Annotated in this window: 53 protein-coding genes, 1 tRNA gene and 2 pseudogenes (1 of these 56 cut by a window edge); 41 read left to right on the top strand and 15 right to left on the bottom strand. The window is 70.5% G+C overall.

Translation table 11 applies throughout. The annotated features are described in order from the left end of the window. Nucleotides 1-93: 93 nt before the first annotated feature. The 6 genes and pseudogenes from ABZ861_RS22660 to ABZ861_RS22685 form a co-directional block, all read left to right on the top strand. A pseudogene (locus ABZ861_RS22660) lies at nucleotides 94-444 on the top strand (secretion protein); the annotation flags it as partial. Between the two features lie 65 nt (nucleotides 445-509). Continuing rightward, nucleotides 510-1,355 carry a type II secretion system F family protein gene (locus ABZ861_RS22665; protein ID WP_361633191.1) on the top strand — a complete coding sequence of 282 codons (846 nt, stop codon included), beginning with the start codon at nucleotides 510-512 and terminating at the stop codon, nucleotides 1,353-1,355. After that, entirely contained in the window at nucleotides 1,352-2,161 is an 810-nt protein-coding gene (locus ABZ861_RS22670; RefSeq protein ID WP_361632872.1) for a type II secretion system F family protein, read from the top strand. Before ABZ861_RS22665 ends, ABZ861_RS22670 begins: the two co-directional genes overlap by 4 nt. A gap of 107 nt (nucleotides 2,162-2,268) precedes the next feature. Next, a complete protein-coding gene (locus ABZ861_RS22675) occupies nucleotides 2,269-2,469 on the top strand; it encodes a DUF4244 domain-containing protein (RefSeq protein ID WP_361632874.1) in 201 nt (66 codons plus the stop codon). Then, nucleotides 2,456-2,923, top strand: coding sequence for a TadE family type IV pilus minor pilin (locus tag ABZ861_RS22680; RefSeq protein ID WP_361632876.1), 468 nt, complete (start codon nucleotides 2,456-2,458; stop codon nucleotides 2,921-2,923). The genes ABZ861_RS22675 and ABZ861_RS22680 overlap by 14 nt, the downstream gene beginning before the upstream one ends. Next, nucleotides 2,920-3,354: an Rv3654c family TadE-like protein gene (locus ABZ861_RS22685; RefSeq protein WP_361632878.1), complete on the top strand. Its 435-nt coding sequence runs from the start codon at nucleotides 2,920-2,922 to the stop codon at nucleotides 3,352-3,354. The genes ABZ861_RS22680 and ABZ861_RS22685 overlap by 4 nt, the downstream gene beginning before the upstream one ends. Nucleotides 3,355-3,540: 186 nt before the next feature. Here ABZ861_RS22685 and ABZ861_RS22690 read toward each other — a convergent pair whose 3' ends face one another. Next, on the bottom strand, nucleotides 3,541-6,093 hold the full coding sequence (locus ABZ861_RS22690; protein ID WP_361632880.1) for a DEAD/DEAH box helicase: 2,553 nt from the start codon (nucleotides 6,091-6,093) through the stop codon (nucleotides 3,541-3,543). A gap of 81 nt (nucleotides 6,094-6,174) precedes the next feature. On the opposite strand from ABZ861_RS22690, the gene bldG reads away from it, so the two are divergent. The 11 genes from bldG to ABZ861_RS22745 all read left to right on the top strand — a co-directional run bounded on the left by bldG (nucleotide 6,175) and on the right by ABZ861_RS22745 (nucleotide 23,554). Continuing rightward, complete coding sequence (bldG, locus tag ABZ861_RS22695) at nucleotides 6,175-6,516, top strand: anti-sigma factor antagonist BldG (protein WP_009189842.1); 342 nt, start codon at nucleotides 6,175-6,177, stop codon at nucleotides 6,514-6,516. Between the two features lie 101 nt (nucleotides 6,517-6,617). Continuing rightward, on the top strand, nucleotides 6,618-7,049 hold the full coding sequence (locus tag ABZ861_RS22700) for an ATP-binding protein (protein ID WP_361632882.1): 432 nt from the start codon (nucleotides 6,618-6,620) through the stop codon (nucleotides 7,047-7,049). 544 nt (nucleotides 7,050-7,593) lie between these two features. Then, complete coding sequence (locus ABZ861_RS22705; protein ID WP_361632884.1) at nucleotides 7,594-9,999, top strand: sodium-translocating pyrophosphatase; 2,406 nt, start codon at nucleotides 7,594-7,596, stop codon at nucleotides 9,997-9,999. Nucleotides 10,000-10,230: 231 nt separating this feature from the next. Beyond that, nucleotides 10,231-10,848: a small secreted protein gene (locus ABZ861_RS22710; RefSeq protein ID WP_361632886.1), complete on the top strand. Its 618-nt coding sequence runs from the start codon at nucleotides 10,231-10,233 to the stop codon at nucleotides 10,846-10,848. Nucleotides 10,849-11,110: 262 nt separating this feature from the next. Then, nucleotides 11,111-12,640: a methyltransferase gene (locus ABZ861_RS22715; RefSeq protein WP_361632888.1), complete on the top strand. Its 1,530-nt coding sequence runs from the start codon at nucleotides 11,111-11,113 to the stop codon at nucleotides 12,638-12,640. A gap of 245 nt (nucleotides 12,641-12,885) precedes the next feature. After that, nucleotides 12,886-13,083 (top strand): hypothetical protein, encoded by a 198-nt coding sequence (locus ABZ861_RS22720; protein WP_361632890.1) that lies wholly within the window; start codon nucleotides 12,886-12,888, stop codon nucleotides 13,081-13,083. Nucleotides 13,084-13,336: 253 nt separating this feature from the next. Then, nucleotides 13,337-16,201, top strand: coding sequence for a type I DNA topoisomerase (gene topA / locus ABZ861_RS22725; protein WP_361632892.1), 2,865 nt, complete (start codon nucleotides 13,337-13,339; stop codon nucleotides 16,199-16,201). Between the two features lie 259 nt (nucleotides 16,202-16,460). Beyond that, nucleotides 16,461-19,928 (top strand): dTMP kinase, encoded by a 3,468-nt coding sequence (tmk, locus tag ABZ861_RS22730; protein ID WP_361632894.1) that lies wholly within the window; start codon nucleotides 16,461-16,463, stop codon nucleotides 19,926-19,928. A 334-nt stretch (nucleotides 19,929-20,262) separates the two neighbouring features. Next, nucleotides 20,263-21,468, top strand: a complete 1,206-nt coding sequence (locus ABZ861_RS22735) for a DNA polymerase III subunit delta' (RefSeq protein ID WP_361632896.1) — start codon at nucleotides 20,263-20,265, stop codon at nucleotides 21,466-21,468. A gap of 345 nt (nucleotides 21,469-21,813) precedes the next feature. Further along, entirely contained in the window at nucleotides 21,814-23,373 is a 1,560-nt protein-coding gene (locus ABZ861_RS22740) for an alpha/beta hydrolase (RefSeq protein ID WP_361633194.1), read from the top strand. Between the two features lie 107 nt (nucleotides 23,374-23,480). Continuing rightward, nucleotides 23,481-23,554, top strand: a tRNA-Thr gene (locus ABZ861_RS22745). Between the two features lie 612 nt (nucleotides 23,555-24,166). On the opposite strand, the gene ABZ861_RS22750 is transcribed toward ABZ861_RS22745, so the two are convergent. Together ABZ861_RS22750 and ABZ861_RS22755 are read right to left on the bottom strand one after the other, a co-directional pair. Further along, complete coding sequence (locus tag ABZ861_RS22750; protein ID WP_361632898.1) at nucleotides 24,167-25,780, bottom strand: tyrosine-type recombinase/integrase; 1,614 nt, start codon at nucleotides 25,778-25,780, stop codon at nucleotides 24,167-24,169. Beyond that, nucleotides 25,777-26,436: a helix-turn-helix transcriptional regulator gene (locus tag ABZ861_RS22755; protein WP_361632900.1), complete on the bottom strand. Its 660-nt coding sequence runs from the start codon at nucleotides 26,434-26,436 to the stop codon at nucleotides 25,777-25,779. The genes ABZ861_RS22750 and ABZ861_RS22755 overlap by 4 nt, the downstream gene beginning before the upstream one ends. 91 nt (nucleotides 26,437-26,527) lie before the next feature. Between ABZ861_RS22755 and ABZ861_RS22760 the strand changes: the two genes are divergently transcribed. Further along, complete coding sequence (locus ABZ861_RS22760) at nucleotides 26,528-26,812, top strand: hypothetical protein (RefSeq protein WP_361632902.1); 285 nt, start codon at nucleotides 26,528-26,530, stop codon at nucleotides 26,810-26,812. Between the two features lie 121 nt (nucleotides 26,813-26,933). Here ABZ861_RS22760 and ABZ861_RS22765 read toward each other — a convergent pair whose 3' ends face one another. Next, nucleotides 26,934-27,299 (bottom strand): SUMF1/EgtB/PvdO family nonheme iron enzyme, encoded by a 366-nt coding sequence (locus ABZ861_RS22765; RefSeq protein ID WP_361632904.1) that lies wholly within the window; start codon nucleotides 27,297-27,299, stop codon nucleotides 26,934-26,936. A 39-nt stretch (nucleotides 27,300-27,338) separates the two neighbouring features. Further along, nucleotides 27,339-27,617 carry a hypothetical protein gene (locus tag ABZ861_RS22770; protein WP_361632906.1) on the bottom strand — a complete coding sequence of 93 codons (279 nt, stop codon included), beginning with the start codon at nucleotides 27,615-27,617 and terminating at the stop codon, nucleotides 27,339-27,341. Between the two features lie 76 nt (nucleotides 27,618-27,693). Here ABZ861_RS22770 and ABZ861_RS22775 point away from each other — a divergent pair, with 76 nt between their 5' ends. Then, complete coding sequence (locus ABZ861_RS22775; protein ID WP_361632908.1) at nucleotides 27,694-27,984, top strand: hypothetical protein; 291 nt, start codon at nucleotides 27,694-27,696, stop codon at nucleotides 27,982-27,984. Between the two features lie 202 nt (nucleotides 27,985-28,186). Here the strand turns inward: ABZ861_RS22775 and ABZ861_RS22780 are convergent, their stop codons facing one another. Together ABZ861_RS22780 and ABZ861_RS22785 are read right to left on the bottom strand one after the other, a co-directional pair. Beyond that, nucleotides 28,187-28,894, bottom strand: coding sequence for an HAD hydrolase-like protein (locus tag ABZ861_RS22780; RefSeq protein WP_361632910.1), 708 nt, complete (start codon nucleotides 28,892-28,894; stop codon nucleotides 28,187-28,189). After that, nucleotides 28,891-30,387 carry a helix-turn-helix transcriptional regulator gene (locus ABZ861_RS22785; RefSeq protein ID WP_361632912.1) on the bottom strand — a complete coding sequence of 499 codons (1,497 nt, stop codon included), beginning with the start codon at nucleotides 30,385-30,387 and terminating at the stop codon, nucleotides 28,891-28,893. Before ABZ861_RS22785 ends, ABZ861_RS22780 begins: the two co-directional genes overlap by 4 nt. Nucleotides 30,388-30,565: 178 nt before the next feature. Here ABZ861_RS22785 and ABZ861_RS22790 point away from each other — a divergent pair, with 178 nt between their 5' ends. The 16 genes from ABZ861_RS22790 to ABZ861_RS22865 all read left to right on the top strand — a co-directional run bounded on the left by ABZ861_RS22790 (nucleotide 30,566) and on the right by ABZ861_RS22865 (nucleotide 45,685). Further along, nucleotides 30,566-32,086 carry an ATP-binding protein gene (locus ABZ861_RS22790; protein ID WP_361632914.1) on the top strand — a complete coding sequence of 507 codons (1,521 nt, stop codon included), beginning with the start codon at nucleotides 30,566-30,568 and terminating at the stop codon, nucleotides 32,084-32,086. A 33-nt stretch (nucleotides 32,087-32,119) separates the two neighbouring features. After that, complete coding sequence (locus ABZ861_RS22795) at nucleotides 32,120-32,638, top strand: roadblock/LC7 domain-containing protein (protein ID WP_361632916.1); 519 nt, start codon at nucleotides 32,120-32,122, stop codon at nucleotides 32,636-32,638. Next, entirely contained in the window at nucleotides 32,635-33,054 is a 420-nt protein-coding gene (locus ABZ861_RS22800; RefSeq protein ID WP_361632918.1) for a DUF742 domain-containing protein, read from the top strand. The genes ABZ861_RS22795 and ABZ861_RS22800 overlap by 4 nt, the downstream gene beginning before the upstream one ends. Nucleotides 33,055-33,106: 52 nt before the next feature. Beyond that, nucleotides 33,107-33,694: an ATP/GTP-binding protein gene (locus tag ABZ861_RS22805; protein WP_361633197.1), complete on the top strand. Its 588-nt coding sequence runs from the start codon at nucleotides 33,107-33,109 to the stop codon at nucleotides 33,692-33,694. After that, nucleotides 33,694-34,335 (top strand): GAF domain-containing protein, encoded by a 642-nt coding sequence (locus tag ABZ861_RS22810; RefSeq protein WP_361632920.1) that lies wholly within the window; start codon nucleotides 33,694-33,696, stop codon nucleotides 34,333-34,335. The genes ABZ861_RS22805 and ABZ861_RS22810 overlap by 1 nt, the downstream gene beginning before the upstream one ends. An 89-nt stretch (nucleotides 34,336-34,424) precedes the next feature. Next, nucleotides 34,425-35,675 carry an acyl-CoA dehydrogenase family protein gene (locus ABZ861_RS22815; RefSeq protein WP_361632922.1) on the top strand — a complete coding sequence of 417 codons (1,251 nt, stop codon included), beginning with the start codon at nucleotides 34,425-34,427 and terminating at the stop codon, nucleotides 35,673-35,675. Nucleotides 35,676-35,834: 159 nt separating this feature from the next. After that, nucleotides 35,835-36,542: a hypothetical protein gene (locus ABZ861_RS22820; RefSeq protein ID WP_361632924.1), complete on the top strand. Its 708-nt coding sequence runs from the start codon at nucleotides 35,835-35,837 to the stop codon at nucleotides 36,540-36,542. Next, nucleotides 36,539-37,111 (top strand): DUF6624 domain-containing protein, encoded by a 573-nt coding sequence (locus tag ABZ861_RS22825; RefSeq protein WP_361632926.1) that lies wholly within the window; start codon nucleotides 36,539-36,541, stop codon nucleotides 37,109-37,111. The genes ABZ861_RS22820 and ABZ861_RS22825 overlap by 4 nt, the downstream gene beginning before the upstream one ends. Before the next feature lie 398 nt (nucleotides 37,112-37,509). Continuing rightward, on the top strand, nucleotides 37,510-37,986 hold the full coding sequence (locus ABZ861_RS22830; protein WP_361632928.1) for an RpiB/LacA/LacB family sugar-phosphate isomerase: 477 nt from the start codon (nucleotides 37,510-37,512) through the stop codon (nucleotides 37,984-37,986). Between the two features lie 70 nt (nucleotides 37,987-38,056). Then, nucleotides 38,057-38,908 (top strand): sugar phosphate isomerase/epimerase family protein, encoded by an 852-nt coding sequence (locus ABZ861_RS22835; protein WP_361632930.1) that lies wholly within the window; start codon nucleotides 38,057-38,059, stop codon nucleotides 38,906-38,908. Beyond that, nucleotides 38,905-40,098, top strand: coding sequence for a DegT/DnrJ/EryC1/StrS family aminotransferase (locus ABZ861_RS22840; RefSeq protein ID WP_361632932.1), 1,194 nt, complete (start codon nucleotides 38,905-38,907; stop codon nucleotides 40,096-40,098). The genes ABZ861_RS22835 and ABZ861_RS22840 overlap by 4 nt, the downstream gene beginning before the upstream one ends. 68 nt (nucleotides 40,099-40,166) lie before the next feature. Beyond that, entirely contained in the window at nucleotides 40,167-41,402 is a 1,236-nt protein-coding gene (locus ABZ861_RS22845) for a metallophosphoesterase (RefSeq protein WP_361632934.1), read from the top strand. Nucleotides 41,403-41,414: 12 nt separating this feature from the next. Then, complete coding sequence (locus tag ABZ861_RS22850; protein ID WP_361632936.1) at nucleotides 41,415-43,199, top strand: radical SAM protein; 1,785 nt, start codon at nucleotides 41,415-41,417, stop codon at nucleotides 43,197-43,199. Between the two features lie 56 nt (nucleotides 43,200-43,255). Then, a complete protein-coding gene (locus ABZ861_RS22855; protein ID WP_361632938.1) occupies nucleotides 43,256-44,065 on the top strand; it encodes a nucleoside phosphorylase in 810 nt (269 codons plus the stop codon). Beyond that, entirely contained in the window at nucleotides 44,058-44,783 is a 726-nt protein-coding gene (locus tag ABZ861_RS22860; RefSeq protein WP_361632940.1) for a hypothetical protein, read from the top strand. Before ABZ861_RS22855 ends, ABZ861_RS22860 begins: the two co-directional genes overlap by 8 nt. Then, nucleotides 44,780-45,685: a glycosyltransferase gene (locus tag ABZ861_RS22865; RefSeq protein WP_361632942.1), complete on the top strand. Its 906-nt coding sequence runs from the start codon at nucleotides 44,780-44,782 to the stop codon at nucleotides 45,683-45,685. Before ABZ861_RS22860 ends, ABZ861_RS22865 begins: the two co-directional genes overlap by 4 nt. A 174-nt stretch (nucleotides 45,686-45,859) precedes the next feature. Here the strand turns inward: ABZ861_RS22865 and ABZ861_RS22870 are convergent. After that, a pseudogene (locus ABZ861_RS22870) lies at nucleotides 45,860-46,027 on the bottom strand (transposase); the annotation flags it as partial. A gap of 465 nt (nucleotides 46,028-46,492) precedes the next feature. Here ABZ861_RS22870 and ABZ861_RS22875 point away from each other — a divergent pair. Then, the gene (locus tag ABZ861_RS22875; RefSeq protein ID WP_361632944.1) at nucleotides 46,493-46,735 is read left to right on the top strand and encodes a DUF397 domain-containing protein; all 243 of its coding nucleotides are present in this window, start codon (nucleotides 46,493-46,495) and stop codon (nucleotides 46,733-46,735) included. Between the two features lie 171 nt (nucleotides 46,736-46,906). After that, entirely contained in the window at nucleotides 46,907-47,749 is an 843-nt protein-coding gene (locus ABZ861_RS22880) for a helix-turn-helix transcriptional regulator (protein ID WP_361632946.1), read from the top strand. 11 nt (nucleotides 47,750-47,760) lie between these two features. Here the strand turns inward: ABZ861_RS22880 and ABZ861_RS22885 are convergent, their stop codons facing one another. From ABZ861_RS22885 to ABZ861_RS22900, 4 genes are all read right to left on the bottom strand, one after another. Beyond that, nucleotides 47,761-48,546: an SAM-dependent methyltransferase gene (locus ABZ861_RS22885; protein WP_361632948.1), complete on the bottom strand. Its 786-nt coding sequence runs from the start codon at nucleotides 48,544-48,546 to the stop codon at nucleotides 47,761-47,763. A gap of 199 nt (nucleotides 48,547-48,745) precedes the next feature. Continuing rightward, the gene (locus tag ABZ861_RS22890; RefSeq protein ID WP_361632950.1) at nucleotides 48,746-49,288 is read right to left on the bottom strand and encodes a hypothetical protein; all 543 of its coding nucleotides are present in this window, start codon (nucleotides 49,286-49,288) and stop codon (nucleotides 48,746-48,748) included. Further along, nucleotides 49,269-50,057, bottom strand: a complete 789-nt coding sequence (locus ABZ861_RS22895) for a hypothetical protein (protein ID WP_361632952.1) — start codon at nucleotides 50,055-50,057, stop codon at nucleotides 49,269-49,271. The genes ABZ861_RS22890 and ABZ861_RS22895 overlap by 20 nt, the downstream gene beginning before the upstream one ends. A gap of 157 nt (nucleotides 50,058-50,214) precedes the next feature. Beyond that, nucleotides 50,215-50,478, bottom strand: coding sequence for a hypothetical protein (locus ABZ861_RS22900; protein WP_361632954.1), 264 nt, complete (start codon nucleotides 50,476-50,478; stop codon nucleotides 50,215-50,217). A 394-nt stretch (nucleotides 50,479-50,872) separates the two neighbouring features. Between ABZ861_RS22900 and ABZ861_RS22905 the strand changes: the two genes are divergently transcribed. Then, the gene (locus ABZ861_RS22905; protein ID WP_361632956.1) at nucleotides 50,873-51,115 is read left to right on the top strand and encodes an HIT domain-containing protein; all 243 of its coding nucleotides are present in this window, start codon (nucleotides 50,873-50,875) and stop codon (nucleotides 51,113-51,115) included. A gap of 293 nt (nucleotides 51,116-51,408) precedes the next feature. Here ABZ861_RS22905 and ABZ861_RS22910 read toward each other — a convergent pair whose 3' ends face one another. Together ABZ861_RS22910 and ABZ861_RS22915 are read right to left on the bottom strand one after the other, a co-directional pair. Further along, nucleotides 51,409-52,011: a hypothetical protein gene (locus tag ABZ861_RS22910; protein ID WP_361632958.1), complete on the bottom strand. Its 603-nt coding sequence runs from the start codon at nucleotides 52,009-52,011 to the stop codon at nucleotides 51,409-51,411. Continuing rightward, nucleotides 52,008-53,204, bottom strand: coding sequence for an MAB_1171c family putative transporter (locus tag ABZ861_RS22915; protein WP_361632960.1), 1,197 nt, complete (start codon nucleotides 53,202-53,204; stop codon nucleotides 52,008-52,010). The genes ABZ861_RS22910 and ABZ861_RS22915 overlap by 4 nt, the downstream gene beginning before the upstream one ends. Nucleotides 53,205-53,224: 20 nt before the next feature. Here ABZ861_RS22915 and ABZ861_RS22920 point away from each other — a divergent pair, with 20 nt between their 5' ends. Continuing rightward, a complete protein-coding gene (locus tag ABZ861_RS22920) occupies nucleotides 53,225-53,632 on the top strand; it encodes a hypothetical protein (RefSeq protein WP_361632962.1) in 408 nt (135 codons plus the stop codon). A 313-nt stretch (nucleotides 53,633-53,945) separates the two neighbouring features. Here the strand turns inward: ABZ861_RS22920 and ABZ861_RS22925 are convergent, their stop codons facing one another. Next, a complete protein-coding gene (locus ABZ861_RS22925) occupies nucleotides 53,946-54,461 on the bottom strand; it encodes a transcriptional regulator (protein ID WP_361632964.1) in 516 nt (171 codons plus the stop codon). Between the two features lie 348 nt (nucleotides 54,462-54,809). On the opposite strand from ABZ861_RS22925, the gene ABZ861_RS22930 reads away from it, so the two are divergent. Both ABZ861_RS22930 and ABZ861_RS22935 read left to right on the top strand, forming a co-directional pair. After that, on the top strand, nucleotides 54,810-55,136 hold the full coding sequence (locus tag ABZ861_RS22930; protein WP_361632966.1) for a transcriptional regulator: 327 nt from the start codon (nucleotides 54,810-54,812) through the stop codon (nucleotides 55,134-55,136). A 1-nt stretch (nucleotide 55,137) separates the two neighbouring features. Next, nucleotides 55,138-56,140, top strand: the 5' portion of a protein-coding gene (locus ABZ861_RS22935) for a hypothetical protein (RefSeq protein WP_361632968.1). Its footprint extends 17 nt past the window's final position; only the first 1,003 of its 1,020 coding nucleotides appear in the window; its start codon is at nucleotides 55,138-55,140; its stop codon lies off the right edge, out of view.

A 56,140-nucleotide genomic window follows, 5' to 3' on the forward strand; every position in this document is an offset into this window, starting at 1 on the left:
CGTCTGGTGTCCCGCCGACTTTGGCCCGAACCCGCGACCCCGGCTCTGGACGTCACTCTCCCCGAAGCGCCATCAGGCGCTTAGTTCAGAGAAGGCACGGTGCACGCCAACGCCGCAGCCGACGTGCCCGCCCGCCTGGAGGCGCTGGGCACCGCCGCTGGACTGGACCGGGCGGCCCTGCACAGCCAGGTCGCCGCCGCGCTCTCGGTGGTCGTGCACCTCGTGCGGGACCGCTCCGGACAGCGGCGGATCGCGGAGATCCGGGTGCTGGAGCGGGACGCGTCGGGCCTGGTGCGCACGGTGCCGGCGCTGCGCTGGGGTGCGGAGGCGTTCGTGGCGGAACGGGGCTGGGAGCGACTGCGGGAGCTGCTGCGACGGGGCGGAACCCGGGACGCGGACCTGGAAGAGGCGCCGGACACGGGACTTGGGGAGGTGAAGCCGTGAGCACGGTGGCGGAGTCGGCCCGGGGCGCCGCAGCGGTGGGGGCGGTGGCGGTCGGACCGATGTCCATGGCGGCGGCCCTGGCGTGCGCCGGGGCGGCCGTGTGGCTGTTGGGCGGGCGGCCTTCCGTGGCGCGGCGGGCGCGGCTGCTGCTCGCCGACGGTGCGGTGGCGGCGCCCAGCCCGCCGGTGTGGGAGCGGGCGCGCGAGGAACTGGCCCGTCTGCGCGGCCGGTTGCGAGCCGAATGGTGGGCTGCGGCGGCCGGGCTGCTGCTGGCGGTGCTGGGCTCCTCCTTCCTGCCGGTCCTCGCGGGGGCCGCCGGAGTGCCGGTGCTGCGCCGCTTGCGCATCGCCCGCACCGCGCGCGTGGCGCATGAGCGGCGGGCCGACGCGGTGATCGCCCTGTGCGGGGCGCTCGCCGGGGAGGTCCGGGCCGGGCGGCAGCCCGGTGCGGCGCTGCTGGAGGCCGCGCGTGACTCGGGCGGCCTGGGGGAGAGCCAGGCGGCGGTGCTGGCGGCGGCGCGGTTCGGCGGCGACGTCCCCCGGGCGCTGGCCGCCGCGGCCCGGCAGCCCGGTGCCGAGGGGTTGCGCGGACTCGCCGCCTGCTGGCGGGTGGCCGTGGACCAAGGCGCGGGGCTCGCGGCCGGCCTCGACCGGCTTGAGGCGGCGCTGCGCACTGAACGGGATCAACGCGCCGACCTGCATGCCCAGTTGGCGGGTTCCCGGGCTACGGCGGTGATGCTCGCCGCTCTGCCCGCCCTCGGGCTGCTGCTCGGCACGGCGATGGGCGCCGACCCGCTGCACGTGCTGCTGCACACCGGAGCGGGCCTCGGGTGCCTGCTCGTCGGCGGGGCGCTGGAGGCCGTGGGGCTGTGGTGGGCCCTGGGGATCGTGCGGCGAGCGGAGGCGGCATGAGTCGGGAGGTTGTCCACAGCCTGGGGACGGCCCTGGGCGCGGTCGCGCTGCTCTGGTGGTCCGCGCGGCGGCTGAAGGCGACACGCCGCGATAGGAGAGCACGGCGCCGTGCGGCAGCGCTGTTGGAGACGGCGCCCGCGCCGCGGGCCGAGCGCGCCGGTTCCTCCGGTCCGGGCCTGCCGTCGCCGGACGCCCTGCGGCGGTGGTTGCCGGTGGCCGGTGCTGCGGGCGCCGCATGGATGCTGATCGGCGGGGCCGCCGGGGCCGCGGCGGGGCTGGCAGCGGCGGCGGCGCTGTGGAGGCGGCAGCGGCGCCAGCAGGCCGCGGACCCTGCTGAGGCCGGGTTCGACGCGGCTGAGGCCGCCCGCCAACTCCCCCTCGCGGCGGACCTGGTGGCGGCGTGCATCGCGGCCGGCGCCGGTCCGGTGATCGCCGCTCAGGCGGTGGGAGAGGCCCTGGGCGGCCCGGTGGGGGACAGCCTGGCGCGGGGTGCGGCGGAAGTGCGGCTCGGCGGCGAACCGGCCGACGCCTGGCGCAGGCTCGCCTCGATACCGGGCGCCGCTGCCCTGGCGCGGTTGCTGGAGCGGGCCGACGCCTCCGGGATCCCCGCCGCCGCTCCGGCGGCGCGGCTCGCCGCGGACGTGCGCGCCGAGCGGGCGCGCACCGCGACGGCTCGTGCCCGGCGGGCGGCTGTCCTGGTCACCGCGCCGGTGGGGCTGTGCTTCCTGCCCGCCTTCGTCGCGGTCGGCGTACTGCCCGTGGTGATCGGCCTCGCGGGCGGAGTGCTGAGAGGAGGCGGCGGCTGACGGGGCGGTGGACGCGCAGGACACCGGAAGCGGATCGCGTCCGCGGCAGGCGAGACGCGGTCGGGAGCGACAGACGATGAACACGACGAGATCTCTCGGGAGTTGCAATGCACGAAAAGGCCAAGGCGCGGTTGCGGGTCCTGGTGCGCTGGATGCGCCGGGACGCGGGGATGGTCACGTCCGAGTACGCGATGGGAATCATCGCGGCGGTGGCGTTCGCCGTGCTGCTGTACGAAGTGGTGACCAGCGGACAGGTCAAGACGGAGCTTCAGAACATCGTGAAGCGAGCGCTCAGTGCGCGGATGTGAGAGCCGGGGCGGATGCGAGCGCCGGGGCTGCTGGAGCGCAGACCGGGGGTTCGTGACGGCCGAGGCCGCCATGGTGCTGCCCGTGCTGGTGCTGGTGGTGACGACGCTGGTGTGGGGGCTGCTGATCGTGCTCGCCCAGATCCAGTGCGTCGACGCGGCCCGGGTGGGCGCTCGGGCCGCCGCCCGACAGGATCCGCAGGAAGCGGTCACCCGGGTCGTACGCGAGGCGGCTCCGCAAGGGGCGAGGGTGTCGGTGATCCATCAGGGAGAGCAGGTCCACGTGCGCGTGGTGGCCGAGCCGCCGGGCATCGGCGCGCTGCCCTTCCGGATCGAGGCGGAGGCCGTCGCGATGGCGGAAGAGACAGACGAGACAGGAGAGACACGAGAGACGGGGGAGACGGTGGGGAGAGCGGGTACGCCGGGGGTGCGTAGTGGGAACGGACGGGGCTCATGACCGGGCGTTTCTCGGACGACCGGGGCTCCGCCACCGTCTGGAGCGTCGGAGCGATCGCCTTGCTGTGCGTGGTGTTCGGCGTCGGGCTCGCGCTGGGGCAGGCCGTGGTCACCCGGCACCGGGCGGCCGGCGCCGCGGACCTCGCGGCGCTGGCCGCGGCGGAGCACTGGGCGCAGGGCCGCGCTCCCGCCTGCGCCGCGGCAGACCGGGTGGCGCGCGCCCAGGGCGCCTGGCTCGCCCGGTGCGCGCTCACGGGCGATGTCTCGGACGTGACGGCGGTGTCGCGACGGGGGCTGTTCACGGCCCGTTCCAGAGCGCGGGCGGGACCGCCCGGCCCCCCGGCGGCGGGGGCGCGGGCCAGCGGGTCTGCGGCGGGTGCGGCAGGTGCGGTGGGAGCGGTGGGGGCGGTGCCGGTCACTGACCCGAGTTGAACATCGCGCCAACCTATGCGGTGCTGGTCACCGGCTCCCGGCTCCCGGCTCCCGGCTCCCGGCTCCCGGCTCCCGGCTCCCGGCACCGTGTGCCCAAGCACCTGTGCCCGATCCGCGGCCTCTCCCGGCCCCTCAGCTCCTCCCGCCTCTCCTGGCCCTCAGCCCCTCCTAGCCCGTCAGTCCCTCCTAAGCGGGCCCGGCCTCCTTCGCCCCCTCGGCGTCATCCGCGACCCGATCCTCCGCGGAGGCGGAGTCCTCCGGAATGACGGAGTCCTGCCGCCCAGCGGAGGACTCCGGCGCCCCCCTCAGCAGCACCGTCAGCAGCCGCACGGCGCCTGCCTTGTGCAGCGGTTCGTTGCCGTTGCCGCACTTGGGGGACTGGATGCAGGACGGGCAGCCGGCGTTGCACTCGCAGGAGGCGATGGCCTCGCGGGTGGCGGCGAGCCACGCGCGGGCGGTGTGGAAAGCGCGCTCGGCGAAGCCCGCGCCGCCGGGGTGGCCGTCGTAGACGAAGACGGTGGGCAGGAGGGTGTCGGGGTGGAGCGGGAGGGAGACGCCGCCGATGTCCCAGCGGTCGCAGGTGGCGAACAGCGGCAGCATGCCGATGGAGGCGTGCTCGGCGGCGTGCAGGGCGCCGCCGAGGATCTCCGGGGGGATCCGGGCCTCGTCGAGCTGGTCTTCGGTGATCGTCCACCACACCGCGCGGGTGCGCAGGGTGCGCGGAGGGAGGTCGAGTTTCGTCTCGCCCAGCACCTCCCCGGTCAGGACGCGTCTGCGCAGGAAGGAGACCACCTGGTTGGTGACCTCGACGGAGCCGTAGCACAGGCGGCCGGCGCCCCAGGGCAGCTCGACGTCGGTGTCCAGGACGGAGATCGACGTCGTGTCCCGGGCGACCGTCGTGTACGGCGGGTTCGCCTCCTCCACCAGGGCGACCGAGTCGTCCTGGTCGAAGGAGCGCACCAGGTACGTGCGGCCCTGGTGCAGGTGGACCGCGCCTTCGTGCACGGTCGTGTGCGCCGCGGCCTCGTCGACCGTGCCGAGCAGTCGCCCGGTGCCGGCCTCGACGATCTGCACCGGCCGGCCGCCCCCGCCGCGGATGTCGGTGAGGTCCGCGGCCCGTTCCCGGCGCGTCCAGTGCCACGCCTTGGTCCGGCGGCGCAGCAGCTTCGCCGCCTCCAACTGGGGCAGCAGCTCCGCCGAGGCCGGTCCGAACAGCTCCGTGTCCTCCTCGGTGAGGGGCAGCTCGGCGGCGGCCGCGCACAGGTGCGGGGCGAGGACGTAGGGATTGTCGGGATCGAGGACCGTGGACTCCACCGGCTGGTCGAACAGGGCTTCCGGGTGGTGGACGAGGAAGGTGTCCAGCGGGTCGTCGCGGGCCACCAGGACCGCGAGCGCTCCTTGACCGGCGCGGCCGGCCCGGCCCGCCTGCTGCCACAGGGAGGCGCGGGTGCCCGGATACCCGGAGATCAGCACGGCGTCCAGGCCCGAGACGTCCACGCCGAGTTCGAGGGCGGTCGTGGCGGCCAGTCCCAGCAGGTCGCCCGAGTGCAGGGCCCGTTCCAGGGCGCGGCGCTCCTCGGGGAGGTAGCCGCCCCGGTAGGCCGCGACACGCCGGGCCAGCGAGCGGTCTATCTCGGCCAACCGCTCTTGGGCGATCACCGAGATCAGCTCGGCGCCGCGCCGGGAGCGGACGAAGGCCACCGACCGCACGCCCTGAAGGGCGAGGTCGGTCAGCAGGTCTGCGGTCTCGGCGGTGGCGGTGCGGCGGACGGGCGCGCCCTTCTCGCCGCGCAGTTCGGTGAGCGGGGGCTCCCACAGGGCGAACACCAGTTCACCGCGGGGCGAGGCGTCGTCGGCCACCTCCACCACGGGCAGGCCGGTGAGGCGGCCGGCGGCCGCCGAGGGCTCGGCCGCGGTCGCCGAGGCGAGGAGGAAGACCGGCGAGGCGCCGTAGCGCGCGCACAGGCGGCGCAGGCGGCGCAGCACCTGCGCCACGTGGGAGCCGAAGACGCCCCGGTAGGTGTGGCACTCGTCGATGACGACGTATTTCAGCGCCCGCAGGAAGGAGGACCAGCGGGGGTGCGAGGGCAGGACGCCGCGGTGCAGCATGTCGGGATTGGTCAGGACGTAGTTGCCGTACTGGCGGATCCACTCGCGCTCCTCGACCGGCGTGTCGCCGTCGTACACGGCGGCGCGGACGGCGTTGCCCAGCGGTTGGGCCAGCGCCCGCACCGCCCGGCACTGGTCGGCGGCGAGCGCTTTGGTGGGTGCCAGGTATAGGGCGGTGGCGCCGCGGCCGTTCGGGGCCTCGGCGCCGTCCAGGAGCGTGGAGAGCACCGGGACGAGATAGGCGAGGGACTTGCCGGACGCCGTGCCCGTGGCGACGACCACCGAGTCCCCGTCCAGGGCGTGCTCGGCGACGCGTGCCTGGTGGGCCCAGGGATGCTCGATTCCGCACGCCTGGACGGCCGCGATCACCTCCGGGCGAATCCGGTCCGGCCAGACGGCATGGCGACCCGCCCGGGAGGGCAGGTGCTCCGTATGAGTGATGCGCGCAGCCCGGCTCGGCCCCGAGGCGAGCCGGTCCAGAACCGTGCCCGGAGGCAGGGGGGTTGCGGGGTCCGTCGGGGGTCGATCGGATCGGTGATTCTTGGCCATCGGCATCGAGTGTGTCACCGGCGTGACGGACAATGGTCTCAAGGCGTCGTGCACGCCTGCCCGTAAGTGATTGAATGCCATCGCGGCTGGCGTACCGTCCCGGGGCCTCACGTTGAGGCGCTTGAGGGGGCGACCGCTCGATAGCAAGGTGCTGGAGGATCCGTGGACCTGTCCCTGTCGACCCGTACCGTCGGCGATCGTACGGTCGTCGAGGTCGGTGGCGAAATCGACGTATATACCGCGCCCAAGCTGCGCGAACAACTGGTCGAGCTGGTGAACGACGGGAATTTCCATCTCGTCGTCGACATGGAGGGCGTGGACTTCCTCGACTCCACCGGGCTCGGCGTGCTGGTCGGCGGTCTGAAGCGCGTGCGGGCCCATGAGGGCTCGCTGCGCCTGGTGTGCAACCAGGAGCGCATTCTCAAGATCTTCCGCATCACCGGTCTGACCAAGGTGTTCCCGATCCACACCTCGGTCGACGAAGCGGTGGCGGCCACCGACTGACCGCCGGTCCCGGGCTGGCGCCCGGGTCGGGAGAAGTACCCGCGAGGCCGGGCTCGGCGGCCCGGCCCTGCGACAGCACGCCCAAGTTCCAAGGGGGACGCATGGCCACCGTCGAACTCCGCTTCAGCGCGCAGCCGGAGCACGTCAGGACCGCCAGGCTGGTGGCGGCGGCGGTGGCGCGCAGGGCCGGAGTGGACGAGGCAGTCCTCGACGAGGTCAGACTCGCCGTCGGCGAGGCGTGCTCCCGCGCGGTCGGACTGCACCAGAGCGGCGGCATCGCGGCGCCGGTGACGGTGATGCTGATCGAGGAGGAGAAGCAGTTCTCCATCGAGGTCGGCGACGAGGTCCGGCACGCGCAGCACGCCCCTGGGGACGCCCCCGGCGTCGGGGGCGGCGTGGAGATCGAGGAGGACGAGATGGGCCTCGCGGTCATCAGCGGCCTCGTCGACGACGTGAAGGTCACGGCGGGGGAGGACGGCGGCCTGATCAGAATGACCTGGCCGACCACGCCGCCCACCGCAGTGCTCGCCTGAGCAGCCCCCCGGGCGGACTCGCGGACTCAGCCTCCGCCCCGGCGGACCCGCGGGCTCACCCACGCCCCGGCGGACCCGAGACCCAGCCCCGCCCCGGCAGACCGCGCCCCGCCCCTGAGCGGCCTCCGTACGAGCCGTGCACCCGAGCCGTGCACCCGGCAGCCCGGACAGCCCGTACGCCCCCACAGGACCCGTACAACCCGCAAGACCCGTACGCCCCGAAGGGCCCCACCTGTGTGGGGCCCTTCACCATGTTGGCGTACTGCGCGGGCGCGGCGCCCGCGACCGTGCCTACAGTGGCCCTGCCGTGCCATTCATCAGGCACGACACCATTTCGTGAACGAATTCACGATCAATATCCCGGCAAATGGATCAACGATCAATGGTTCCAAGGCGTTACCGCTTTTGAGGCGGACGGCATCCGGCGATCAGTCGTGAGAAGCAAGTGAAGGCTGATTCCATTTACCGCACCCTGTTTTGATCGGGTTCCGAAACCTACAATCCGTCCAGATCTTGAGCTCAGCCCAAGCGTCAAGGAGGACGAATGGCGGGGCTTTTCACCCCTCAACAGTCAGGTCACCTCACACCGCTCGCGGCCGCGGTGCTGACCGACGGCAACCGGATCATCCTGGCCGTGATCGCGATCGTCGCGGTAGCCGCCCTCGCAGTAGCAGGCGTGTTGGTGCGCCAAGTACTCGCGGCGGGCGACGGAACCGGCAGCATGAAGAAGATCGCTGAAGCGGTGCAGGAAGGCGCCAAGGCGTATCTCGGCCGACAGCTACGCACGCTCGGCGTATTCGCCGTCGTCGTGTTCTTCCTGCTCCTGTTGCTTCCCGCGGACGACTGGAATCAGCGCGCCGGACGGTCGGTGTTCTTCCTGATCGGAGCCGTCTTCTCGGCGGCCACCGGATACATCGGCATGTGGCTCGCCGTGCGCAGCAATGTGCGCGTCGCCGCGGCGGCCCGGGAGGCGACTCCCGCGGAGGGCGAGCCAGAAAGGGATCTCACCGCCGTCTCGCACAAAGCCATGAAGATCGCTTTCCGCACGGGCGGCGTCGTCGGCATGTTCACGGTCGGGCTCGGCCTGCTGGGCGCCTCCTGTGTGGTGCTGGTGTACGCGGCCGACGCGCCGAAGGTGCTGGAGGGCTTCGGCCTCGGCGCCGCGCTGATCGCCATGTTCATGCGTGTCGGCGGCGGCATCTTCACCAAGGCGGCCGACGTCGGCGCCGACCTCGTCGGCAAGGTCGAGCAGGGCATCCCGGAGGACGACCCGCGCAACGCCGCGACCATCGCCGACAACGTGGGCGACAACGTCGGCGACTGCGCCGGAATGGCGGCCGACCTCTTCGAGTCCTACGCCGTCACGCTGGTCGCCGCGCTGATCCTCGGCAAGGCGGCCTTCGGCAACGACGGCCTCGCCTTTCCACTGCTGGTGCCCGCGATCGGCGTGCTCACCGCCATGATCGGCATCTTCGCGGTGGCGCCCCGCCGCGCCGACCGCAGCGGCATGGCGGCGATCAACCGCGGCTTCTTCATCTCGGCGGTGATCTCGCTCGGGCTGGTCGCGGCGGCCGTCTACACCTACCTGCCGTCGTCGTACGCCGACCTGACCGGCGTCACCGACGCCGCGATCCGCGGCAAGGACGGCGACCCGCGCGTCCTCGCCCTGGTCGCGGTCGCCATCGGCATCCTGCTCGCCGCCGTGATCCAGCAGCTCACCGGCTACTTCACCGAGACCACCCGGCGGCCGGTGCGGGACATCGGCAAGACCTCGCTGACCGGCCCGGCCACCGTCGTCCTCGCCGGCATCTCGGTCGGTCTGGAGTCGGCCGTCTACACCGCCCTGCTGATCGGGCTCAGCGTGTACGGCGCGTTCCTGCTCGGCGGCACGTCGATCATGCTGGCGCTGTTCGCGGTGGCGCTGGCCGGCACCGGCCTGCTCACCACGGTCGGTGTGATCGTCGCCATGGACACCTTCGGCCCGGTCTCCGACAACGCGCAGGGCATCGCCGAGATGTCCGGCGACGTGGAGGGCGCGGGCGCCCAGGTGCTCACCAACCTGGACGCGGTCGGCAACACCACCAAGGCGATCACCAAGGGCATCGCCATCGCCACCGCCGTGCTGGCGGCGTCGGCGCTCTTCGGGTCGTACCGGGACGCCATCACCACCGGGGCGCGGGACGTCGGCGCGAAGCTGTCCGGGCCCGGCGCGCCGATGACCCTGACCATGGACATCTCCCAGCCGAACAACCTGGTCGGCCTGGTCGCCGGGGCCGCGGTGGTCTTCCTCTTCTCCGGGCTGGCCATCAACGCGGTGTCCCGTTCGGCGGGCGCGGTGGTGTTCGAGGTCCGGCGGCAGTTCCGGGAGAAGCCCGGGATCATGGACTACACCGAGACGCCGGAGTACGGCAAGGTCGTCGACATCTGCACCAAGGACGCCCTGCGCGAACTCGCCACGCCCGGACTCCTCGCCGTCATGGCGCCCATCTTCATCGGATTCACGCTCGGCGTCGGGGCCCTCGGGGCGTATCTCGCGGGCGCCATCGGAGTGGGCACCCTGATGGCGGTGTTCCTGGCCAACTCGGGCGGCGCCTGGGACAACGCCAAGAAACTCGTCGAGGACGGCCACCACGGCGGCAAGGGCAGCGAGGCCCACGCCGCGACCATCATCGGCGACACGGTCGGCGACCCCTTCAAGGACACCGCTGGCCCGGCGATCAACCCGCTGCTGAAGGTGATGAACCTGGTGTCGCTGCTCATCGCGCCCGCGGTCGTCAAGTTCAGCTACGGCCATGACAAGAGCCTCGCCGTCCGGATCGCGGTCGCGGTCCTGGCGCTGCTCGTCATCGTCGGCGCCGTCTACGTCTCCAAGCGGCGCGGCATCGCCGTGGGCGCGGAAGACGACGCCGACCGCGTGTCGGAGCCGACCGACCCCGCGGTGGTCTCTTAGGCGGTCCTCCAGCGGACCAGCGCACACAGCGGGCGGACGGCGCATGCCACGCGCCGTCCGCCCGCTGTGCGCGCCCGCCGCTGTGTGCGCCCGCCCGTCCGCCGTGTGCGTCGCCGGGCGGCGCCCGTGAGCCTTCTCTCGCAGGGTGCGAATCATGGCAAGGGGGCCCTTAAGGGGCGTCCGGGTCTCAGTGCTCGCCGGTGCGCCGTGTATGTTCCGGGGCCGAGGGCCATGGAAGGGACCAAACCGGTGAACAAGAAGCTCGCGGCCGCGGTGTCCGGCGGTGCGGTACTGGTACTGGCACTGACCGGATGCACCGGCAGCAGCGCCGACGGCAAGAACGACGACGCGCTGGACGCCTGGGCCAAGCAGGTGTGCGAAGGGGTGCAGCCGCAGGCGAAGAGGATCGAGTCCGCCAACGCGGCGATCCAGAAGGAGACCTCGGACAACAGCGCCCCAGCCGACGTCCAGAAGACCGACGCGCAGGCGTTCAAGGACATGTCCGACGCCTACAAGGCCATCGGCGCGGCCGTGAGCAAGGCCGGCGCCCCCAAGGTCGACGGCGGCGCGACGAAGCAGCGCGACGCGGTCAAGGAGCTGGACGACCTCGGCGCCTCCTACGCCTCGCTGCAGCAGCAGGTCGACAAGCTCGACACCAAGGACCAGGCGAAGTTCGCCGACGGCCTCAAGGACGTCGCCACCCAGCTCGACAAGCTGAGCAAGACCGGCAGCGACGCCCTGAAGAACCTGGAGGCGGGCGACGTCGGCAAGGCGATGGCCCAGCAGACGAGCTGCAAGTCCGCCTCCGCCCCGCCCTCGGCCCCCGCCTCCCCGGCCGCCTCGGGCTGACCGCCCCCGCTGCCCGGCCGCCTCCGGCTGACCGCCCCCTCTGTCCGGCCGCCTCGGGTCAGCCGCCCCCGCTGCCCGGTCGGCCGCCTCGCGCTGACGGTCGTCGGCTGATCCGCCAGGCCGCGGCGGGCAGCGGCCGAGCGCGGCGGCCGAGCGCCCAGCCGCCCCGCCGTGCCCGCACGCGCGCGACGCGTCGTGCCCGCACCCACGCGACGGTCATGCCCGCACGCGCGATGTCAGTGGGAGCCGACACAATGGGTGCGTGAGCGACTCCAGCCTGCCCGCCCCCACGACCCTGCCCGCCGCCGACCGCCCGGAGGCCGCCGCCCGGCTCCGGGAGGCCCTGCTCGGCGTCTCCTTCACCGCCGACGGACTGCTCGAACTGCTCGGCGCGCCCGCGTACGCCGCGCTGGCCCGCAGCGAGACCGTGCCCGCGCTGCGTGCCACCCGCGGGGACACGCCGCTGGAACTGCTGGTGCGGCTCTTCCTGCTCCAGCAACCGGCGCCGTACGCGCGCGTGGCGGACGTCCTGCCCGTCGAGGAGTGCCTGGAGACCGGCTGGCTGGCGCGCTCCGGCGCGGACGAGCTCGCCGCGACCGTGGACGTGCGGCCGTACGGGGGATCCGACGGCGAGGACTGGTTCATCGTGTCCGACCTGGGCTGCGCGGTCGGCGGCGCGGGCGGCATCGGCAGCCGTGAGGAGGGCGTCGTCCTGGGCGTCGGGGGCGCCTCCACCACCCTGGCCGGCATCACCGTCCGTGCGCCCGCCGGGTCCGCGCTCGACCTCGGCGCCGGCTCCGGGATCCAGGCCCTGCACGCGAGCCGGCACGCCACCCGGGTCACCGCAACCGACGTGAACCCGCGCGCGCTGCACATCACCGCCCTCACGCTCGCCCTGTCCGGCGTCCCGGCCGCCGATCTGCGCGAGGGGTCGCTGTTCGAGCCGGTCGGAGACGACGAGACGTTCGACCTGATCGTGTCCAACCCGCCCTTCGTGATCTCGCCCGGCGCCCGCCTCACGTACCGGGACGCCGGGATGGCCGGGGACGATCTGTGCCGCACGCTCGTTCAGCAGGCGGGGGAGCGGCTGAACGAGGGCGGGTTCGCGCAGTTCCTCGCCAACTGGCAGCACGTGGAGGGGGAGGACTGGCAGGACCGGCTCAGGTCGTGGGTGCCGCGCGGGTGCGACGCGTGGATCGTGCAGCGCGAGGTGCAGGACGTCACGCAGTACGCCGAGCTGTGGCTGAGGGACGCGGGCGACCACCGCGGCGATCCGGCCGCGTACCAGGAGCGGTACGACGCCTGGCTGGAGGAGTTCGAGGCGCGCAAGGCGAAGGCCGTGGGCTTCGGCTGGATCACCGTGCGCCGGACGGCCGCCGCGGCGCCCTCGATCACCGTGGAGGAGTGGCCGCACTCGGTCGAGCAGCCGCTCGGCGACGCCGTGCGCGCGCATTTCGCCCGCGTCGACTATCTGCGCGAGCACGACGACGCGGCGCTGCTCGACGGGCGCTTCCGGCTCGCGGGCGAGGTCGTGCAGGAGCAGGTGGGGCTGCCGGGCGCCGAGGACCCGGAGCACGTCGTGCTGCGCCAGCACCGCGGCATGCGGCGGGCCACCGCGGTGGACACGGTCGGGGCGGGTTTCGCGGGCGTGTGCGACGGCTCGCTGAGCGCCGGGCGCATCCTGGACGCCATCGCCCAGCTCGTGGGCGAGGACCCGGCGCTGCTGCGCGAGCGCACGCCCGCGCAGATCCGGATGCTGGTGGAACAGGGGTTCCTGGAGCCGGTGGACTGAAGAGCCGGTGGACTGAACCCGCGCGCTGCCCCGCCTCGGGGCGCGGCCCGTGGGCGGGCGGCGCTCGCCCGGAATTTTTTCGGTCATCCGCGCCGGGTACGCGCACCGCACCGGACATGGACGGCGAGTGATTGGTCACCGGTGACAGGCGCCCGGCCGCCCGCTGTTCACCAGGGGTTGGGCCGTCCGTCGGCCGCCCGTGCCACCCTCCCCGACCTGAACGTCAGCAGGGGGAGGGGAGTGGCATGGAGAGCGGTCCGGCGATCTTCACAGGAGTGGTGTTCGTGCTGTTCGGAGGGGCGCTGCTGGCGTGGACGGCGGTCCGGGCACGGCATCGGGAGCCCGTGGCACTCGGCGTGCGGCAGGCCGCCTCGGCGACCGTGGCGGGCGTGATCGCCCTCGCCTTCCTGGCCCTCGGCGTGTGGTGCCTGGCCCGGTGGTGAGAGCCGTCGCACCGTGCTCCGTCCAGTAACTGCGAGGCGACCCTCCGCATCGAGCCGAATCGGCCGGTGAGCCCTCCGGGCGGCAGGAAGGGCGGTAGTCGGGTTACCGTTCGAGTGGCCGTTGCGGGCTTTCCCCGTTTGACACGGGGGCGGGATGTACCGTCACACTCCGCAGCGTCACCTCCACACGACCCCGGGAGTCCCATGCCCCGGGGGAACAGAGAACCAGCGCCGACCGGAGAGAAGAGCGAAGTTGTCCCCGACCAGCGAGACCGCACAGGGCGGCCGCCGACTCGTCATCGTCGAGTCGCCTGCCAAGGCGAAGACGATCAAGGGCTACCTCGGCCCCGGCTACGTCGTCGAAGCGAGCGTCGGGCACATCCGCGACCTTCCCAACGGCGCGGCCGAGGTCCCCGAGAAGTACACCGGCGAGGTCCGCCGCCTCGGTGTGGACGTAGAACACGACTTCCAGCCGATCTATGTCATCAACGCGGACAAGAAGGCCCAGGTCAAGAAGCTCAAGGATCTGTTGAAGGACTCCGACGAGCTCTTCCTCGCCACCGATGAGGACCGCGAGGGCGAGGCCATCGCCTGGCACCTCCAAGAGGTGCTGAAGCCGAAGATCCCGGTCAAGCGGATGGTCTTCCACGAGATCACCAAGGACGCGATCCGGGCCGCCGTGGCCAACCCGCGCCAGCTCAACCAGCTCCTGGTCGACGCCCAGGAGACCCGCCGCATCCTCGACCGCCTCTACGGCTACGAGGTCTCGCCGGTGCTGTGGAAGAAGGTCATGCCCCGGCTGTCGGCCGGCCGCGTCCAGTCGGTCGCGACCCGGCTCGTGGTCGAGCGGGAGCGTGAGCGCATCGCGTTCCGCTCCGCCGAGTACTGGGACCTGACGGGGACCTTCGCCACCGGGCGGACGGGCGACGCGAGCGACCCGTCGTCCCTGGTCGCCCGGTTGCAGACGGTCGACGGCAGGCGCGTGGCGCAGGGCCGCGACTTCGACTCCCTGGGCCAGCTCAAGAGCCCGAACACCCTCCACCTCGACGAGGCGAACGCCCGCGCGCTGGCCGCCGCCCTGGAGAGCACGCGCTTCGCCGTCCGCTCCGTCGAGTCCAAGCCGTACCGCCGCTCGCCGTACGCCCCGTTCCGTACGACGACGCTTCAGCAGGAGGCGAGCCGCAAGCTCGGCTTCGGCGCCAAGGCGACCATGCAGGTCGCCCAGAAGCTGTACGAGAACGGCTACATCACGTACATGCGTACGGACTCCACCACCCTGAGCGACACGGCGGTCGCCGCCGCCCGCGCCCAGGTCACGCAGCTCTACGGCGCCGACTACCTGCCGCCGCAGCCGCGCACGTACGCCGCAAAGGTCAAGAACGCACAAGAGGCGCACGAGGCGATCCGCCCCTCCGGCGACCGCTTCCGCACGCCCGCGGAGACCGGCCTGACCGGCGACCAGTTCCGGCTCTACGAGCTGATCTGGAAGCGGACGGTCGCCTCCCAGATGAAGGACGCGACCGGCGACAGCGTGACCGTGAAGATCGGCGGCGCCGCCGCCGACGGCCGGGACGTCGAGTTCACCGCGTCCGGCAAGACGATCACCTTCCACGGCTTCCTCAAGGCGTACGTCGAGGGCGCCGACGACCCGAACGCCGAGCTGGACGACCGGGAGCGCCGGCTGCCGCAGGTGTCCGAGGGCGACGCGCTGAGCGCCGAGGAGATCACGGTCGACGGGCACGCCACCAAGGCGCCGGCCCGCTACACCGAGGCGTCGCTGGTCAAGGAGCTGGAGGAGCGCGAGATCGGCCGCCCCTCGACGTACGCGTCGATCATCGGCACGATCCTGGACCGCGGCTACGTGTTCAAGAAGGGCACGGCCCTGGTGCCGTCCTTCCTGTCCTTCGCCGTGGTCAACCTCCTGGAGAAGCACTTCGGGCGGCTCGTCGACTACGACTTCACCGCCAGGATGGAGGACGACCTCGACCGCATCGCGCGGGGCGAGGCGCAGGCCGTGCCGTGGCTGAAGCGGTTCTACTTCGGCGAGGGCGCCCTGGAGGGGGCCGCCGCCGACGCCGGGAACGGCGACGGGGACCACCTCGGCGGCCTCAAGGAACTCGTCACCGACCTGGGCGCGATCGACGCGCGCGAGGTGTCGTCGTTCCCGGTCGGCAACGACATCGTGCTGCGGGTCGGCCGCTACGGGCCGTACATCGAGCGCGGCGAGAAGGACACCGAGCAGCACCAGCGCGCCGACATCCCGGACGACGTGGCTCCCGACGAGCTGACCGTCGACATCGCCGAGGAACTGCTGGCCAAGCCCAGCGGCGACTTCGAGCTGGGCGCTGACCCGGCCACCGGCCACACGATCGTCGCCAAGGACGGCCGCTACGGCCCCTACGTCACCGAGATCCTCCCCGAGGGCACCCCGAAGACGGGCAAGAACGCGGTCAAGCCGCGCACCGCCTCGCTCTTCAAGTCGATGGCGCTGGACACGGTGACGCTGGACGAGGCGCTGCGGCTGATGTCGCTGCCGCGGGTGGTCGGCGCCGACGCCGAGGGCGTGGAGATCACCGCGCAGAACGGCCGCTACGGCCCGTACCTGAAGAAGGGCACGGACTCGCGCTCGCTCCAGGCCGAGGACCAGCTCTTCACCATCACGCTGGAGGAGGCCCTGGCGATCTACGCCCAGCCCAAGCAGCGTGGCCGCGCCGCCGCCAAGCCGCCGCTGAAGGAACTGGGCGAGGACCCGGTCAGCGGCAAGCCGGTCGTGGTCAAGGACGGGCGGTTCGGCCCGTACGTCACCGACGGCGAGACCAACGCGACCCTCCGCTCCGACGACAGCGTGGAGGCGATCACACCGGAGCGCGGGTTCGAACTGCTCGCGGAGAAGCGCGCGAAGAGCCCGGCCAAGAAGACCGCCGCGAAGAAGACGGCCGCCAAGAAGACGACGGCGAAGAAGACGACCGCCGCGAAGACCACCGCCGTGAAGAAGACCGCGGCTAAGAAGACGACCACCGCCAAGAAGACGGCGGCCGAGTCGACGACCGCGACGAAGACGGCGGCCAAGAAGACCGCCGCGACGAAGGCGACCACCTCACAGGCGGCCGAGGACTGAGCCCGTCTCCGGCGGCGCGGCTGGGGACTGAGCCCGCTCCCGGGCCTGCGGCGGAGGGCTGAGTCCGCCTCCGGGGCGCGGCCGAGGGCGGAGCCCGGTCCTGGCGTGCGGCCGAGGACTGAGCCAGCCTCCCGCGCGCGGCCGGCGTCCTCTCCCGAATGTGCGCGACGTGTGCGCCCCGGCATCATTTCGGTGACGGGGCGTTCGCACGTTCGGGGCGTCACGGCATGCTGTCGGCGCCTCCCGATAGGCTGAACGCATGACGCGAGCCGAGCAGCCAACGGCCCCCACCCCGCCACCGGACGACAGCCTGGTGGCGGACTCCCGCGAGCGCGCCGTCCGCGCCCTGCTGCGCCGACCGCAGTTGAGGCGACTGTGGAGCGCGCAATTGGTGGGGGGTGTCGGCGACACCCTGGCGCTCCTGGTCCTGGTCGCCCTCGCCCTTCAGACGGCGGTCGCCCAGGGCGCCCTGGGAGGCGGCTACCGCGGCGTGGCGTTCGCGGTGGCGCTCGTCTTCGGGGTGCGCGTCCTGGCGACCGTGCTGGCCGGTGCCGTCCTGCTCGGCCCGCTCTCCGCGCTCACCGCTCAAGAGGGGCCGCTCGACCGGCGCTGGACCATGGTCGGCGCCGACGGAGTGCGGGCCGCGCTGCTCATCGTCGCGCCGCTGTGGATCGACTGGACGCCGGACAACGCGCTGATCCTGCTCCTGGTGACCGTCTTCCTCACCGGGGTCGCCGAGCGCGTATGGACGGTGTGCCGCGAGAGCGCGGCGCCCGCGCTGCTGCCCGCCCCGCCCCCGGAGGGCGCCACGGTGCGGCCCCTGCCGGACCACTTGGAAGCCCTGCGGCGCCTGTCGCTCAGGACGACCTTCCTGGCCGTCCCGCTGGCGGCCGCGGCCCTGGTCGTCGCGGCCCTGTTCAACAGCCTCCTGGGCGCCGGCCTCGTCTGGTTCGACCAGCACCGCGCCGCCCTCGCCGCCTATGTCGCGTCCGGCCTGTTCGCCGCCTCGCTGTCCGTGCTGACGTCCCTGGAGGTGCCCGGCACGCGCACCCCGCGCGCGCGGTCGCCGCTGGAGGGGCTGCGCCGTCCCAAGACCGGCGCCGGCGTCGACAAGGGCCGCACGGGGGCCGTGCCGCTCCTCGTGCTCGCCTGCGCCGCCGTCGCCGGGGCGGTCGCCGCGGCGGTCTCCGTCGGCGTGCTGCTCACCCGGGACCTCGGCGGCGGCCCGGCCCTCTACGGGCTGGCCGTGCTCGCCCTGACCGGCGGCGTGGCCGTCGGCGTCCGCACGGCGCCCAAGGCCCTGGTCTCGCTGTCCCGGCGGCGGCTGCTGGCGCTGGCCGTCGCCGTCACCGGCGTCGCCCTGCTGGCCGCCGGACTCGTCCCGGACGTCACCACCGTCCTGCTGATCCTCGTCCTGGCCGGCGCGGCCGCGGGCGTCGCCGCCCACACCGGCCACACCCTGCTCGACCAGGAGACCGAGGACTACCGCCGCCCGCGCGCCACCGAGCACCTGCACGCCGTGGTCCGGGTCCTCACCGCCCTCGGCGCCGTCGTCGCCCCGGTGGTCGCGGCCGGCATCGGCCCGCACCGGCTGGAGCACGGCAGGTTCGTCTTCGCGCACGGCGGCGCCGCCTTCACGCTGATGCTGGTCGGCGCCCTGCTGCTGCCGGTCGCCGCGCTGGTGCTGGCCAAGGTCGACGACCGCTCCGGCGTGCCGCTGCGCCGGGACCTGTTCGACGCGCTGCGCGGCGGCGACGACCCGGTGACGGTCCCCGCGGACTCGGGCTTCTTCATCGCCCTGGAGGGCGGCGACGGCGCCGGGAAGTCCACGCAGGTCGAGGCGCTCGCCGACTGGATCCGGGCCAAGGGGCACGAGGTCGTCGTGACCCGCGAACCGGGCGCCACCCCGGTCGGCAAGCGGCTGCGGTCGATCCTGCTGGACGTCTCCTCGGCCGGGCTCTCGCACCGCGCGGAGGCGCTGCTGTACGCGGCCGACCGCGCGGAGCACGTCGACACGGTGGTGCGGCCCGCGCTGGAGCGCGGCGCGGTCGTGATCTCCGACCGGTACGTCGACTCCTCGGTCGCCTACCAGGGCGCGGGCCGCGACCTGTCGCCGACCGAGATCGCCCGCATCAACCGCTGGGCGACGAACGGCCTGGTGCCTCACCTGACGGTCGTGCTGGACGTCGCGCCCGAGGTCGCGCGGGAGCGGTTCACCGAGGCGCCCGACCGCCTGGAGTCGGAGCCCGCCGAGTTCCACGCGCGCGTACGCTCCGGTTTCCTCGCGCTGGCCGCCGCCGACCCCGCCCGGTACCTGGTGGTGGACGCGGGCCAGGAGCCCGAGGCCGTCACCACCGTCGTCCGGCACCGCCTCGACCAGACCATGCCGCTGTCCGAGGCCGAGGTGAAGGCCCAGGAGGAGGCGCGCAGGAAGGCCGAGGAAGAGGCCCGCCGCCGCGCCGAGGAGGAGGCCCGGCGCAAGGCCGAGGAGGAGCGCCTGGAGCGCGAGCGCCAGGAACAGCTCGCCCGGCTGCGCGCCGAGGAGGAGGAGCGCAAGCGGCGCGAGCTGGAGGAGGCGCAGCAGCGCGAGGCCGAGCGCCAGGCCGAGGAGGCCCGGCTGCGCGCCGAGGAGGCGCGTCGCCGCGCCGAAGAGGAGCGGGCGCGGCTGCTCGCGGAGGAGCAGGCCAGGGCCGAGGAGCAGGCCCGGCGCCAGGCCGAGCAGGAGCGGCTGCGCCGACAGGCCGAGGAGGAGGCCCGGCTGCGGGCCGAGGCCGAGGCGCGCCGCCTTCAGAAGCAGCAGAAGGCCGAGGAAGCGCTGCTGCGGGCCGAGGAGGCCCGGCGGTCGGCCGAGCAGGCCGCCTCCGCCGCGCAGGCGGGTCCCCGCCGGCCGGTGCCTCCGGCGCCCGGCGCGGCGCAGGACGCGATGACCGTGCCCACGCCGGTGGTCACGCCGGGCGGCGCGTCAGACGGCGCGGCGGACGAGACGACGGTCCTGCGGCCGGTACGGGACGAACGCCCTGACCACCGCGACCACGACGAGCGAGCCGACGCCTCGGGGACTGACACGGGCGAGCGCGGCCCAGCGGGCGACGGGAGGCGGGGCGCCGCAACCGGGGCCGCCGCCCAGCCCGAGTCCGACGCCGAGGTCACGACCGAGCTGCCGCAGCCGGTGGTCCCCACGGCCGGGCCGGGGACGGCCGATCCGGCGGGCGCCGCGGACGAGACGGCGGTGCTGCCGCGGGTCTCACCCGCCGGGGCGGTCGACGAGACGGCGGTGCTGCCTCCGGTCCGGGGCGACGATCCCGCACGCGCACGAGGCGCGGGCGACGCTCAGGGCGGCCGGACCACACGTGAGCGCGGAGAGACGCGGGACGCGCGGAGCGCTCGGGACCGAGACGTCGCGGAGCGGGTCCCGCCGGGGTACTTCCGGGACGAGCGGGCCGCTCCGCACCGCCCGGACGGCTCCGACGACCGTACGCGCGAGCTGCCGCAGGTCGACCCCGAGGGCGAGCCCCGGCGCAGGCCCCGGCCCGACTGGGCCGAGGAGACCCCGCTGGACGACCTGCCGAGCCTGGCGGACGAGCTGCTGGGACCGCACGCGTACCAGGAGGACGACGGCGCGTACGGCGAGCGGGACGCGTCGCAAGACGAGGCGTCCGGCGGCGAGCGAGGCGACGGACGGGGCGACGGGCGGGGACGGGGCCGCGGGCGCGGTCGCCGGGGCTGAGCCGGAGCGGAGTACGGACGGGCGGCGCCGGGTTTTCCGGCGCCGCTCGTGCGTGAGCACCCCAGGCCCCCGCCCTCGGGTGCCCCCGCTCCCACCTGCAGGCGCACTTCTGCCCTTTGAGCCCTGGCCGTCCGCGGCCTCGCTGTCCGCAGCCCGTCGTGCCCAGTTCTATCGTCCACAGCCGATCGTGTGCGCCGCGTCGTCCACAGCCGACCGTGCGCCGCCGTGGTCCACAGCCCGTTGTCCACAGGCTCCGCGCGATGTCGGTGGGCGCCCGCACAATGGATGCCGCACCACGATCCATGACGAATATGACGAAAGGGCGGCGTGACCCATGAGCGTGTGGGACGACCTCGTCGGGCAGGAGAAGGCTGCCGAGCAGTTGGCCGCCGCGGCCCGGGACGCAGATGCCCAGGTCGCGGCTGCCTCCGGCGAGGCGCCGCCGCCGGAGGCGTCGAAGATGACGCACGCCTGGCTGTTCACCGGACCGCCCGGGGCGGGGGTGGCGCAGACGGCCCGAGCTTTCGCCGCCGCGCTCCAGTGCGTCAGCCCCGACCGTGCGCTCGGCGGCGTCCCCGGCTGCGGTTTCTGCGACGGCTGCCACACGTCGCTCGTCGGCACCCACGCCGACGTCAGCACGGTGGCCGCCGTCGGCACGCAGATCCTCGCCGACGACATGCGCGACACCGTCCGCAAGTCGTTCACCTCCCCGGCCAACGGCCGGTGGCAGGTGATCCTCGTCGAGGACGGCGAGCGGCTGAACGAGAAGTCCGCCAACGCCGTCCTGAAGGCCGTGGAGGAGCCCGCCCCTCGTACGGTCTGGCTGCTCTGCGCGCCCTCGGTCGAGGACGTGCTGCCCACGATCCGCTCCCGGTGCCGCCACCTGAATCTGCGCACCCCCTCGGTCGCCGCCGTCGCCGACATGCTCGTGCGCCGCGAAGGCGTCGAGCCGGACGTGGCGGCAGCCACCGCCCGCGCCACCCAGGGCCATGTGGACCGGGCCCGCCGCCTGGCCACCGACCCCGCCGCGCGCGAGCGCCGCTCGGCCGTCCTGAAGCTCCCGTTGCGGCTCGACGAGATCGGGGGCTGCCTCAGAGCCGCCCAGGAGCTGGTGGACGCGGCCGCGGACGACGCCAAGGCGCTCGCCGAGGAGATGGACGTCAAGGAGACGGAGGAGCTGAAGGCGGCGCTGGGCGCGGCCCAGGGCGGCCGGATGCCGCGCGGCACGGCGGGCGTGATGAAGGACCTGGAGGACAAGCAGAAGCGCCGCCGCACCCGGACGCAGCGCGACAGCCTCGACGTCGCCCTGACCGACCTCACCGCGTTCTACCGCGACGTGCTCGCCCTTCAGGTGGGTTCGCGCGTGGCGATAGCCAACGCGGACGTGGGGGACACGCTGGAGCGCGTAGCGCGCGGCAGCTCGCCGGAGTCCACCCTGCGCCGGATCGAGGCCATCGGCGCCTGCCGTGACGCCCTTGACCGCAACGTGGCGCCGCTGCTGGCGGTGGAGGCGATGACCATGTCTCTGAGAGCCGGCTGACGGCGAGGAGGCCGGGGACGGCGCGGACGGCGGAGGCGCCGGGACGGCAGGGGCGGCGGAGACGGCGGCGAGAGCGCCGCACGGGAAGGGGGGCGACGGTGCCGCACGCGGAGGGCGGAGTGCGCCGCACGGGGACGGAAGCGACGGAGCCCGCCGTCACTCATAGGAGGCACGCGGTCTACGGAAGGCATGGGAACGGTCGCGGAGAGTTACGCTCGCCTGATGTACTTCAGGCGCGTCCTTCGTCCGAGCGATCCCTTCAGCGGCCCATCGAGCGGCGCCCGGCCCTACCTGGCCGGAAGTCGTCCGGGCAGCGGGCACCGGCCCCGCAGCGCGGCCGTCCGCATGCCCCGGACGGGCGGCCCACTCCTCGTGGCCGCCGCCCTGCTCCTCTCCTCCTGCGCCGCCAGTGACGGGCAACGCGGTGAGGCGTCCGCGGCGGACGCGGTCGCGATGCTGACCGCGCTGCCGCAGGCCACGCCGTCCTCGCTGGCGTCGTACTACGCGCAGAAGCTTGCCTGGCGCGACTGCGGGGTTCCCGGTTTCCAGTGCGCCACGATGAAGGCGCCGCTGGACTACGACAAGCCGTCATCGGGCGACGTCAAGCTGGCCGTGGCACGCAAGAAGGCCACGGGGCCGGGCAGCCGCCTCGGTTCGCTGCTGGTGAACCCGGGCGGTCCGGGCGGCTCGGCCATCGACTACCTTCAGCAGTACGCCGGGCTCGGCTACCCCGCGGAGGTCCGCGCCCGCTACGACATCGTGGCGATGGACCCGCGCGGGGTCGCCCGCAGCGAGCCGGTGAAGTGCCTCGACGACCGGGGCATGGACGCGTACACGCAGACCGACGTCACTCCCGACGACCGCGCGGAGACCGACGCGCTCGTCGGCGAGTACCGGAAGTTCGCCGAGGGCTGCGGCGCCCGCGACGCCCGTATCCTGCGGCACGTCTCCACCGTGGAGGCGACGCGCGACATGGACATCCTCCGGGCGGTCCTCGGCGACCAGAAGCTGAACTACGTGGGGGCGTCGTACGGGACGTTCCTCGGCGCGACGTACGCCGGGCTCTTCCCGCAGCGGTCGGGCCGGCTGGTTCTGGACGGCGCCATCGACCCGTCCCTGTCCGCGCGCCGGACGAACCTGGACCAGACGGCGGGCTTCGAGACGGCGTTCCAGTCGTTCGCGAAGGACTGCGCGCGGCAGAGCGACTGCCCGCTCGGCGGCCGCGGCACGACGCCGCGGCAGGCCGGCGAGCACCTGGAGGCATTCTTCCGCAAGCTGGACGCGCACCCCCTGTCCACCGGCGACGCGAACGGCCGCCGCCTCGGCGAGGCGCTGGGCACCACGGGCGTGATCGCGGCGATGTACGACAAGGCGGCGTGGCCGCAACTGCGCAAGGCGCTCGCCTCGGCCATGAACAAGGGGGACGGCGTGGGTCTGCTCGCCCTCTCGGACATGTACTACGAGCGTGACTCCAAGGGCCGCTACAGCAACCTGATGTACGCCAACGCCGCCGTGAACTGCCTGGACTCGCCCGCGGCCTTCGCTGACCCCGCCGAGGTGGAGAAGGCGCTCCCCACGTTCGAGAAGGCGTCCCCGGTCTTCGGCGCGGGCCTGGCCTGGTCGTCCCTGAACTGCGCGTACTGGCCGGTGCGGCCCACCGGTGAGCCGCACCGCATCGAGGCGAAGGGCGCCGCCCCCATCGTGGTCGTCGGCACCACCCGCGACCCGGCCACTCCCTACCGCTGGGCCCAGGCCCTGGCCTCCCAGCTCTCCTCGGGCCGCCTGCTCACCTTCGACGGCGACGGCCACACCGCCTACGGCCGCGGCAGCCGCTGCATCGACTCCGCGATCGACGCCTACCTCCTCCGCGGCACCCCGCCGACCCCGGGAAAGCGCTGCTCATAGCCCTCCGCACCCGCCCCGCCGTCCAGCCCCCGGGGCGGGTGCGAACCACCCTGGGAAACTGTGTAGACTTACCGACGTTGCCGATCGCACCATGGTGCCGACAGCACGCCGCTTTAGCTCAGATGGCCAGAGCAACGCACTCGTAATGCGTAGGTCTCGGGTTCGAATCCCGAAAGCGGCTCGGATCAGCCCCAGGACTCACTCGCCGTGACCTGGGGCTTTTTCCATTTCGTGACCTAACTCCTGTCGGCGCGTCAGCCCAGAGGTTCGGCCGGGCGGCTCCTGGTGGCCGACCGGTGGCCAAACGTGCAAATGGCGTGCAGCGGCGGTGGCCGAGAGCCTCGACGAGTGTGGGCGGACGGCGACCTGCTTGTTGTTCCATCCCTACAAGCCCTCGTCTGGCGTCGCCGCCTGGGAAGGCTTCGGCCAGGTACAGGGGTCCGAAGCCGCATGCCGAGGAGACGGGCAGCATTCCTCCGCGTAGCTGTCAGGGATTCTTCGCGTTCAACCGTATGGACACCGAGCCCCACCTTCGGCTGCATCGGCAACGGCTGGAGCGCGAAGCGGAGCCGGGGCCCACGAGGGGTGATGTGCTGGTGGCTCACCCGAGGCCGCTCGTTGGACGCCGATTGCGCCGCGCCCTAAACGGAGCGCGCCCGGATTGGCTGTCCGGGGGGAGGGAAAGAGTCACGCTATGCGATCACTCTCGGTCCGCTGCGACTAGTGAGTGGCGTTCATCACATGCCGGAGCCCCGGTCAGATATCCGCTGACCGGGGCTCCTTTGCTCCTGAATCAGGCGGAGCGTTCTTCCTTGGCCTCGTCGCTCTTGCTCGGAGGCGTCATCCTGGGCCGGCGCGGAGAGGCTGCCGACTCCCCGACCTTCACCGCTGCCAGGGACCTCCGGGCGTGCGGCACGAGCTGAACGACCTTCTCGGCGGCGTCGCGAGCGAGGTCGTCGAGGACCGACTGGTAGATGTCCCGAGTGATCCGCGTGTCCGAGTGGCCGAGCGTGTCGGAGACCACCTTGACGTCGACCCCGGCGGCGAGCATGAGCGTTGCTGCGACGTGGCGAAGATCGTGAAGCCGGATCGGAGGGAGGGCGGCGGCTTCCACGAGACGCTCGAAGAGGTCGCTGACCTTGCCGGGGTGGAGAAGGGACCCATCCTCCTGGGTGAAGATGCGGCCGGTGTCCTGCCAGCCCTCGCCCCACGCTTCCCGCTCCTGTTGCTGGCGGGCCTTGTGAGCCAGGAGGGCCTGGTTGGTCTCCTCGTCGAGGGCGATCAGGCGAATGCCGCTGTCGGTCTTCGGGGCGCCCTCGTGGACCTCCCAGCCGTCCTGCACGAGCTGGGTGGCGATGGCGAGCGAGCGTGCCTTGGCCGAGTGGTCTTCCCAGCGGACGCCGCACCCTTCGCCGCGCCGTGTGCCCCGGAAGGCGATGATCCGCCAGAGCACGTACAGCCGGTCCTGCTCAACGAAGTCGAGGAACGTGCCAGCCTGTTCGGGAGTCCAGACCATGACCGGCGAAGGCTTCTCGCCGGTCTCTTTCCAGCGCGCGATGCGCTCGTCGCTCCAGACGAGGGCCTTCGGCTTCGTGCCCGGCAGCAACTCGACGTGCGCCGCCGGGTTGAAGGCGGGCATCACCTGCTGGGCGACGGCGACGTTCAGCGCGGCGCGCAGGGTGTCCCGGATGTGCGGCTGGGTGTTGAGGCCGGTAATCCGTCGGAAGGGGGGCATCGCGTCGAGCTGGGCCCGCAGCCAATGGCGGCGGGCGCGGTTCTCGGCGCCCTTGTTCGGCGTGGCCTTGAGGTCGTCGCGTACGACGCGCCGCTGGGCGTTCTGTTCCTGGACCTCGATGTTGCGCTCGTTGATCGCGTCGAACATCGAGTCGATGTGGTGGACGCGGAGCTTGTCGAGGCGCAGGTGCCCGAGATGCGGCTTCAGGTGGACGCGGATATCGCACTCGTAGCGGGCCGCTCCGCCGCGCCGCAGACGCTTGCGTCCCGCCAGCCAGGAGTCGAGCCACTCCGCCACGGTGACCTTGGAGTTCAGGGGCTGCCCCGTCTTGAAGCGGCGGCGGGTCTCGTCGTAGTCCGGGACCGGGTCCTTGTCCTTGACGCAGTTCTCCAGGAGGTCGCTGATCTGGGTTTTGCCCCAGGCGTCGTCTTCCTCGGGGATGGACATGAGGGCGCGGACTTTGTCCAGCTCCTCCTGGGCCTTGGTGGACGTCTCGAAGCCGCCACGGCGAAAGCGCCTGCGGTCGCCGTTCTGACTGGGTTCGAGTTCCTGGATTGCGGTCCAAGTGCCGTGTCGGCGTGAAGACTTGAGCTTCGGGCAGGAAGCGCCGTGTTCCTTCTTGGTCTTCGGGTCCGTGCAGCGGCACCGTCGTATGAGGTTGCCGTTCTTCACTCGCTGTCCTCCGAGGGAGTTGATGTTTCGGGCTGGTCGACGAAGGCCAGCTCGTCGGGCAGGGACGGAGGTGCCAGCTCGCGGTCGCGCATCCGGCCACGGAACGTACGTAGTTCTTGGCAGTCCTCGAACGCGTGCTCCTCGTAGCCCTCGGCACGTTGCAGGAGGGTGGCTCTGCGGGCCCGGTCCAAGGTGGTACTGGCCGCCCGCCGCCGTTCCCTGGCCAAGGCGTGGGATGACAGTGCGGCGGCCACCAGATCACCGTGCTGACGAAAGACGTCTAGGACGTTGCGTGCGGAGCCCTCGGGGGCGGCCTCGTCCAGGGGGGACTCGCCGGTGAACCACGCGACCGCCTCCCATGTGGACACCTCGCGACCCGGGAGGACTTCGACAGTGGCTGAAGACCCGAGCGGGAAGAGGAGGGTCACCGGTGGGACGCCCAGGACGTCGGCCAGCACGACGAAGTCCGCGACGGTGATGCTGGTCTTGCGCCCGGACTCCAGGTTCTTCAGGGAGTGCTCGGTCAACTCGGGCAGACCGCGGTCGGCGCAGCCCTGAGCTGCTTCGGCCATGGTGAGGCCGGCGGCCCGGCGGGCTTCCCGCAGGCGCTGGGCGATCCGGCCGGTGAACGTCGCCGGCCATTGAGTGGGTGTCATGATGACACTGTAGATCGTCAAAAAGCGCTGCCGCAACAACGTGATACGTCTACGGAATCGCCGCGACACTAGAAACTCTAAGGAGGATGTCATGAAGGCATTCGATGCGTCCCGTGAGGCGCGCGGGCTGACGGGCGACGAGCTGCTTGCCCTCCCCGCGGTGATCGACCTCGACACCTCGAACCGGGCGCTGATGATCGGCCGATCCACGGGATACGGACTCGCCAAGCGGGGGGAGTACCCGGTCAAGGTGCTGCGTCTCGGCAACGCCTACCGGGTGGTGACCGCTGACCTGCTGAGGCTGCTTGGCCTGGAGCGCCCACAGGAAGGCCAAGTTCGGGGCGACGGCCGAAGCGGGCACGGCCTCGCCGCATAGAAGCGTCAACCAGACGATGCTCTGACCTGGGGGTCAACGAAGACGGGCTCCGTCGTCGGCGCCGTATACGGCGCCCGCGTTCTACGGGACAGTGATGCAGCGGAATCCCGTGTCGTTGTCCTTAATCGACGCGGCGGCGGTGTTCATCAGGGACGGTGCGGCCCGTTCGATCGGGGAGGTGAACGTGGAGCCCTTCAGGTGATGTCGTCCGTTGCCGGACTGCTCTTCGGTGGCGCACCACTCCTAGACGTTGCCGCACAGGTCGAAGACGCCGAACGGGCTGACCCTGGATTGGTAGCGGGAGACGGGGGTCGTCGCGTCGATGCCGGCCTCGGCCGTGTTCGCCTTCGGCGGTCGGTTCGTTGCCCCAGGGGTAGATGCGCCCGCGCGGTCCGCGAGCCGCCTTCTCCCGCTGCTGTGCGGTGGGAAGGGCCTTGCCCGCCCATCGGGCGTACGCGGTCGCGTCGTGCCACGCCACCCACACCACGGGGTGAGTGGCCAAGGTGACGGGGCAGCGGCCCTCGGGTCAGTACCGAGGCGGCCGGTGCTCAGTGGCCAGCACGAACCTCCGATCCACTCCAAGGTGCTCAGGGAGTGCTGGGGGGAGGTCGGGGATGGTGGAGTCCTCGGCCCGCCAGGACGCGAGGGTCTTGCCGGTGGGGAAATTCGCCGAGTGGCGGCGAAGGCGCCGGGTGGCCGCGTCGCGGCCGGTGACCTCCTCGGAGATCAGCAGCCGCAGGACCTCGGCGGGCTCCCACCGCTGGGCCCTGGCAGTGACCAGGACGTCGGGTGCAGCCTTGCGCATGTGGGGCAACCGCATTCGGCGCATCAGCTTGTCGAGTTCCTCAGGTGGGTCGCGTGAGCACCGATAGGCTGGGCGGATGATCAATATGGCGGTGCGTAGTGACAGCGGGAACGTCGTGGTTCGCGCCGAAGCTGGTGTGGAGTGGACGGCCAGCTTCGCGGATCTGGACCCGGCGGAGTTTCCGATGCTCTGGGCCCTGACGCCGTTTGGGGATGCGGTCTTCAACCAGCGGCAGGTGCCGCTGATGCTGTCGGAACTCGACCGGCTTCCTGCCGACCGGGGTGGTGACTGGGTCGGGCAGGCCCGCGAATTGTGCCAGGTCGTCGAGCGCGGGCTGCACCTGTATCTGTGGTTCGTCGGCGACTGACTGCGGTCAGTCGGCCATGGACTCCCCAGCCGCTGTCTGCAAGGCTCACTCTGCCGAACCTGTTCAGACGCGTCGCCGGTCAGCCTTTTGGAATTGGCCACTCCGCTTGAGCTTTCCCTGTATTGCCTCGGTGGCTATTCGGGGCGGGGTCATCGTTTGGCTTTGGCGCCACCGTCCGGCCAATTCGCAGATTCCTATCGGTTTACTTAGACGCGCACTCGTGGATAAGCTGCAGCAGGTGATGCGGGTCTCTCAAATCCGGAATTACATGCCGTGCTCCTGCGGACGTGAGTTCGTCAACTCTTGTCGTACCGGAAGCTACCCCGATCACAGCGGCACCTCCTTCCTGACCCGTACGAACATCTTCTAGCGAATCACCAATAATTACGGTGTTCTGTGGGGTAAATTCATGCCCATGGCGTCTTCCGGCTCTCCGTTGAGCTACAGCCACTAGGGAAGGGCGGTGCGCGTCGTCCGAAGAGTAACCGCCGATGTCTAGATCGAGATAGCGGTCTAGTTCGAGCGTGCGCAATTTGATCGCAGCGCTCTCGCGTAAATTTCCGGTGACCACAGTAGGCAGTAGCTCATCACTCTTCCCCACGGCTTTCAAAGAGGCAAGTGCACCAGGCATCACGCGCCCCGTATCCGCAATGTCGGCTTGATGACTGAGAAGTTGAGCGGGCATGCGTCGCACGATATCGTCCGCGAACTTCCTAATTTTCCCCGCTTCTACGGAATTCACTCGTAGCAGTTCGAGAACAGCGAGCGGCATCGTCACTCCGGTCCCACGGGCGGGAAGCTTAACCACAGGTCGACCAACGACCTCCTCAAACAACTCGCGATAGACTTGCCGATCGATACCTCCCGTGTAGAGGAGGGTGCGATCGATATCCCAGAGCACGAGAATCACTCATTTCTCCTTTTACGCATAACGACCTTTCCCCGGTCCAGCAACTCCTCTGCAAACGGGGACGACTCGAATGTCGCGGCCTCTCGCAGCATCTTGAAGAGGTGGTCGTCGAGCCTGGCGGACTGCACACCTTCTACGATGTCCAGAACTTCGTGGGCAGTAGCGCAGCCAGCATCAGATTCTCCCGCGCGCATCTGTGCTGTCGCGGCTCGGGAGAGAAATTGCGCGGTAGTCCGGGTTTCTTCCCGGTTGAGCACGCCGCGAGCCGCAGTGAAGCACTCTGCCGCCCGGACCGGCTGGTCAAGATCGAGGTAGCAACTGCCAGTCTGTCCGAGAATCTCGCCAGCGTTGACCCAGTACAGCCAGTGGGGGTCGTCTTCGCCTCGTCCGCGGGAGCACAGTTCCTCAGCTTCACTGAGGGCGGCCAAGGCCCCGCGCTCTTCGCCCAAGCGGGCGTGGCCGCGTGCCTGACGAGTTAAGAGCATCGCGTGGAGTGCGGGTGCGTCGTGCCCGATGACGACCTGCCGCGCAGTACGCGTCGCGGTGATGGCGTCGCGCGGATCGCCAGTCGAGTATGCATGGATGGCGAGGAATCCCAAGGCTCCGGCTCGCAGCCTCGCGTCACCTGAAGCGTGAGCGGCACGCAGGGCACTGAGGAACAGGCGCTGGGCGGCTTCGTGGTCACCGCTGTCAAAGGTGAACCATCCTGCCTGGGAGGTCGTGTCCGCTGCGACCGCTGCCAGCCGGCGACCGTGTTGCTCGGAGTGGGAACCGTGCTTGAGCAGGTGAAGGATCATCCGCAGATGGGCCTTTGCCGTCTGCGCAAGGTTGCCGCTGCCGTTGGTTGCGTCGGCCTGGCGCAGGGCGTCGGTGGTGGTCTGCAAAGAGTCGATCAGAGAAGCGGAGACGGCGGTGTTGCCGGCAGAGGCCACGAAGGGTTCGACGGGTGCGATGGCTGATTGCAGAACGTACTGAGTGAGTGCCGCTCCACTGAGCGCAGCTAGTACGTGGCGGCGTTTCATGGTGGTTCCTCCGGTGGCCGCTTCCAGTGACCTCACCATACGATCCATCGTCCAAGGCAATGCAGGGTCAGAGGAGTCCACTTGGATCGGGATCGCCGGCTCTCCCCCGAGCGTTACTAAGAGCAGAGATTGCAGGTCAGAGGGCAGACCTAAGCCGCGGAGTAGGTCTAAAAGTGTGTCAGGGCTGCCGATCTGCTTCTGACCGCGCTCCAGAGCGGAGATGAAGGACTGAGGGAGAGCGGTCAGTTCACGTACGGCCATCTGAGACAAGCCAGAACGCTTGCGCACGAGTCTGAGAACCTCACCGAAGTCCCAGGCGACCAGGGCTCTCTGAACGGCCTCATCCCGCCAAGCACGGTCTGGCACACCTGGTGCGGCGGCCGTCTTGGAACACACGGAGCACAGGGCGTCAGGGTTGTACCGACTCAGCTCTGTATGGCACTTCGCGCACGCTCGGTTCGACTGTCTCATGGCGGGAGATCCCCCCTGGGCTTGTACCTTCCCGGCTCTTACACGATATGCGGGATGCCTTATCTCCACAGAGATATCGCTCTAGGGATCGGCTTGGCGACGTCCTAGTCCCACAATCTTGCCCGTTGCACCGAGCGCACCGTCCGGAAGTGACCGCGTTCACGGCGGAGGGAAGGGCATGAAGAGCGTCACCGAGTCGCAGACCGGTCTGGTCACGCACGGCCGCAGCCGACCGCCCCGGGATGAGTTCGATCAACTCGCGCTCGCCAAGGTGCGTGCTGCTGTGGCTGTCGGCGTGCTTTCAACGGCTCTGCCACTCGCCGCATCCCTCGTTGCGTGGCTGGCAGGGCTGCCCCTTGCCTGGCTGCTGGGCGGTCTGGCGGTCTGTCTGGCAGGCACCGGTCTGATGTCCTGGCACCGCGTCCAGACTGCGGCCCGAGCGCTGGCTGCGGCTGGGGTCAAGAAGCGGGCTGCGGAGTGGCAAGCTGCTCTGGACGCGGCTGCGGCCGTCGAGAAGTCGGTGCAGTGGTCGGCGGACGAGCTGTGCCGTGGGGCGCGACCGCCGCTGCCGGACAGCCGGACGTCGCAGTCGGCCGGTCCTGCCGCGGAGATCGGCAAGGCGTTGAGCGCCCTCCAGGTGCAGGCCGTCGCGTCGTTGATACGCGTGCACGACGAGTCCCAGTCCGTCGTCCTCCTGGAGGTGCTGCGCCGCTTGGCCGTGCGGGAGCACGCCCTGGTCGGGAAGGCGCTGGAGGCGCTGACTCGCTTGGAGAAACTCACGGACGACCCGGAACTGCTGTCGACGATCTTCGAGATCGATCACCTCGTGACGCGGATGCGGCGCCAGGTGGAGAGCACGGCGGTGCTGGGCGGCCAGTCTCTGCGCAGCGTGCGTCGTCCCGTTCCCGTGACCACCGCGCTGCGCGGCGCCGTCTCCGAGGTGGTGCAGTATCCGCGTGTGACGGTCGCGGCCGGTTCGGTGGGCGCCGAGCTGGGTCTGCCGGGACATGTGGGTCCGGACCTGACGCACCTGCTGGCCGAGCTGATCGAGAACGCCTGTGAGTGCTCCGATCCCGCGACAAAGGTGACGGTGCGTGCGCAGCGGGTGGCGACCGGGCTGGCGGTCGAAGTCGAGGACCGAGCCGTTCCCGTGCATCCGCAGGCGCGTGCACAGATGAACCGCCTGCTCGCGGCGCCCGACGAGGTCGACGTCAGCGGTCAGGTGCGAGCCGGGCAGCTCGGCTTGCTGGTCGCCGCGAAGATCGCCCAGTCGCACGGGTTGTCCGTTCTCTTGCAGGAGAACGTGACGGGAGGGACCACCGCCCTGGTCGTCGTTCCGGCACGGCTCCTCGTAGCGCTTCCTCCCGTGAGTGAGGCTGGCGCTCGCGGCAGGCAGACACGTCCTTCCGCGCCTCCGCCGCCGCGGCAGGTCGCCGCGGCGACGGCCGACTCGTCGGCGGGCCAGGTCACACGCCCGATCACCGCAGGTGCGCCCGGGATCGGAGAGGCGGGTGCCATCGCGCCCGACCTGCCCAGACGACCACGCCAGACCGGTTCGTTCCGTCCGCCGCGTGAGCCAGAGCAGGCTCCCGCGACGGCGGCGAAGCCAGGGCTCGCAGCCGACTTCCGCAACGGCGTCCGGGCCGGCGGAACCGCCGGTTCTCCCCCCCCCGCTTCGACGACCCAGCCCATGCCCTGACCCTCGCCTCTTCCCCCTTCTGGAGCGATCCCTATGAGCAGCACCCACTCTGAGATGAACGACATGACGGGCCTGGCGCCCCGGGCGGAGGTGACGGCGAGCGGCAAGCAGGGTGACATGCTCTGGCTGCTCAGGCACTTCGCCGCCGACGTCCCGGGCGTCACGCACGCCGTCCTGCTCTCGCGGGACGGACTGCGGCTGCTGGACAGCGAAGTCGACAAGGACTGGGCGGACGAGCTGTCGGCCGCGCTCAGCGGAATCGCCTCTATCGCGGCGAACGTCACCGGTCCCGGCCACAAGAAGAGGCCGGCCAGGCAGGTCGTCATCGAGCGGGACGACTGCCTGATCTTCGTCCAGAGCGCCGGGCGCAGCGCGGCCTTCGAGAACCATCCCGGCAACGAACGGGGTGCGGTGGACACGGTCCTCGCCGTCATCGCCACCACGGACGCCGACGTCGGCTCGGTGGGATTCGAGACGGGGCGCCTCGTCCAGAAGTTCGCGCCCTACATGCAGATTCCCGTCCGCGTCGGCACGGGCGACGAAACCAGGTGAGCGCACACGTCGGCGCGGCCGAGGACTCGACGTTCGTGCGGACCTACACCCTGACGCGCGGTCGCACCCGGCCACGGCACCTGCTCGGCCTGGACGCCGTGTTGGACACCGGACCCGGGCGCGCCGGCCCGGGACAGGCCGAGGAGTGCGAGGAGATCATCGCCTTGTGCCGCGAGCACCGGCGGTCGGTGGCAGAGCTGGCGGGCCGACTCGGCCGCCCCGTCGCCGCAGTCACGATCCTCGTCTCGGACCTCCTGGACGCCGGCGCTCTGGTCGTCTCCGCAACCGCTGCCTACGCCCCGGCCGGCACGGCCGCAGGAGCACGTCCCTCCACGCCCACGCACCTGTTAGCAGCCCTGTATGCGGGCCTGAGAAGGAAGTGGCCCGATGCCGTCTCCTACCGACAGGCCGGATGACCCGGCCGTGCCGCCGCCGACGGGCGCCCTTCTGCCTGCCGGTGCGCCGACCGTGCTGAAGGTCGTGATCGCCGGCGGGTTCGGCGCGGGCAAGACCACGGCCGTGGGCGCCGTCAGCGAGATCACGCCGCTGAGCACGGAGGAGTATCTGACCGAGGCGAGCGCGGGCGTGGACAGCCTGGCGGGCGTCGAGGCCAAGGAGACCACCACGGTCGCCTTCGACTTCGGCCGCCTCAGCCTGCTCGACGCGCCCGTGCCCCTGGAGCTGTTCCTGTTCGGCGCGCCCGGCCAGGACCGGTTCGTCGACCTCTGGTACGACCTGGCCCGCGGAGCCGTCGGCGCGGTCGTGCTGGTCGACACCCGCCGACTGGCGAGCAGCTTCACCCCCATCTGCTTCTTCGAAGAGATCGGCCTGCCCTTCGTCGTCGCCGTGAACCAGTTCGACGGAGCCCACCGCTACCACCCCGAACAGGTCCGCGCCGCCCTCGAACTGCCCGCCTGCGTACCGGTGGTCGCCTGCGACGCCCGCGATCCCAGCCACGTCGCCGGCGTCCTGCTGACCCTCGTCGGCCACGCCGTGCAGAACGCATCCGCGGGCGCCGTTCGCCCCGCGCCCACCTCCACCCTCCAGGACGCCTGATGTCGTATCAGCCTCACGACCCCTATCTCCCGCCGCAGACCGAACCGGCCACGCGGTCACTGCCGCGACGCGACTTGCGGCACCTCGTCCGAGGGCTGTCCGTCTCGGCCAGCGCCCCCGTCACCGGACCGCAGGCCCAGCAGGCGAGCGAGCTGGCGCGGCGCCGTGAGCTGCTTCAGCGCCTGGGCGTGCCCGTCGCCGCCGACGGGGACTTCGACGAGCTGGCCCGCGACATGGCCGCACAGGCCGGATTCCTGTACGGATTCGTCAACTTTTTCCTGGAGCGGCAGACCTTCGTCGGGCTGCACCAGCCGGCCGCGGACAGCGGGCACGTCATCGTCGGACGCACCATGAGCCGCGACCACGGCTGGTGCCCGGAGGTCATGGCCCGCAGGAAGGCGCTCCCGCTGCACGACGTGCACGCGTCTCCGCGCTTCAGCGGCAACCACGTGGTCGACGCGGTCGGCATCCGCTCCTACTTCGGCGCACCCCTCATCCACGACAGCGGCGCCGTGCTGGGCACGGTGTGCGTCATCGACCCCGAGCCGCGCCCCCTGAGCCAGGCCCGACGGCTCCGAGACGTCGTCATCGGCGCCGGTGCCCAGGTGATGGACCACATCGTCCGCGCGCCCTTCTGCTAGGGCCCTTTCGCCACCGCCGCCCGGGAGCCGCAGGCGATCCCCCGGCCGCTCCACCGCGCGACCACCACCCAGGGAGAGGGAAGACGACGATGCCCGCCACACCCGCCACGCCGCCACCGGCGCTGCGTCCCTACCTCACCGCCCGCCACGAACGGCTGTGGGACGAGGCGGACGCCTTCGCGGCCGAGGACGTCGCGCCGCGCGTCGCGCGCATGGAGAACGCCCCCGGCAGGGTGGAGCGCGAGGTCGCTGCCTTGATGGCCGCACGGGGCTGGTTCGCCGTCACCGTCCCCTCCGCCCTCGGCGGTCTCAGCGCCGGCCACGTGGCCAAGATGATCCTGGTCCACCGCATCGCGCGGGTCTCGGCGGCTGCCGCGGCCATCCTTCAGGCCACCTTGATCCCCGTCGGCGCCCTGTGGCACTTCGCCACCTGGGAGCAGAAGCGCCGCTGGCTGCCCCGTGTCGCGGACGGCTCCCTGCTGCTGTCGATCGCCGTGACCGAACCGCGGGCCGGCGGGCACATCGGCGGCATCGAGACCACCGCCGACCGCTCCGGCGACCACTGGGTGATCACCGGCAGCAAAGTGCACATCGGCAACAGCCATCTCGCGGGAGCCCACCTCGTGATCGCCCGCACCGCCGAGGCCGTCAACACCTCCCAGGCGCTGACCGCGTTCATGGTCGAGTCCGACCGCCCCGGACTCACCGTCGCCGACCACCGCCCCGGACTCGGCCTGCACGGCTTCTCCGCCGGTCGCCTCGACCTCGACCGCGTCCGTGTCCCCGAGGACAACAGGATCGGAGACATCGGCCAAGGTCTGGCCGTGGCCCAGAGCAGCAGCATCCTGTACGGCCGCCCCAACTTGTCCGCCGTCAGCCTCGGAGTCCACGAGGCGGTCATGGCCGTCACGACCGCCCGCCTCAAGACCCGCGCCCGCTACCGGGGCACCCTGTCCGACCTGCCCGTTCTGCGAGACCGCATCGGCGCAATGGAGTCCCGCCTGCGCGCCGCGCGCATCTTGGCCTACCAGTCCGTGCACCTGCTCGACCGCGGCCTGTCCTGCGACGGCGACCTGATCAACGCCAAGTACCTCGGCCACCAATGGGCCGTGCGGTCCGTGCAGGACGCCATGGAACTGCACGGCGCCCACGCCCTCGACGGCGACTACGTCCTCCAGCGCCTGTGGCGCGACGTCCAGCACACCCACCCACCGGCCGGGACCGGCGAAGTCCAGCGCATCCGCCTCGCCGACGCCGCCCTCGACGAGGACTGCGTCCAGTGGTCCGAACGCCTCGCCGCCGAAGTGGCCTGGGCCCGCCCCGATCCGACCGCTGCATGAGCCCCCGTGCGCAGCACCTTCCGTGAATCCCCGCCGCTGCGCACGGGTCCCGCTGCCGGCCCCTGCCTCCCTCTCCCCGAGGAGGGGCCGGCAGTCAGGAACCCCGCCCCCACAGCCACAGCCACAGCCACAGCCACAGCCACAGCCGAGGAAGCGACCATGACCCCACCAGCGGCCACCGCCGATTCATCGCAGCCGCAGACGGCGGCCCCCTTGCAGCGGCTACTCCAAGACGCCCTGCGCGAGGCCGGCTTCGAGGCGACGGTCTACCCCGCAGACGACGGGGCCGCGCTGAACCTCACGCTGTACAGCAGACACACGCCGTTCGCGACCGAGGCGGCCGCGCGTTGGCTGGACGAGGCCGGAGTCGTCGCCGACGTCACGCTCGACGGCGGCGGCTCCTCTAGCCCGGTCCTCACCCTGCACACGGAGGAGTCCGTGCGACGGCTCATCGCCCGACTCCTCGACCCCTGGACTCGCGCCTACTCCGCCCTCGCGCCACTGGTGGACCTTCTGGAAGCCCACGGCGTGATCAGCGACGCCGACGTCGGCACACACGCCGTCGCGCTCGAACTGCCGGACGACATGCTGGCCTCGGCCGTCATACTCGCGGCCCTGCTCGGCGCCCCCGCAATCGACGCCGGCTTGGACCTGAACCGCCCCCGCGGGCTGCGCCGTCTCGCCGACCGGATGCAGTGGCTCGTGACAGGAGTCGTCGGCTCCGAGGTCACGGCCACAGCAAGGCGAGGCTGCGCCCACGATCCTGATCGCCTCACCCTCCGCCTGACGATCGAGCAGGCGCAACGGCTGACGCACCGCCTCGACCCGACCCAGGCTCCCCCGCAAAGCGACCGGACCCCCTCATGACTACACACCCCTTACGCCCCGACCTCGCCGAAGACCTGATCAGCCGCGCCGAGCAGGCAAGTGCGCACTGGTCACGGCGTATTCGCAACCAGTTGGACGGCATCCAGCTCGGCCCCGGCCGCCACACCGACCACGCCAACGCCAAAGTGCTGCGCCGCATCCTGGCGGAGCACGACTGGCCCGGCCACCGTCTGGTCGGGCCCGCCGGCTGCCGCGCCGCCTGGCAGCTCGCCCTGCACGCGGACGACGAGCCCGATCTTCAGCGCTCAGCCGTCCGCCTTCTGCACCGCGCTGTGAAGGCCGACGACGCGCCGGCCTGGCAGTGGGCCCACCTCCTCGACCGGTCTCTGATCGCCAGAGCAGAGCCGCAGGAGTTCGGCACCCAGTACCGCATCACTCCCGACGGAGTGCAGCCCTGGCCCCTGCGCGAACCGCGCGCCCTCGACTCCCGCCGGGCCCACCTCGGACTGCCGCCCGCCGCCTCCGCGATGGCGGCTCTGCGCCGACGTCTCCTAACACCGCCCAATGACGCCGGTCGCACCGTCGATGATCTCGTGCCCGCCATGTGATAACCGCCCATTGGCGCTCTTTTCGGCCTCCTCCAAACCGCATCCCTCGTGGCCTCGTAGCCGCCGAAGAGGGCCCAAATTCTCGCCTCGCACCACCGCCACGCTCACCACGGCCTACGCCGCCGGCGTAGGCGTCTGGACGCTCATGCAGGACACACCGAATGGAGCAGCCCGTGACGATCGCACCTGAAGCACCGACCGAGACGCCGCCGGGTTCACCTCTCCCGGCAGTCCCACCGTCCGCCGCCCCCCGCGTCGGCCGCAGTAGCTGGCACGCCACGCCTGGAGCCTCTCTCGGACGATTAGAGGAGGCTGTCGACTCGGGCACTGACGTTGCCCGTCTGGACCTAGGGGACTCGGTGCCGCGTTCGGTGAAGGACGAGGCCCGCACGAGCCTGATGCTGGCTAGACGGTTGCGGATCGCGGTGGCTTCGGATGCGGCTGGTGCGCTGCACCGGGAGGCGCTGGCCGCTGATCTCCACGCCCATCCGCTGGTCGAGCGCGTCGTCGACCTGACGCCTGGTGCCCCGCCGCCTTATCCGGAGGCAGCGCTCGTTGCCGCCCGCCTAGTCGCCGACGGTGGCGTGGACCGGGCGCTGCTGGTGTGCCACACGGGACTGGGCGTGGCCGTCGCCGCGAACAAGGTTGCTGGCATCCGTGCCGTCACTGCTCACGATTCCTACAGCGTCGAGCACGCCGTCCGGTACACGAACGCCCAGGTGCTGTGCCTGGGGCAGGCGATCGTCTCGCTGGAGTTCGCCCGGGGGCTGCTGGCCGTCTGGCTGGCCCACCGCTTCGACCCCGCCGTCTCCGCCTCGGCGAAGGTCGCGGCGATCACCGCCTACGAGCAGGCCCGGGACCACCGCCCGGCCTGACCACGATCCACCTAGGCCGGTCCGTACGGCAACGCCCGGCCAGATCCGCACCCGAAAGGGGGGCTCCGGTATGGAGTTGTCCATCACTCGCTCGACCATGAACAAGCGCCGTCCCTGCGCCGAGGCGGTCCGCTCGGCCCACGCGGCAGGTTTCCGTCACGTGGAGTTGTCCGCCGCGAAGTGGCGCGTTGCCCTCGGCCAGGACCGCGCCCTCGCCAGCTTGCTCGGCGACGACTTCGGCCCCTGGCACGCCGGGTGGAATCTGCGCCTGGGCTGGGACACCGCCCGTTGGACGCGGGCTCTCGACGGCACCCCGGCCGCGATGGACCTCACCGCCGGTCTCGGGGCGCGCAGCGGCACACTCGTTTTGCCGCATGTCGACGACACCGGTGCCGCGATTCCTGGCCCGGCCGAGGTAGAGGATCGCATCGGCGTCGTCGCCGATCTCGCCGCCGAGCGCGGTCTGAACGTCTGCGTCGAATACATGGGGCTGCGCCCTGCCGACCCGCCGCAGAATGGCGTGCGCACTCTGTCCGGCGCGTTGGGCGTACTAGCCCGGGTCTGCCGATCCAACGCCGGCATCCTGATCGACTCCTACCACTGGCACCTGTCCGGCTCCCCTGCCCTACACCAGATCCCGTCGGCGATGCCGCTGTGGGTGCACTTCAACGACGCCCCGGCCGGCATCGAGCGGGAGCACCTGCGCGACGAGCACCGGGTGCTGCCCGGCGAGGGCGTCATCGATCTGCCTCGCCTGCTCGCTGAGCTGGATGCCTGGGGCTGGAGTGGGCCGGTGAGCGTGGAGGTCAAACACCCCGACCTGCAAGCCATGCCCACCCTGGACGCCGCCAGGATCGCCTACCGCGCCGCGCATGACGTCTTGGACCGCGCCGGCCACGCCCCTGCCGGGCCGCGGTTATGACCGTCTCCGACACCTCCGCGTCGCGGACGGTGCTGCGCTGGCCGGAGCAGCCCGCCCTCGGCGGCTGGTACACCCAGGAGGAGATCGACGCGGTCATGCAGGCCCTGGCCGACTCCGCCGACTGGCGCACCGGCTTTCGGGCCAAGGCGCAGGAGATCGCGTTCGAGGACGCCTTCGCCGTGCACGCCGGCGTCCCGTTCGCCGTCGCCTACAACGGCGCCGGCACCGCGATGGACCAAGTCCTGGCCTGTCTCGACCTTAAGCCGGGCGACGAGGTGATCTCTGGCGCGCTGAACTTCGTCGGTCCGCACCTGTCCGTGCTGCGCGCAGGCGGCCGCCTGCTGCTCGCCGAGCCCTCACCCGGCGGGTTCAATCTCGACCCCGATCACGTCGCCCGCCTTCTGACCTGCCGGACCCGGGCGCTCCTGGTCACTCACATGAACGGCCAGGTCGCGAACATGCGGGCCCTGCTCGACCTGGCCGAGCGCCATCCCCACCCCGAGCACGGCCCGGTCAGGATCATCGTGGACGCCGCCCGCGCGGTTGGCGCCGACAGCGAGTTCGGACCGGTCGGCCGCGCCGGCTGGGCGAGTGTCTTCTCCTTCCAGAGCAAGAAGGGGATGACGACCCTCGGCGAGGGCGGCATGGTCACCACTTTCGACGAGGACCTGGCCGTGCGGCTGCGGCGCCTGCGCAGCTTCGGCAAGGGCCGCCTGCTCGGCAGCAATTACAAGATGAGCAAACTGCCAGCCGCTGTCGGGCTGGTCCAACTGCGCCGCCTGCGGGAGATGAACGACCGCCGTATCCACCTCGCCGAGCAGCGCAGCGAGCTTTTGCGCGGCCTCGGCGTTCCTGGCCTGGTGCTACCGCCGAGCATCGGCCGAGCCCACACCCACTACCTCTACAACCTGCTGCTTCCCGAGGACTGGGGCGCGGCGGGGCGCGACCAGGTGCGCCGCCTGCTCGCGGCGCGGCACGGCATCGGCAGCCTGTCGGGCGAGCGGCCCACCCCGCTCGGGCACGAGCTGATCGCTCGTGCGACCGCCGGACAGCGCCTGCCTGCCGCCGGACGCACCGCCGATCGCGCGCTGCACCCGTGCCTGCACCCGCTGATGAGCGAGGCGGAGAACAGGGAGATCGCCGAGGCGATCGGCGACGCCATCCGCACTGTGGCCGCTACCTGCACCTGAGCACCCGTTCCCCCGCTGAGGCCCGCCACCGGGCTGGCCCCGGCCCCCGACCCGAGGGGAGTACCCGGATGCGAGCCCGGCATCTGACCGGCATCACCGCCACCACCGACGTCCACTCCAGCCTCCAGCGCGCCCCCGCACTGCTCGCCCATCTCCACCGGGCCCGCCAGCGGCGCCTGGTGGTCGACTCCGGCGACTGGTTTGAAGGCACCGGCTACCACCAGCTCGGCGGCGGAAACGTCGAGCGGCAGATCCTCACACGCCTCTACGACGCCGTAGTGCCCGGCAACCACGGCTTCGTCAACTACCTGCGCGACGAGAACCTCCACCGCATCAGCGTCTGCGTCAACGTCACCGGCCCCGACGGCAATCCGGCGTTCCCCACCGTGCACCGCGCCGCCATCAGCGGCCGCCGCGTCGCCATCACCGGCATCATCGGCCCGGCCGCGTTCGACGCAATCCGCGTCTCCCAACGCCCCGGCCTCCACCTGACCGACCCCGCCCAGGCCCTGAAGCGCTTGGCCGCCACCACAGTCGGCGTGGATACATGGGTCTTGCTCAGCCACGCCGGCTTCGAGCACGACCTCGCCCTGGCCGATGCCGTTCCCCACCTCAACCTGATCTTCGCAGGCCACTGCCACAGCGACCACCGCGGTCCCGCCCGCGCCGGACGGGCCGTGGTCCTCAAGGGCCTTGAGCACGCGCGCGGCTACGCCCAGGCCGACCTCCACCCCGACGGTCGCTGGAGCGCCGACTGCCAAGAGCTGTCCGAACACGGCACTGCTCCCGCCGATCTGGCAGACATCGTCAACCGGATCGACGGCCTCACGGCGCGCCTCGCCGAACCCCTCGGCGCCATCGCCCTCCCCTGGGCGAACACCACCCCTGACCGGCACGCACTGCTGACCGCAGTCGCTCGCCACCTGCACCGCCAACACCGCCTGCCGGTCGTCCTCTCCGACAGCGGCCTACGCCCGGCCCGCCTCGGCACCACCCTGACCAACGCCGACCTGCTCGCCCTGGAACCCTTCGCCAACCACCTGGTCATCGCCGACGCCCCCGCCGACTGGCCCGCTTGGCTACGCCACCACACGGCCGCGTACTTGGCCGGCCCTATCGCCTCCTGGCCCGAGGTCCTTCCCAAGGGAGCACATCGCGTCCTCACCAGCGACTACATCGCCGAGACCTTCCTGACCGGTGATCGGCAGCCGACCGGGCTCATGGCAGCCGACGCGGTCCGCGCCGTCCTGGCGCCCCGCCTCACACCAGGGCCCCCACGCCTGCCCTCACTCCTACCGACCTGACGGGACAAACTCGTGACCGCAGCCCTCGCCACCGAGACCGACCGCATCCGCCGCCGCGAGATCCACCTCCTCGGCCCCTACACCCGCACCCACCGCCCCGGCGACCTGCGCGTGGTGTTCCTCTCACCGTACGGTCACGCCTACAGCCTGCTCGCCACCGGCCCCATGGCCCTGTACGACCTCGTCAACCGCCGCCCCGACGTCCCGGCCACCGCCGAACGAGCCCTGGCCTACGAGTGCCTCGTCGCCGACGCCAACCGGCTGCGCACCCCCGAGGACGAGCCGTACCGGTCGATCGAGAACCCCGCCCCCGTCGCCGACGCGGACATCGTCGGCGTGAGCGTCACCAACGCCGGCGACCTGCACTCCGTGCTGCGCCTGCTCGACCTCGCCGGCATCCCACGGCGCAGCGCGGAACGCACCGCCGGACGCCACCCCTTGGTCGTCGGCGGCAGCGGCGGCCTTGCCAATCCCGAACCCATGGCCGACTTCCTGGACGTCGTAGCCCTCGGCGAGGCCGAACGCTCGTTCCTCGACCTGATCCGCGCCGCCCACCAGCACCGGGACCGCCCCCGTGCCGCGCTGCTGGAACAGGCCGCCCGCATCCCCGGCCTGTACGTCCCCTCCCTGTACGAACACACCCTGCTGCCCGGCGGCGGAACCGCCGCGATCCGCCCGAGCACCCCCACCGCCCCCGACACCGTCCACCCGCAGCACCTCACTCCCCGCGACCTCGGGCCAGCGCACTTCACCTCGCCTATCAGCGACGGCTCCTGCGCGTTGGTCATCGCCAACCTCGGCTGCAAGCACTCCTGCCACATGTGCACCCTCGGCACCCCGCCTTTCCGGAACGCCCCGATCGACCAGCTCACCGACTACATCGACACCTTGGAGCACCACCACATCCGCAAGATCATCATCAGTTCGCCGACCTTCACCCAGTACCGGCACCGCGACGACCTCCTCGCCCGCATCGCCGCATACGCCGACCGTGCTCCCGAACCCGTCAGTGTGATCATCGGCTCAGTCCGCGCCGACGAGGTCACCGCCGGTTACCTCGACGCGGTCGCCCGCCTCGATCCCGGACACCTGTTCACCGAACTCAGCCTCGACGCCCCGCGGGGCGTGATCACCATCGCTCCCGAGTTCGCCGCCGAAGACTTAGTGCGCATCTTCGGCAAGACGATGGACGAGGCGAAGGTCGGGCGCGCCCTCGACCTATGCCGCGCCACGGCCCACTTCGGCACCGTGATGCTGTACTTCATGCTCGGTGCCCCCGGCGAGACCCAGGCCGACCGCCTCGCCATCGCCGACTACGCCCAGCGCGTCTTCCAGCGCCTGGACCGCTCCGACGGCGCGGTCATCGTCAAGCTGCAGCAGTTCATGCCCCAGCCCGGCACCGCAAGCCAGCGCCTGCCGATGGCCGACCCCGACCTCGTGGACGGGTGGGTCACCGCGATCCGCGACCGCCTCACCGAATTGGCCGGCCCCGCCCACGACCGCTTCCGCGTCCTGTGGGGCGAGCACTCCCGCCTGCTGCTCGAAGCCGTCTGCGACCGAGGCGACCGCCGCGTCGGCCACGCCCTGGAACACCTCCACGACGTCGGCGCCGACTTCACCTGCCTCACCAAGTCCCAACTCGGCCAAGCTCTGGCCCGCCACGGACTCACCTTCGACCACCACCTGCGCGCCATGGATACCGCCCTCCTGCCCTGGCACACCGTTAACAGCGTCCAGCCCCACCAAGAGCAAGCCCTCGCCGCCGCCCTCCACGCGCGCACGGCGGCCCCGGCGTGACCCGCCGCCGTCCCGCGCTGCGCACGGCCTTGCCGTGCAAACACACCCTGGCCGCTGTGACCGACCCGGCCGAGCACGCCGCCTACGTCCGCACCCGACACCCCGGCGCCACCCTCGCCGACACCGCCGGCGCCGTCCTCGTCCACCAGAACAGCCTGCTGAACCACGCCCTGGCCACCCACTCCGAAGCCCAGCTCCTCGCGGGATGGTCGAGCGCGGATCTCCACGTGCTGCACCACTGCGGCCGCTCCATCGCACTGTGCTCCAGCATCGGCGCCGGAGCACCGGCCACCGCACTCGTCACCGAGCAGCTCACCGCGCTCGGCGTCCCCGCGGTCATCTCCATCGGCACCGCCGCCGCCCTCGCCCCCGCCCTCCGACCAGGCGACCTCGTGCTGTGCGAGAAGGCGCTGCGTGGGGAGGGCACCTCCCGCCACTACCTGCCGCCCAGCCTCTTCGCCCATCCCGATCCCCACCTCACCGCCTCGCTCGCTGGAGCGCTCAGCGGCATCGGGGCGACATGGAGCCAGGGACCGTCCTGGACCACCGACGCCCTTTACCGCGAAAGCGCCGCCGAGGCAGCCCTGTACGCCGGGCACGGCATCCTCGCTGTGGAGATGGAGGCCGCCGGCCTGTTCGCCGTCGGCCGCCACCGCCGCCTGCCGACCGCCGCCGCCTTCACGATCGCGGACTGCCTCGTCAACCGCACGCCTCGCACCGACTCCCCGCACATCGAGACCGCCCTTCGGCAGCTTCTGACGGCAGCGCTCGACGCCCTCACCGTGCACAGCCCGTCCACGGCCGCCGCCCCGCCGGATACGGTGGTGCCCCACCACGAGACGGAACGAGAGGCGCACCGTGGCTGAACATCCGGTTACGGGCCTGTTCGTCGTCGTCGAGGCCGCCGACGGCTCCGGCAAGACCTCGATCGTCGACCACCTCGTGCCCATCCTCGCGAGCACAGGTCGGACAGTGCGAAGGATCGACCGGGGCCGGCCGAACGGCGACCGCGCCCACGCCGACCTCGTCCGCGCCGTCGACAGACTGTTCCGCTCCGACGCCGCCACCGACGCCGGCTGGGAACAACTCAGTCTCGCCGCCGCCGTCCAGTACCGGTCCATCCTGCACGCCCAAGTCGCACCCGCCGTCGCCGCCGGCGAGGTCGTCATCGCCGAAAGCTGGTGGGACAAGACGCGCATCCGCCTCGGCGTTGAAGCGGCCGCCCACCACGGCCACAGCGTCGAGCGACAGCACGCGTTCGCCGCCTGGCAACAGAGCCTCCTTCCGCCCGCAGCGTCCGCCGACCGGCAGCGACTCACCGTGCACATAGACACCCCACAGCCAGACCGCACTGCCTGGTACCGGGCTGCCGGATGCCCCGCCCCCTACCTCGACCACAACGGCAAGCTCAGCCGCGACCCCGACGGCTATGGGCGCTTCACCGAACTCATCGCCGCCCGACTCCGCGATGTCTGCGCCGGGCAGGGCTGGCCCACCGTCACCAATGGCGGAGCCCGCACCGCTGACGCGGCCGCCGCCGACCTCCACCGCCTCATCGCCGACCGCCTCGCCCAGCCAGCATGACCCCGGAGAACCCGTTGCCCCCCAGCCCGAAGCCCGCCGTCGACGCGGTCGTGCTGACCATGAACGACCGACCGGACCAGTTCCCGAAAGCGATGGACTCCCTCCTCGCCCAACAGGGCGTCGAACTGCGGGTGGTCGTCGTCGGCAACGGCTGCGAGCCCGACCACGTCCCGGACGGCGCCAAGGTCGTCGCCCTGCCGGAGAACCTGGGCATTCCCGAAGGCCGCAACATCGGCGCCGGCGCCCTCGCCGGACCCGAGGCGGGCGAATACATCTTTTTCTTCGACAACGACGCCCACCTCCCCGACAGCCATGTGCTGGCCCGACTCGTCGACCAGGCCCGCCAGCACCCCGACGCCGCCTACATCCAGCCCCGCATCGCCGACCCCGATACCGGCGTCACCGTCCGCCGCTGGGTGCCCCACCTACGCGCCGCCGACCCCACACGGCCGGGGACCGTCACGGTCATGGCCGAAGGCGTCGTCCTCGTCCGCCGCGCCGCCTACGAGCAGGTCGGCGGCTGGCCCGGCCACTTCTTCCTCTACCACGAGGGTCTCGACCTCAGTTGGAGGCTGTGGGACCACGGCCACACCGGCTGGTACGCCCCCGACATCGTCATCCACCACCCCGCCACCGAACCCACCCGCCACGCCCTCTACTTGCGCCTGGTCGCCCGCAACCGGGTCTGGGTCGCCTACCGGCGGCTGCCCGCCCCGCTCATCCCCGTTTACCTGACCGCCTGGGTCCTGATCACCATCGCCCGAATCCCCTCCCGCGAAGCCCTCGCCGCCTGGTTCGCCGGATTCCGCGAGGGCATGCGCGGTGGCCACGGCGACCGCAGTCCGATGTCCTGGCGCACCGTCTGGCACCTAACCCGTGCCGGCCGGCCCCCGATCGTATAGAAGCGAGTCTGTCAATTCGATTGACAACCCGATCACCCGCCAAGGGCGGCGGAGCAGCGCTTATCCGATCCTGGCGGGAGACCCGTTGGACGACCTCAGTGGTAACTAAGGGTTGTCCCGTAAATGATCTTCGGGTCGAATCGAGCACGGTTGGCCGCTGTGCGGCCCGCTGGCCTACCCGGCGAGGGCGAGGTTGTGCATCCGGGCGATGCCGAGCATGGCGTGGTGGACACCGTCGCCCCTCAAACGGCAGTCGCGGAGGATCTTCCAGGTCTTCATACGGGCGAAGACGTGCTCGACGCGGGCGCGGACCTGCTTGTGGGACTTGTTGTGCTCCTCTTTTCCGAGATCCTTGTTCCTGGCACCGTCGGAGGCACTTCCCAGGAGGAAGCGTTGCTTCGCCCCGAGATGCTGGTGATCGGCGCGTAAAGGCGTGTGCAGGGGTGGTCGTGGCCTTTCGTAGTCAGTGGCTTGGCATCAACCCTGGGGCCGCGTGTGCGGCACGGCGGTCAGCCGGTAAGGCCATTTCGGGCCCTTCCTCGGCTCCGCTGCCATCCTGATCCGCTGTAGGCGGGCCGCCAAGCTCGCCATGCGGTACGACTACTGAAATGGGATCGTCATACTAATTGGAACACTCTTTCGAGGGACGGTGCGGGCGGCATCAGGGCTCTAGGATCGTTCGCATTCACAGGCTCATGAAAGTTTCATGAGTCCAACCGCGGCCTCTGTCCAGCCTGGCCAACCTTCGGGTGCGAGGGATGCGGGTGGCCGGGTGGGCGGCGTGCAGTAAGGGTGAAAGGAGAGCAGGTGTCAGCATATGAAAACGGGGTCGCTGCGGGATCGGTCTCCGGAGTCCAATGGGTGAAAAGCACGTTCAGCACCCCTGAAGGAGGCAACTGTGTAGAGTTCGCAGCGCTGCCGAACGGCGACACGGCTGTGCGCAACTCGCGGTTCCCGCAGGGACCCGCCTTGGTCTTCACACGTTCGGAAATGCAGGCGATGATCGCTGGCGCCAAGCAGGGGGAGTTCGACGGGTTCATCATCGGCTGAACCTTGACGCTCCCGGCTCGCATCAGCCGTCGCGCCGCCCTCGCCCCTAGGGGGTTTGGGCGGCGCGTCGCGGCACACTGGGGAGGCTGGGTGGCAGGCGGTCGGCTGCTGAGGGCTGTCGAAGAGAGTGCAGGCGCGAGCAGCGGCCCGTCACCTGCAGTGTGCACGGTAGTGGGGGCCCATCTGCGCAGGCTCCGCAAATCCAAGGGACTGCGGCTGATCGATGTCGTCAAGGCCGGTCTCGTGGGCTCCGCGCCGACGCTCAGCCGCATCGAGACCGGCTCCACTCCCCTGAAAGAAGACGTGGTCCTTGCGCTTGCGCGTTTCTACGGCGCCGGCGACCAGGACCTACAGTCCCTGCACAAACTCATCAGGCGGTCAGAGAGCGCCGCTTGGTGGGAGGAGTTCCGGGACGCGATCCCCGGCTGGCTGGAGCGCTTGATCAGCGTGGAGTCGTCGGCCGAGGAAATCCGCACCTACGAGTTGCAGTTCGTTCCAGGCCCCCTCCAGAGCAGCTCCTACGCCCGCGCGCTGAGCCGGCACGCCTACCCGCATTCCTCCGGGGGCGGCGACGACGACGAGGTGGAGCGAAAGGTGAAGGTTCGTCAGGCAAGGCGGGAAAACCTGACAGGCCCGCAGGGGCCCGCTTACTATGCCGTGCTGGACGAGGCCGTTCTCGCCCGCCCGATCGGCGGGCACCGGGTCATGAGGGCCCAGCTACGCGACCTGTACAACCTGGAGGAGAACCATGAGCGGATCCACATCCGCATCCTGCCCTTTTCCGCAAGTGAAGAAGTGATAGCCCCGGCTCCCGCCATCACCTACCTCGGTATGCCCTCGGCTCCCGAGGACGCCATGGTCTACCTGGAGGTTCGATACGGCGGCAGCTATCTGACGGACCAGGACCAGGTGGAGCGCCACCAGTTGGCCCTCGCGAACCTCTGGCGTAATGCGGTCTCCCGCGACGCCACGCTAGGACTGCTTCAGAAATACATCGACCAGTTGAGTCAATGACGCCCCGTTCGTCAGGGGACCCGGGCCACCCCGCCGTATTCGAACCATCTCCGGGTCGCCTGCGGCTGGATATCCGGAGTGCTGCGCCAGTACGCGACATCGCCGAGTGGGCCACCCACAGGTTCAAGGCCCTCGAAGAAGCGGTGGACCTGGTCCACAGAGCGCACGCACCATTCGTCGTTGGTGGACCCGCGCATGAGTGACGTGACTTCTTCTCGGAGTGTTTCGTCTTCACTCGCCAGGTGGCACAGCGCGAGGTAGCTTCCGGACGGCAGAGACCTGGTGAGGTGTCTGACGCTCTGCCAGGGGTCGTGCGCGTCCGGGACGCAGTGCAGCACGGAGACGAACAGGGCCGCCACCGGGGCGGTCGGGTCGTAGAAGCCGGCTCCCTTGATCCCGGAGAGGATGGCGTCGGTTTCCAAGACGTGGGCGTCGAGAACCAGGGTGTCCGGCTCGTCGAGCATCATCCGGGCGTGCGCCACCACTAGGGGGTCTTGGTCGATGTAGACGACTCGGGCCTGCGTGATGGCTCGTCGGGCGATTTGGTGGACGGGGAGGCTGTCCCGCACCGGCAGTCCGGGGCCGTGGTCGAGGAACTGCCTGACTCCGCGCTCCGCGGCGAGATAGCGCACGGCCCGCACGCGAAACGCCCGATTGATGCGCGCCAGACGCTGCGCGTCGGGTGCGAGAGCCAGCAGCTCCTTGCCGGCTTGCCGGTCCCTGGGGTAGTTGTCGGCGCCGCCGAGCAGGAAATTTTGAATGCGCGCATCACTGGCTCGGCTGACGTCGATTCTCATGCCGTGCCCCCAACATGCCGCTCGCGCACTGCCTCCTCGGCACACAGCGCTAGCTGCTGTGCGGCGAGGCAACGATGAGTTGCTTAACTCTAGGAGTTGCAACGCCCATTTTGCCACCCCTTGCGGGGGTGAAAGCGGCACGTGACAGCCGCCCCGGCGCTCTCACTTGCCGCTGGCATACGCGGGCGCACTTCTGTGCTCATCCGAGCGCCTTATCGGCGCTGACCGTGCGCACTGAGTCACTGAGCACACGAGCGAAACGGGCAGCACTCCAGCCCATCACGTCGGCGGCTTGCGCAGTCGGCAAGCCCAGGCAGTACCTCAGAAGCATCACATCCGCCTGCTCGGTGGGCAGGACACGGTAGAGGACGGGATCGCAGCCGACCGCGGCCCGGCCGGTGCGAGACGTCAGCAGCCGCCAGGCCAGGGCCGGGGGCGACGAACTCTCCAACGCCTCTGCCCACACCATCGCCAGATCGCCGAGCGCCACCTGAACTGTGCGTCTGGCCAGACCTTTGTCCCTCAGCCGCAGTGATGCGTAGCGGGTGTAGACATCCAACCGGCTAGCGCAGAAGGCGGCGAACGCCGTCGGCATCCCGATCTCGATCTCAGGCTGCTCGCGTCCCAGCGGCACCGTGACCGCGACACTCTGCCCCATGCGGCAGCCGGCCAGCGCCGCCTGCCGCACCGCCGCAGTCTCCGCCGGGCGCCCCACCCAGTGATCAGTGGAGTTTGTCCGCATGGGCGTCACCCCTCACTCGCAGAGCCGAACAGGTGACCAGAATCGTGTGCTGTACGCCCTTCGGCGACGGCCGGCCCGGCTCGGAATCGCCCTCTGCCTGTCGCTCCATCACGTACGACGTCTCCCGGTCCGGGACGAAGCCATCGCCCGAGACGGCCCGCGTCAAGGCGGTCACCGCCTCGCAGTCCGGGACTGTCGTCACCAGAGTGCACACTGCGAGCCAGCGAGGCACTCGCTCGCCGTCCACCGGGAGGAAGGACACCGCGCCGGCCAGCAGGTGCCCGATCGCCACCCCTTCGGAGCCGAACGCCGCGGGCAGAACGACCTGGTGCTCCGGACGGCGCCGCTCCGGCTCCATCGCCGGGCGTCCCCACCTGGCCTGCGCGGTCCTCACACTGACCTGGGCCGCGACTGCCACCTCATGCCAGCCCGCTCCCTCCGACCGCACGTCGGTGACAGCCGCCTCGACGTACCGGTCCACCTCGGCGCGAACATCTGCGGCCCGCCCGAGAAGTTCCTGCAGACCGGCCTTGCGGCTCTCGGCCTCGGCCAAGGCCCCGATCCGCACGAGAAGAGTCTGGGAAGCGGCCAGACCCAGTCGCGCAGGCTCCGCGACCTTCGCGGGCGCATCCCGGGACTCGCGCAGTTGCCGTTCCTGGCGTCCGCACTGATCGCTGCAGTACAGGCGCGGGCGCCCCGGCTGTCGTTCCCGGCGAAAGCGCCGGCGGCAGAGCCGGAACCCGCATGCGATGACCTCGTCGCTCGGCACGTGAGCGGCACTTTTGTCCGTCTGTCGTTCCACGTTCTCTGTCCATCCGCTGACCGTGTGCCTCCGCTGTGACGGGAGGCACTTGAGGCCGCGCTCTACGACACGAGCACGGCACAGCAGGCGAGCCAGTGAGGGCCCGCCCGCGTTCCTTCGTGAGTCAGCGGCGGCGCACCCGCTGGAAGCGGACGAGTGAGCGCTCGGCGAACGTCCCTGCGATCACACCCCACCAGAGCTTCTCTGGAATGACCGGACCGCACAGAGCGGTGATGGCGAGGAGGACAGGCGTAGACACGGCGCTCCAGCGCACTGTCAGGTCCAGGAAACTCACCACCCTGGTTTGGGGCGTGGTAAACGACGGAATGGTATTTTCGGTTGAAGCCGGGAGCGTGAGTAGCCGCAACCGGCTCTTGAGGTGGCTCATGTTCTGTTCCCCTTCGCGGTGGTGACGCATGAGTCCCACGTTGGGGCCCTCGCTGACATCGGGGGCCCCAGCTCGTGCGTCCGCCGAATCTAGGGCTCCACTCGCCGGATCACCAGGTCAGCCCCGGACGGTGAAAACGAAACCTGCCACTCCACACGTGAAGCGAAAATACTTATAACGTCATCTCGCCTCGTAGGGCAGTCGCTCCCTGCTCAAATCCGGAAGATTTCTGCAACGCAATGGACATTCTGGGCTCACGCGAGCCTTATGCGTCTCATGCGACTGTTGCGTAAAATCACTCGTGTGGGTGATGTCCGGCTCTCTGTTTCCTTCACGCCGTGAAAATCGATCCGAGGCGGCGCCTAACCTTGATCGTTCACGAGAGACTGCCCGCTTGCCGACGGAACTCGTCGTGGTGCCGAAGCGGCACATCCCCTCCCTGGTGGACCTCGGCGAGGGGAACGAGGAGATCCTCGCTGACGTGCTGCGCGTGGTCCGCTCGGTGGCTGCCCAGGTGCGCGAAGAGCACGGGGCAGCCTGCGTGGTGACCAATGAGCACCAGGAGTCGAAGCACATGCACTCACGCCAATCGCCTGACCTGCAGAGCAGGTTGGAAAAGGCTCAGTTCCCTCTATGAGGTACCGCGACCCACATGAGTGATCAAACACAGCATCAAAGCCCGCCCCGCTCCCGCGACACGACATAGGTGCCGCACCCCCGGTAGCAACACACACCGCTCACCATCCTCCAGCTCTGTGGGCGCACTTTGACAATGCTTGTAGGTCCAGTGCCCCCGGCGCGCGTCAAGGATGATGAAGGCGATGCGCAGCGTGTCGGAGAACAGGCCCGCCGAAGGGCCGGTTGGGCTCCGCCGAGGACGGAAGTGTGTGCTCATACGGCCTGCGGACTCGTGCTCTCATCGGCCTCTCATCAGCGCAGTGCCGCGAAAGTGGTGGCGGCAATCAGGGTTCCGAGAGCGGTGCCGGCGACGACTTGCGCAGGAGTATGGTCGCGCAGTTCGATGCGCGACCAGCCGACGAGTGCCACGAGAGCAAACCCGACAAGCATCCAGGGGCCATATGCCTGCGTGAGCATGATCACCGCACCGGCGGATACGGCGCCGTGCACGCTGATCTTCCAGGCGGTGGTGACGGCGAGAATGGCCGCGAGGGTGGCGAGCATTGCTGCTACCAGAGCGATCATCTCTTGCGGGGCGCTGAAGACGATCATCAGTGTCATGCCGAGAATGACCGACGTCATGATGCCGGGGATGACGAAGAGGCGGTCCTGCCTCCTCCGTACGTGCCTGTCGCCCCAGTATCCTCGGCGCTCGCCGAATTTGATGAACAGAATGGGGATGATGCCGGAGAAAACGGCACCGACAAGTCCCCAGCCGACTCCGATGAAGCGGTCGGCATGCCATCCGATCAGCACAGTGATCGCAATGATCCAGTTCTTCGGTTCCAGTCCGTCAGTCAACGCCCGCGCTATGCGGGATTCGGTGATGGTCGGGGTGGCGGTGGTGCTGGTCACGCTGCTTCCTGGTGCTTGGGGCGCGGCGCAGGACGGGCATGCGCGTTCGCGAAAGATCGGACGAGTGGGCGCGCGTGGTACGCCGCGCTGACCTGGCAGAGCCAGCGCAGCTCAGTGTCTAGATCAAGGTCCACGGCGCCGGGAGTGGGATGGGGGAGTCCCTTGAGCGGGTAGTAACCGAGCTGCGCCCGCCTGGAGGCAGCGGCAAGCCAGCACGCCTCAGCAACTGCCTCCATCGCCTCGCCAGAAAGCCCGGATGCTGTGGCCTGTTTGCGGGCCTCAGCCTTGAGTGCGGCGGGAACGTACTCACGCAAGGTGACGGAGGCGTCGTTGATCTCGATGATCCGACGGTGAAGGCGAAGGCTGACGCGGCGCCTCTGGATCGGGGCATCGAGTACGACATGCGGGGTGCCTGCGGCGAGTCCCTTCCACAGGGGCGCGAGGCGGCGCAGAGCACACACGTTGTGGAAAGTCCGCAGCATGACCGGAATGGGCGGGAGGCAACTACCGAGCAGAATGAGCAAGATGGCTGCCGTCTTCAGCAAGCTCGAAAATATATTTTCCGCATTCTTGCTGTCGGTTTGATCGTGGCCAAGGGCTAGGAGAACCAAGGAGGCGGCGCGTTGGATGGAGTAGGCGATACCGACTGCAGTTCCCGCTCCCAAGATTCGGAGCCCACTGCGCAGCCATCCCGACGGAGCGATTTGGCTCGCGCTGAGAAAGAGCCATGTTGCCACCGTCATGGCCGTACCGATGTACAAGAGAAAGACGGTCATGTAGATCGTAGGGGCAGCAGAACTGCTGCCCTCCTCGAAGAAGTCCTTGGATTCGTGCGCACGCGGGGACAGCGCGAAGAAAACGATCAAGGCGGTCATGGCGCTGAGTGTCAGGCTGCGCCGTACGTTCCGGGGGAGGAAGCCGCGCGGGCGGACCACGGCGATAACGAATTCCAGGACGGAGCTGGAGGCCACCACACCAAAGAGGTGTTTCACCAGGGTGGTCAGACTATTCACCCTCATGATGCTGTCCGTGGCCTGGGCCAGCGCGGGAACCTCGAACGTCATGGCAACCGCGAGGGCCGCGAAGGCACCCCACAGTGTGCGCTGTTTGCGGGAGTTGGTCGCGGAAGGAAGGCGCCAGATGGCCACCGTCCAAAGCAGACCGGCCGTGGCGGTCTGATACGACAGGCTCATGAGCGGCGGTCCTTCACAGGGTGACCGAGAGCGTCGTCCAGGCGGGCCAGCACGTTGTGCTCACCACAAGCGTACGGATCGGGGAAGAGATCCTCGATGAGTTCGTCAAGAAGGGAGGCGGCAAGTTCAGCGTCGCGTTCCTGGGCTGTGTCGTAACTGGTGCGGCCGAAGGCGTGCTGGACCGCCTCACGGTCGATCGCGCTCGGCAGAACGTCGGCAAGCGCCTGGACATCCATACTCACGCGGTGGCCGAGCAAGATATGGGCGGTCTCGTGCTTGAGGACCTGTGCGCGATGACGCCGGCTGATAGCTCGGAGGTGGAAAAGGTGGTCTTCGCTCTCGAAAGCCAGCCATACTCCGCACGGGGCGCCTATCACGTCCACGTCAGGCAGCTCATGCACGTGAAGAGGACGCTTGCGGTGCAATGAGAACCGGCAGAGAAACTCATCGATGTCGAACGGCTTGGGGAAGATCATTCCTTCAAGCTGCGTTACGCATATCGCCCGCAGCCGTTCTTCGTGTCGGCTTCGACGCCTTCTGAGCATGGGTCGTTCCTTGTCTTGCCGACCCTGCCCTCTAATCGGAACGATCAAGAAGACAAGCTCGTAGATTGCGCAAGATTCTGGACCCAGGGCTTATCCCTGAGTGTCCGAGGTGGTGTACGCGAGAGATTGTTGCATGTGCCAGGTGCCTACCTTCGGCGGGGGGTAGTGAAATCATCAACGCTCCCAAGTGGGCCAACTACATCGACTGTTGGCTGTCCAGGCCTTCGAGTTTCCTGGCCTGCTCGATGACGGTCTTGATCATTCGGAGACTGTCGGCCGACAGGCCGTTCGCTCGGAAAGCGATGCCGCGTACGTCGTTGTCTCTGATCGCGATCAAGAGTTCTTCCGCCGCCTGCAGGTGATCGTTCTCTTCGCTGGCCACCGAAGTGATCGGGCTGTCCTCTGGGGCGTGGCGCTGGCTGACGGCCTGACTGTCGCTGTCATCCAGGAAGTAGGAGGGCTCCACTTGGAAGAACCGTGCCAGCGCCTTGAGTGTGTTGACCGTCGGGTTGGGCTTGGTCCCCGACCGCAACTGTGCGATGCCACTGAGTGAGATCGTCGTCCCCTCGGGGCCGGGTGCATCGGCGATTCCCTGGACGATCTGCGGGTTGGTATACGGCTTGCCGCTCGCTGAAGGCTTGGTTGCGATGAGGTGGTTAAGCCGGGCGGCCACCGTCGAGCGCCCAGCGCTGCTGCTGCGGGTTCTCGCCATGCCTGCGGATCCTCTGTCGCGTTGATTTCACTGCTTCAGCACTGAAGTGTATTGCATGCTGCATCGCGGCCGCATCGTCGGTCGCACTGTAGTGACTGGCGCGTCGCGATCACTAGAGTGTATGTTCAGGCTGAGCCGACACTTCAGTGATGGACGAGGGGGGTCGATGGCACGTAGTGCCCGATCGGGCTGACAGCCACAGGGTGCTTATGTAGCCGACGCCCGGGAGCTACCAACTCCCAAGCGCCGGGCCGGCACCCCAAGAGGCACCACTACACAACACGCGAGCGGCAGGGCTTTCTGCACGAGAACCGCCGCACCGCGCTCCTACGAACGACGGAGTATCTCATGCTCGCCATGCCGAGCGGAACCCCGGCCTGCCCGGACGCGGACCGCCAGCACCGTCTCGCCGCCCAGCTCGCCGACATGATTCCGGGGGCGGCCACCATCCGGGTCAGCCTCACCGACCCGAAGCAGACGTGGCCCCACCTGCACGCCGTCGTCAAGGACGAGGCTGGGAAGACCATGGAGGTGGGCCGCACAACCGCAAGGGTCGCGGGCCGCTGGATCCTGCGGGTCTGGCCGGAGGTGGACTGGACGCGCCCGCACACCTTCGACCTTGCCGACGCCACTCTCACTCCCAGCGACCTGTTCGCCGCCGGTCGGGGCCGCTGAAATGGCACGGATACGAACCATCAAGCCGGAGGCGTTCACCTCCGAGTCGCTCGCCGAAGTGAGCGTCGAGGCGGAGAGGACCTTCTTCGGGCTGCTCACCCAGGCCGACGACCACGGCCGTCACCGGGACAACGCCGCGATCATCGCCGGGCTGCTCTGGCCCCTGCGCGCCGAGCACACCTCGGTCCACGTCGAGGACGACCTCCACCAGCTCGCGAACGCCGGTCTGATCTGCCGGTACACCGGCTGTGACGGCCGCCGCTACCTCCACATCGTGACCTGGTCGCTGCACCAGAAGATCGACAAGCCCAGCCAGTCCCGACTGCCCACCTGCCCGCAGCACCACGGTGCCGACCGGTGCGCGCCCTGCAAGGGGATCTGCGCCAAGCGGGTAGAGGAGTCGCCCACCCCTACGCGAGGGCTCGCCGAGGCTTCGCCGAACGCTCCCCGAGCCCTCGATCTGCCCGCGCAGCCCCTCGTGACACCTCGCGTCAACGCCGACCGGGCTCCCGCCGTCCAGCAGGACGCCTTCGACGGAATGGCCGGCACTCCTAGCCCCTCTGACTTGAAAAATGCAGGTCAGAGGGCACTGTCCGAGACTTCCCCGAACCTTCCCCGAAACCTCGGAGAGGACTCGGCGCCTGGATCTAGGATCTTGGATCCTAGATCTCTTGTCCCTACGGGGCGCACAGCGCCCGCAGCCACCGTCTCGGCCAACCAGCTCGTCAGGGAGTACGTCGCTGCCTGCGACGAGCGTCCGCCCAGCGACGTGATCGGGCACCTCGGGCGGATCGCGAAGAAGCTCTTGGGCGAGGGCATCTCCCCGGAGCACATCCGGGCCGGGCTGCAGCACTTCGCGGCCAACCCCAAGCACCCGAGCGTGCTGACGAGCATGGTCAACGAGGCCATGAACGCACGATCCGGCGGTTTGGCGCGGCCGGGAATCCGGCCTAACGTGCCCGCCCACCAGGCGTGGACCAACCCGGCCAACGCTGCCGCCGCCT

This window comes from Streptomyces sp. NPDC046985 (assembly GCF_040644415.1).
Lineage (GTDB): Bacteria > Actinomycetota > Actinomycetes > Streptomycetales > Streptomycetaceae > Streptomyces.

Coding starts and splice junctions, on each gene's coding strand:
- ABZ861_RS22675 (WP_361632874.1), top strand. CDS start 2,269: ATGCACGAAAAGGCCAAGGCGCGGTTGCGGGTCCTGGTGCGCTGGATG.
- ABZ861_RS22710 (WP_361632886.1), top strand. CDS start 10,231: ATGGAAGGGACCAAACCGGTGAACAAGAAGCTCGCGGCCGCGGTGTCC.
- ABZ861_RS22845 (WP_361632934.1), top strand. CDS start 40,167: ATGCGAGCCCGGCATCTGACCGGCATCACCGCCACCACCGACGTCCAC.
- ABZ861_RS22705 (WP_361632884.1), top strand. CDS start 7,594: ATGGCGGGGCTTTTCACCCCTCAACAGTCAGGTCACCTCACACCGCTC.
- ABZ861_RS22755 (WP_361632900.1), bottom strand. CDS start 26,436: ATGACACCCACTCAATGGCCGGCGACGTTCACCGGCCGGATCGCCCAG.
- ABZ861_RS22815 (WP_361632922.1), top strand. CDS start 34,425: ATGCCCGCCACACCCGCCACGCCGCCACCGGCGCTGCGTCCCTACCTC.
- ABZ861_RS22930 (WP_361632966.1), top strand. CDS start 54,810: ATGCTCGCCATGCCGAGCGGAACCCCGGCCTGCCCGGACGCGGACCGC.
- ABZ861_RS22865 (WP_361632942.1), top strand. CDS start 44,780: ATGACCCCGGAGAACCCGTTGCCCCCCAGCCCGAAGCCCGCCGTCGAC.
- ABZ861_RS22835 (WP_361632930.1), top strand. CDS start 38,057: ATGGAGTTGTCCATCACTCGCTCGACCATGAACAAGCGCCGTCCCTGC.
- ABZ861_RS22810 (WP_361632920.1), top strand. CDS start 33,694: ATGTCGTATCAGCCTCACGACCCCTATCTCCCGCCGCAGACCGAACCG.
- ABZ861_RS22740 (WP_361633194.1), top strand. CDS start 21,814: ATGCCCCGGACGGGCGGCCCACTCCTCGTGGCCGCCGCCCTGCTCCTC.
- ABZ861_RS22795 (WP_361632916.1), top strand. CDS start 32,120: ATGAGCAGCACCCACTCTGAGATGAACGACATGACGGGCCTGGCGCCC.
- ABZ861_RS22820 (WP_361632924.1), top strand. CDS start 35,835: ATGACCCCACCAGCGGCCACCGCCGATTCATCGCAGCCGCAGACGGCG.
- ABZ861_RS22925 (WP_361632964.1), bottom strand. CDS start 54,461: ATGGCGAGAACCCGCAGCAGCAGCGCTGGGCGCTCGACGGTGGCCGCC.
- ABZ861_RS22790 (WP_361632914.1), top strand. CDS start 30,566: ATGAAGAGCGTCACCGAGTCGCAGACCGGTCTGGTCACGCACGGCCGC.
- ABZ861_RS22915 (WP_361632960.1), bottom strand. CDS start 53,204: ATGAGCCTGTCGTATCAGACCGCCACGGCCGGTCTGCTTTGGACGGTG.
- ABZ861_RS22735 (WP_361632896.1), top strand. CDS start 20,263: ATGAGCGTGTGGGACGACCTCGTCGGGCAGGAGAAGGCTGCCGAGCAG.
- ABZ861_RS22840 (WP_361632932.1), top strand. CDS start 38,905: ATGACCGTCTCCGACACCTCCGCGTCGCGGACGGTGCTGCGCTGGCCG.
- tmk (WP_361632894.1), top strand. CDS start 16,461: ATGACGCGAGCCGAGCAGCCAACGGCCCCCACCCCGCCACCGGACGAC.
- ABZ861_RS22685 (WP_361632878.1), top strand. CDS start 2,920: ATGACCGGGCGTTTCTCGGACGACCGGGGCTCCGCCACCGTCTGGAGC.
- ABZ861_RS22700 (WP_361632882.1), top strand. CDS start 6,618: ATGGCCACCGTCGAACTCCGCTTCAGCGCGCAGCCGGAGCACGTCAGG.
- ABZ861_RS22690 (WP_361632880.1), bottom strand. CDS start 6,093: ATGGCATTCAATCACTTACGGGCAGGCGTGCACGACGCCTTGAGACCA.
- ABZ861_RS22770 (WP_361632906.1), bottom strand. CDS start 27,617: ATGCGCAAGGCTGCACCCGACGTCCTGGTCACTGCCAGGGCCCAGCGG.
- ABZ861_RS22670 (WP_361632872.1), top strand. CDS start 1,352: ATGAGTCGGGAGGTTGTCCACAGCCTGGGGACGGCCCTGGGCGCGGTC.
- ABZ861_RS22785 (WP_361632912.1), bottom strand. CDS start 30,387: ATGAGACAGTCGAACCGAGCGTGCGCGAAGTGCCATACAGAGCTGAGT.
- ABZ861_RS22825 (WP_361632926.1), top strand. CDS start 36,539: ATGACTACACACCCCTTACGCCCCGACCTCGCCGAAGACCTGATCAGC.
- ABZ861_RS22665 (WP_361633191.1), top strand. CDS start 510: ATGGCGGCGGCCCTGGCGTGCGCCGGGGCGGCCGTGTGGCTGTTGGGC.
- ABZ861_RS22720 (WP_361632890.1), top strand. CDS start 12,886: ATGGAGAGCGGTCCGGCGATCTTCACAGGAGTGGTGTTCGTGCTGTTC.
- ABZ861_RS22775 (WP_361632908.1), top strand. CDS start 27,694: ATGATCAATATGGCGGTGCGTAGTGACAGCGGGAACGTCGTGGTTCGC.
- ABZ861_RS22760 (WP_361632902.1), top strand. CDS start 26,528: ATGAAGGCATTCGATGCGTCCCGTGAGGCGCGCGGGCTGACGGGCGAC.
- ABZ861_RS22900 (WP_361632954.1), bottom strand. CDS start 50,478: ATGAGCCACCTCAAGAGCCGGTTGCGGCTACTCACGCTCCCGGCTTCA.
- ABZ861_RS22885 (WP_361632948.1), bottom strand. CDS start 48,546: ATGAGAATCGACGTCAGCCGAGCCAGTGATGCGCGCATTCAAAATTTC.
- ABZ861_RS22830 (WP_361632928.1), top strand. CDS start 37,510: ATGCTGGCTAGACGGTTGCGGATCGCGGTGGCTTCGGATGCGGCTGGT.
- ABZ861_RS22890 (WP_361632950.1), bottom strand. CDS start 49,288: ATGCGGACAAACTCCACTGATCACTGGGTGGGGCGCCCGGCGGAGACT.